Annotated in this window: 50 protein-coding genes, 4 tRNA genes and 1 rRNA gene (1 of these 55 running past the window's edge); 41 read left to right on the top strand and 14 right to left on the bottom strand. The window is 34.5% G+C overall.

The features are described 5' to 3' along the window. Positions 1-5: 5 nt before the first annotated feature. The 4 genes from rrf to DKK70_RS01995 all read left to right on the top strand — a co-directional run bounded on the left by rrf (position 6) and on the right by DKK70_RS01995 (position 787). A 5S ribosomal RNA gene (gene rrf, locus DKK70_RS01980) occupies positions 6-121 on the top strand. 32 nt (positions 122-153) lie between these two features. After that, positions 154-230: transfer RNA gene (locus tag DKK70_RS01985), tRNA-Asp, on the top strand. A gap of 8 nt (positions 231-238) precedes the next feature. Next, positions 239-314, top strand: a tRNA-Trp gene (locus DKK70_RS01990). Between the two features lie 134 nt (positions 315-448). After that, on the top strand, positions 449-787 hold the full coding sequence (locus DKK70_RS01995) for a DUF413 domain-containing protein (RefSeq protein ID WP_110432513.1): 339 nt from the start codon (positions 449-451) through the stop codon (positions 785-787). Between the two features lie 4 nt (positions 788-791). Here DKK70_RS01995 and DKK70_RS02000 read toward each other — a convergent pair whose 3' ends face one another. The 3 genes from DKK70_RS02000 to znuC form a co-directional block, all read right to left on the bottom strand. Further along, entirely contained in the window at positions 792-2,321 is a 1,530-nt protein-coding gene (locus DKK70_RS02000; RefSeq protein ID WP_110432514.1) for a YifB family Mg chelatase-like AAA ATPase, read from the bottom strand. Positions 2,322-2,440: 119 nt separating this feature from the next. Then, positions 2,441-3,241: a zinc ABC transporter permease subunit ZnuB gene (gene znuB / locus DKK70_RS02005; RefSeq protein ID WP_110432515.1), complete on the bottom strand. Its 801-nt coding sequence runs from the start codon at positions 3,239-3,241 to the stop codon at positions 2,441-2,443. Continuing rightward, entirely contained in the window at positions 3,234-4,019 is a 786-nt protein-coding gene (gene znuC / locus DKK70_RS02010; protein WP_110432516.1) for a zinc ABC transporter ATP-binding protein ZnuC, read from the bottom strand. Before znuC ends, znuB begins: the two co-directional genes overlap by 8 nt. 94 nt (positions 4,020-4,113) lie before the next feature. On the opposite strand from znuC, the gene znuA reads away from it, so the two are divergent. The 9 genes from znuA to DKK70_RS02055 all read left to right on the top strand — a co-directional run bounded on the left by znuA (position 4,114) and on the right by DKK70_RS02055 (position 15,521). After that, the gene (gene znuA, locus DKK70_RS02015; protein WP_219999652.1) at positions 4,114-5,064 is read left to right on the top strand and encodes a zinc ABC transporter substrate-binding protein ZnuA; all 951 of its coding nucleotides are present in this window, start codon (positions 4,114-4,116) and stop codon (positions 5,062-5,064) included. A 16-nt stretch (positions 5,065-5,080) separates the two neighbouring features. Then, a complete protein-coding gene (gene mepM, locus DKK70_RS02020; protein ID WP_110432517.1) occupies positions 5,081-6,442 on the top strand; it encodes a murein DD-endopeptidase MepM in 1,362 nt (453 codons plus the stop codon). Between the two features lie 123 nt (positions 6,443-6,565). After that, entirely contained in the window at positions 6,566-8,890 is a 2,325-nt protein-coding gene (gene mrcB, locus DKK70_RS02025) for a bifunctional glycosyl transferase/transpeptidase (protein ID WP_219999653.1), read from the top strand. Between the two features lie 13 nt (positions 8,891-8,903). After that, on the top strand, positions 8,904-9,713 hold the full coding sequence (gene mutM, locus DKK70_RS02030; protein ID WP_110432519.1) for a bifunctional DNA-formamidopyrimidine glycosylase/DNA-(apurinic or apyrimidinic site) lyase: 810 nt from the start codon (positions 8,904-8,906) through the stop codon (positions 9,711-9,713). A gap of 392 nt (positions 9,714-10,105) precedes the next feature. Further along, a complete protein-coding gene (tolB, locus tag DKK70_RS02035; RefSeq protein WP_181415890.1) occupies positions 10,106-11,401 on the top strand; it encodes a Tol-Pal system beta propeller repeat protein TolB in 1,296 nt (431 codons plus the stop codon). 172 nt (positions 11,402-11,573) lie between these two features. After that, positions 11,574-12,050, top strand: coding sequence for a peptidoglycan-associated lipoprotein Pal (gene pal, locus DKK70_RS02040; protein WP_110432521.1), 477 nt, complete (start codon positions 11,574-11,576; stop codon positions 12,048-12,050). A 67-nt stretch (positions 12,051-12,117) separates the two neighbouring features. Then, positions 12,118-12,858, top strand: a complete 741-nt coding sequence (gene ybgF, locus DKK70_RS02045; protein WP_110432522.1) for a tol-pal system protein YbgF — start codon at positions 12,118-12,120, stop codon at positions 12,856-12,858. A 136-nt stretch (positions 12,859-12,994) separates the two neighbouring features. Next, positions 12,995-13,070 (top strand) — tRNA-Lys (locus DKK70_RS02050). A 333-nt stretch (positions 13,071-13,403) separates the two neighbouring features. Next, positions 13,404-15,521, top strand: coding sequence for a TonB-dependent receptor (locus tag DKK70_RS02055; RefSeq protein ID WP_110432523.1), 2,118 nt, complete (start codon positions 13,404-13,406; stop codon positions 15,519-15,521). A 122-nt stretch (positions 15,522-15,643) separates the two neighbouring features. Here DKK70_RS02055 and pepT read toward each other — a convergent pair whose 3' ends face one another. Both pepT and DKK70_RS02065 read right to left on the bottom strand, forming a co-directional pair. Further along, positions 15,644-16,873, bottom strand: coding sequence for a peptidase T (gene pepT / locus DKK70_RS02060; RefSeq protein ID WP_110432524.1), 1,230 nt, complete (start codon positions 16,871-16,873; stop codon positions 15,644-15,646). 21 nt (positions 16,874-16,894) lie between these two features. After that, positions 16,895-18,454: an AbgT family transporter gene (locus DKK70_RS02065; protein WP_110432525.1), complete on the bottom strand. Its 1,560-nt coding sequence runs from the start codon at positions 18,452-18,454 to the stop codon at positions 16,895-16,897. Between the two features lie 391 nt (positions 18,455-18,845). Between DKK70_RS02065 and DKK70_RS02070 the strand changes: the two genes are divergently transcribed. The 6 genes from DKK70_RS02070 to DKK70_RS02095 all read left to right on the top strand — a co-directional run bounded on the left by DKK70_RS02070 (position 18,846) and on the right by DKK70_RS02095 (position 27,340). After that, positions 18,846-21,110, top strand: coding sequence for an aconitate hydratase (locus DKK70_RS02070; protein ID WP_110432526.1), 2,265 nt, complete (start codon positions 18,846-18,848; stop codon positions 21,108-21,110). Between the two features lie 21 nt (positions 21,111-21,131). Then, entirely contained in the window at positions 21,132-22,394 is a 1,263-nt protein-coding gene (icd, locus tag DKK70_RS02075) for an NADP-dependent isocitrate dehydrogenase (RefSeq protein WP_110432527.1), read from the top strand. Between the two features lie 17 nt (positions 22,395-22,411). After that, positions 22,412-23,767 carry a citrate/2-methylcitrate synthase gene (locus DKK70_RS02080; RefSeq protein ID WP_110432528.1) on the top strand — a complete coding sequence of 452 codons (1,356 nt, stop codon included), beginning with the start codon at positions 22,412-22,414 and terminating at the stop codon, positions 23,765-23,767. 138 nt (positions 23,768-23,905) lie between these two features. Continuing rightward, the gene (gene murJ / locus DKK70_RS02085) at positions 23,906-25,444 is read left to right on the top strand and encodes a murein biosynthesis integral membrane protein MurJ (protein ID WP_110432529.1); all 1,539 of its coding nucleotides are present in this window, start codon (positions 23,906-23,908) and stop codon (positions 25,442-25,444) included. 22 nt (positions 25,445-25,466) lie between these two features. Next, a complete protein-coding gene (locus tag DKK70_RS02090; protein WP_110432530.1) occupies positions 25,467-26,387 on the top strand; it encodes a hypothetical protein in 921 nt (306 codons plus the stop codon). 26 nt (positions 26,388-26,413) lie between these two features. Next, on the top strand, positions 26,414-27,340 hold the full coding sequence (locus DKK70_RS02095; protein WP_110432531.1) for a hypothetical protein: 927 nt from the start codon (positions 26,414-26,416) through the stop codon (positions 27,338-27,340). 11 nt (positions 27,341-27,351) lie between these two features. Here the strand turns inward: DKK70_RS02095 and dusC are convergent, their stop codons facing one another. The 6 genes from dusC to DKK70_RS02125 all read right to left on the bottom strand — a co-directional run bounded on the left by dusC (position 27,352) and on the right by DKK70_RS02125 (position 32,349). Continuing rightward, a complete protein-coding gene (dusC, locus tag DKK70_RS02100; RefSeq protein WP_110432532.1) occupies positions 27,352-28,311 on the bottom strand; it encodes a tRNA dihydrouridine(16) synthase DusC in 960 nt (319 codons plus the stop codon). Continuing rightward, complete coding sequence (locus DKK70_RS02105; protein WP_110432533.1) at positions 28,302-29,081, bottom strand: molybdopterin-synthase adenylyltransferase MoeB; 780 nt, start codon at positions 29,079-29,081, stop codon at positions 28,302-28,304. The genes dusC and DKK70_RS02105 overlap by 10 nt, the downstream gene beginning before the upstream one ends. A gap of 76 nt (positions 29,082-29,157) precedes the next feature. After that, complete coding sequence (locus DKK70_RS02110) at positions 29,158-30,477, bottom strand: amidohydrolase (protein WP_110432534.1); 1,320 nt, start codon at positions 30,475-30,477, stop codon at positions 29,158-29,160. A 21-nt stretch (positions 30,478-30,498) separates the two neighbouring features. Further along, positions 30,499-30,948: a hypothetical protein gene (locus DKK70_RS02115; protein WP_110432535.1), complete on the bottom strand. Its 450-nt coding sequence runs from the start codon at positions 30,946-30,948 to the stop codon at positions 30,499-30,501. A 10-nt stretch (positions 30,949-30,958) separates the two neighbouring features. Next, complete coding sequence (locus DKK70_RS02120; RefSeq protein ID WP_034883447.1) at positions 30,959-31,735, bottom strand: DUF3100 domain-containing protein; 777 nt, start codon at positions 31,733-31,735, stop codon at positions 30,959-30,961. A gap of 68 nt (positions 31,736-31,803) precedes the next feature. After that, positions 31,804-32,349, bottom strand: a complete 546-nt coding sequence (locus tag DKK70_RS02125; protein WP_110432536.1) for a cysteine hydrolase family protein — start codon at positions 32,347-32,349, stop codon at positions 31,804-31,806. A 286-nt stretch (positions 32,350-32,635) separates the two neighbouring features. On the opposite strand from DKK70_RS02125, the gene aspS reads away from it, so the two are divergent. The 5 genes from aspS to DKK70_RS02150 all read left to right on the top strand — a co-directional run bounded on the left by aspS (position 32,636) and on the right by DKK70_RS02150 (position 38,105). Then, positions 32,636-34,393 (top strand): aspartate--tRNA ligase, encoded by a 1,758-nt coding sequence (aspS, locus tag DKK70_RS02130; RefSeq protein WP_110432537.1) that lies wholly within the window; start codon positions 32,636-32,638, stop codon positions 34,391-34,393. A gap of 10 nt (positions 34,394-34,403) precedes the next feature. Further along, complete coding sequence (gene nudB / locus DKK70_RS02135; protein WP_110432538.1) at positions 34,404-34,871, top strand: dihydroneopterin triphosphate diphosphatase; 468 nt, start codon at positions 34,404-34,406, stop codon at positions 34,869-34,871. After that, complete coding sequence (locus DKK70_RS02140) at positions 34,868-35,284, top strand: hypothetical protein (protein WP_110432539.1); 417 nt, start codon at positions 34,868-34,870, stop codon at positions 35,282-35,284. The genes nudB and DKK70_RS02140 overlap by 4 nt, the downstream gene beginning before the upstream one ends. A 92-nt stretch (positions 35,285-35,376) precedes the next feature. Beyond that, a complete protein-coding gene (ubiD, locus tag DKK70_RS02145; protein ID WP_110432540.1) occupies positions 35,377-36,840 on the top strand; it encodes a 4-hydroxy-3-polyprenylbenzoate decarboxylase in 1,464 nt (487 codons plus the stop codon). Between the two features lie 191 nt (positions 36,841-37,031). Next, positions 37,032-38,105 carry an SEL1-like repeat protein gene (locus DKK70_RS02150; protein WP_110432541.1) on the top strand — a complete coding sequence of 358 codons (1,074 nt, stop codon included), beginning with the start codon at positions 37,032-37,034 and terminating at the stop codon, positions 38,103-38,105. A 12-nt stretch (positions 38,106-38,117) separates the two neighbouring features. Here the strand turns inward: DKK70_RS02150 and ppc are convergent, their stop codons facing one another. Then, positions 38,118-40,766: a phosphoenolpyruvate carboxylase gene (gene ppc, locus DKK70_RS02155; protein ID WP_110432542.1), complete on the bottom strand. Its 2,649-nt coding sequence runs from the start codon at positions 40,764-40,766 to the stop codon at positions 38,118-38,120. A 330-nt stretch (positions 40,767-41,096) separates the two neighbouring features. Here ppc and DKK70_RS02160 point away from each other — a divergent pair, with 330 nt between their 5' ends. The 17 genes from DKK70_RS02160 to DKK70_RS02240 all read left to right on the top strand — a co-directional run bounded on the left by DKK70_RS02160 (position 41,097) and on the right by DKK70_RS02240 (position 56,690). Continuing rightward, positions 41,097-41,588, top strand: a complete 492-nt coding sequence (locus tag DKK70_RS02160; RefSeq protein ID WP_110432543.1) for an NADH-quinone oxidoreductase subunit J family protein — start codon at positions 41,097-41,099, stop codon at positions 41,586-41,588. Position 41,589: 1 nt separating this feature from the next. Then, on the top strand, positions 41,590-41,892 hold the full coding sequence (nuoK, locus tag DKK70_RS02165) for an NADH-quinone oxidoreductase subunit NuoK (RefSeq protein WP_034883433.1): 303 nt from the start codon (positions 41,590-41,592) through the stop codon (positions 41,890-41,892). Then, complete coding sequence (locus DKK70_RS02170; protein WP_110432544.1) at positions 41,889-43,739, top strand: NADH-quinone oxidoreductase subunit 5 family protein; 1,851 nt, start codon at positions 41,889-41,891, stop codon at positions 43,737-43,739. The genes nuoK and DKK70_RS02170 overlap by 4 nt, the downstream gene beginning before the upstream one ends. 17 nt (positions 43,740-43,756) lie before the next feature. Beyond that, on the top strand, positions 43,757-45,298 hold the full coding sequence (locus tag DKK70_RS02175) for a complex I subunit 4 family protein (RefSeq protein ID WP_110432545.1): 1,542 nt from the start codon (positions 43,757-43,759) through the stop codon (positions 45,296-45,298). Positions 45,299-45,304: 6 nt separating this feature from the next. Further along, entirely contained in the window at positions 45,305-47,083 is a 1,779-nt protein-coding gene (locus DKK70_RS02180) for an NADH-quinone oxidoreductase subunit N (protein WP_110432546.1), read from the top strand. 123 nt (positions 47,084-47,206) lie between these two features. Next, a complete protein-coding gene (gene yajC, locus DKK70_RS02185) occupies positions 47,207-47,539 on the top strand; it encodes a preprotein translocase subunit YajC (protein WP_110432547.1) in 333 nt (110 codons plus the stop codon). Positions 47,540-47,596: 57 nt separating this feature from the next. Next, the gene (gene secD / locus DKK70_RS02190) at positions 47,597-49,453 is read left to right on the top strand and encodes a protein translocase subunit SecD (RefSeq protein ID WP_110432548.1); all 1,857 of its coding nucleotides are present in this window, start codon (positions 47,597-47,599) and stop codon (positions 49,451-49,453) included. Positions 49,454-49,465: 12 nt separating this feature from the next. Further along, positions 49,466-50,464 (top strand): protein translocase subunit SecF, encoded by a 999-nt coding sequence (gene secF, locus DKK70_RS02195; protein ID WP_110432566.1) that lies wholly within the window; start codon positions 49,466-49,468, stop codon positions 50,462-50,464. Positions 50,465-50,590: 126 nt separating this feature from the next. After that, positions 50,591-50,665: transfer RNA gene (locus DKK70_RS02200), tRNA-Ala, on the top strand. A 937-nt stretch (positions 50,666-51,602) separates the two neighbouring features. Further along, complete coding sequence (locus tag DKK70_RS02205) at positions 51,603-52,286, top strand: hypothetical protein (RefSeq protein ID WP_034883423.1); 684 nt, start codon at positions 51,603-51,605, stop codon at positions 52,284-52,286. Between the two features lie 198 nt (positions 52,287-52,484). Then, on the top strand, positions 52,485-52,922 hold the full coding sequence (locus DKK70_RS02210; RefSeq protein WP_110432549.1) for a hypothetical protein: 438 nt from the start codon (positions 52,485-52,487) through the stop codon (positions 52,920-52,922). 106 nt (positions 52,923-53,028) lie between these two features. After that, on the top strand, positions 53,029-53,307 hold the full coding sequence (locus DKK70_RS02215; protein ID WP_110432550.1) for an HK97 gp10 family phage protein: 279 nt from the start codon (positions 53,029-53,031) through the stop codon (positions 53,305-53,307). A 314-nt stretch (positions 53,308-53,621) separates the two neighbouring features. Beyond that, positions 53,622-54,068, top strand: a complete 447-nt coding sequence (locus tag DKK70_RS02220) for a DUF3916 domain-containing protein (protein ID WP_181415889.1) — start codon at positions 53,622-53,624, stop codon at positions 54,066-54,068. A gap of 587 nt (positions 54,069-54,655) precedes the next feature. Continuing rightward, entirely contained in the window at positions 54,656-55,087 is a 432-nt protein-coding gene (locus DKK70_RS02225) for a hypothetical protein (protein ID WP_110432552.1), read from the top strand. Between the two features lie 71 nt (positions 55,088-55,158). After that, entirely contained in the window at positions 55,159-55,542 is a 384-nt protein-coding gene (locus DKK70_RS02230) for a MarR family winged helix-turn-helix transcriptional regulator (RefSeq protein WP_219999656.1), read from the top strand. Positions 55,543-56,132: 590 nt separating this feature from the next. Then, positions 56,133-56,312, top strand: coding sequence for a hypothetical protein (locus DKK70_RS02235; protein WP_034883415.1), 180 nt, complete (start codon positions 56,133-56,135; stop codon positions 56,310-56,312). A gap of 63 nt (positions 56,313-56,375) precedes the next feature. Further along, entirely contained in the window at positions 56,376-56,690 is a 315-nt protein-coding gene (locus DKK70_RS02240; RefSeq protein WP_110432554.1) for a chorismate mutase, read from the top strand. Positions 56,691-56,813: 123 nt separating this feature from the next. On the opposite strand, the gene ureG is transcribed toward DKK70_RS02240, so the two are convergent. Then, positions 56,814-57,431 carry an urease accessory protein UreG gene (gene ureG, locus DKK70_RS02245; protein WP_110432555.1) on the bottom strand — a complete coding sequence of 206 codons (618 nt, stop codon included), beginning with the start codon at positions 57,429-57,431 and terminating at the stop codon, positions 56,814-56,816. Between the two features lie 41 nt (positions 57,432-57,472). Beyond that, positions 57,473-57,671, bottom strand: the 3' portion of a protein-coding gene (locus tag DKK70_RS02250; protein WP_375334962.1) for an urease accessory protein UreF. It continues 470 nt past the right edge of the window; only the last 199 of its 669 coding nucleotides appear in the window; its start codon lies beyond the right edge, outside the window; it ends in the stop codon at positions 57,473-57,475.

A 57,671-nucleotide genomic window follows, 5' to 3' on the forward strand; every position in this document is an offset into this window, starting at 1 on the left:
ATATGTCTGGCGGTAATAGCGCGGTGGTCCCACCTGACCCCATGCCGAACTCAGAAGTGAAACGCCGTAGTGCCGATGGTAGTGTGGGTATTACCCATGTGAGAGTAGGGTGCCGCCAGACTTTTAATTTATTATATACACACCAAATACGGTGGAGCGGTAGTTCAGTTGGTTAGAATACCTGCCTGTCACGCAGGGGGTCGCGGGTTCGAGCCCCGTCCGTTCCGCCACCTTATCTAGGGGCGTAGTTCAATTGGTAGAGCACCGGTCTCCAAAACCGGGTGTTGGGAGTTCGAGACTCTCCGCCCCTGCCAAAAAAATGATGTTTTTGCTTTAATTTTAGTCATTTGTTCAAATTTATCTATATAAATAAGAAAATTTTGTTTACAGATTAACTTTGTCAATTATAATTCCCGCCCAAGTACTTTTATAATCTAGAGGATATAACATGACTGAAAGTTTTGTAAGTCAACAACGTTTTTTTGATAACAAGAATTATCCAAGAGGATTTTCTCGTCACGGTGATTTTACTATCAAAGAGGCCCAGATCTTAGAAAAATATGGTTGTGCTTTTAGAGATCTTGATACAGAAACTAAAAAGCCAGCTACTCCAGAAGAAAAATCTTTTGTTGCAGTTTGTAAAGGGAAAAAGGAACCTACTACTGATTATGAAAAGGCATGGTTAAAGTACCTTTCTAAAATCAACAAACCAAAACGTTTCCACACATTATCGGGTGGAAAACCTCAAGTTGATGTGGGTGATGACTTTGTCGATACTGATGATTAATTTGTTAGCCAATATTTTTGTGCATTTGAATTAATAATCGATCCATAGAGCGATAACTTAGTGCTTCTGAAATATGTTTTCGTTCTATGTTTTTTGCGCAATCTAAATCAGCAATAGTACGCGATACTTTTAATATTCTGTGCCAAGCTCGCGCAGAAAGCCCTAATTTAATTAAAGCTTGTTCCAAATAGTCGTTATCTTCATCAGTTAATAAGCAATAGATTTGAATTTCTTTTGGTGATAATTGACTGTTTAACTTTTTATTTCTTATCATTTGAATCTTTCTTGCATCCATAACCCTTCTTTTTACTTTATCCGTTGATTCGGTAATGGTAACTTTCTGACTTAGTGTACCTTTAGGTAATAATGGTACTTCAATCGAGATATCAAAACGGTCTAAAAATGGACCAGAAAGTCGATTTAAGTAACGTATTATTTGTTGTGGTGTTGTTCTATTATGTGTTCCTTGATAATGACCAGTGGGACTTGGGTTCATTGCCGCTATAAGTTGAAACTTGGCTGGAAATTTTATTTTGGCATTCGCCCGAGATATAACAATTTCGCCAGATTCAATAGGTTCTCTAAGGGCATCTAATACTTTACGGTTAAATTCGGGTAACTCATCTAAAAATAGCACCCCATTGTGAGCTAATGAAATTTCGCCAGGACGAGGAATAGAACCCCCACCGACTAAAGCTGCGGTTGAAGCACTGTGATGTGGTGCTCTAAATGGCCTTATTCGCCAATTTTGAATTGAGCCATTAGTGCTGACTAGACTTGTGATTGCTGCGCTTTCAAGCGCTTCGTCATCTGATAATGGTGGTAATAATGAAGTTAACCGCGTGGCTAGCATCGTTTTCCCAGTTCCAGGGGGGCCAATTAACAATAAATTATGTCCACCGGCAGCAGCAATCTCTAAAGCTCTTTTGGCGTGTTCTTGACCAATGATATCTTGTAGATTGGCTAGTTGATTATCTTCATCGCCATCTTTATATTCTCTGTATTCAACAGACGGTAAGGTAATTTCATTGTATAGATATTGACACAATTCTAATAAATTATGCGTAATTAATGTATTATTATGATGGATTAATGATATTTCTGATTGATTTTCAGAAGAGATAATTAAAGTGCGATTATTTTTTTTAGATGACAAAGCAGCGGGAATTGCCCCTTTTACCGCCTTAATTTCACCAGACAACGCCAATTCACCTAAAAATTCATATTCAGCAAGATGATCATTAGGTATTTGTTCTGTAGCTGCCAGAATAGCAATTGCTATGGGTAAATCGAAACGGCTCCCTTCTTTGGGCAGATCTGCCGGAGATAAATTAACAGTTATTTTTTTAGCAGGAAATGTAAAACCACTATTAATAATGGCACTTCTAACCCTGTCTTTAGATTCTTTTACGGTTGCTTCTGGCAGACCAACCAGAACAAAACCTGGTAATCCATTACTGATATGCACCTCGACATTAATTTGAGGTGCTTGTATTCCTATAGAGGCTCTTGTATAAATAATTGCGAGAGACATAATTTTATCGTCATTAATTTGAGATTTTTAGCACTTTATTGATAACTCAAGTATCTGCATAGAACTATGACTAAAAATGCGTGTTCACTCGCAAAAAATTTTCTAATTTTGTTACTACTTCAATTTTTTGTTCTTATAAAGAATTTAGAAATAAATAATGATATGAAAAATAAGCAGGTATTACTTAAAACAACAGAAGGCCCTGTAGGTGTATCATAAATTAATGAAAACAAAATCCCGCCCAAAATTGATAGCATTCCAATTAATATTGCGATTATTGCCATTGATTCCGGATTTTTAGCATAGTATTTTGCAGTAGCAGCTGGAATGATTAACAGTGCAGTAATAATTAAAGCTCCAACAAATTTCATGGCTATTCCTATTGTTAACGCTAAAAGTATAGTTAACATAAATTTTGTTAGAGGTACATTAATACCATGACTAAATGCCAATTCCTCACTAACAGTGATAAATAAAAAGTGATTCCAACGCCATATTAGTAAGGAACCAGTTATCATTACACAAACTGTTATCTGGTAAACATCAAACATGGTTATCGATAAAAGATCACCGAAGAGATAGGCCATTAAATCAATTCGTAAATTACTCATTAAGCTTATTACCACTAAACCAAGTGAAAGAGCACTATGAGCTAAAATACCCAATAATGTATCAACAGGTAGTTGTTTTTGCGATTCTAGCCATAAAAGTCCGATGGCTAAAAACAAGGTCACAAAAATAATGGCATAAAATAAATTGATATTTAAAAGAAAGCCAAAAGCGACACCTAATAAGGCTGCATGGGATAGCGTATCGCCAAAATAGGACATTCTTCGCCAAACAACAAATGTTCCTAATGGTCCTGTTAGACACGATAAGCATAAACCAGCAAGTAAAGAAGGTAAGAGTAACTCAATCATTGTTGTGTCCACTTAATTCAGGTAAGATCTTTTTTTGATGTTGATGATTATGCTGATGTTGACAAAAATCATGATTATGATTGTGATGATGTTTATAAAGAGCAATTTGTGATGCACCGTGTTGTCCAAATAAAGAGATAAATTCAGGATCATTTGAAACACTAGCAGGCGTTCCAGAACAACAGATATGATGGTTTAAGCAAATTACTTCATCCGTTTTTGCCATAACTAAATGTAGATCATGTGAAACCATTACAACACCACAATTAAACTCGGTTTTCGCATCCATAATTAAATCATATAATAGAACCTGTCCATTAACATCAACACCTTGTGTAGGTTCGTCAAGAATTAGTAATTTTGGACGTTTTGCTAATGCTTGAGCTAGGAGTACGCGTTGTAGTTCTCCTCCTGATAATTGATGCATAGATCGATCAATAAGATATTCAGCTTTAACTAATGATAAAGTTTTAATGATGTCATCATAACTTAATTGTTTATTTAAATGCATAAACCGTTCGACGGTTATTGGTAAAGTTGGATTTAAATTTATTGATTGGGGTACATAGCCGATAGTTAAATCAGAAGCACGTTTAATGGTGCCAGTTGTTGGTGAAATTAATCCTAAGATAACTTTAACCAGTGTGGATTTTCCCGCACCATTGGGACCCAGTATTGTTATAATTTGGTTTAAGTTAATCGATAATGAAACATCATATAATATTTTTTGCTTATTTATTTCGATCGAAATATTATTTAGCGCCATTAACTGTTTCATGATAGTGATAGTCCTTGCTGACCAACATGTTATGTTATATTATAACAATAAACTGATTTTATTCTATCATATTTTATAATTATTGGATGATAAAGTGAAAAATTTAACTAAAAACACTATACAATTGCTACGTTTTCATTTGTTAGTTATTTTATCCTTTATAGGATTAGTTACCAATGCTAATGCCACAATAATTTCTTCTGTAAGACCTATAGGTTTTATTACTGAAGCAATTGCATCTGGTGTCACAAATACCGATATATTACTACCAGATGGCGCCTCTCCTCACACTTATTCATTAAAACCATCTGATTTGATTAAAATAAAGAACGCAGATTTAATCATTTGGGTTGGTGAGGATATGGAAGCTTTTATGCCAACTATTTTAAAAAACATCGATACACAAAAACAGATAGAATTAATGGATATAGCCGAAATTAAGACTTTGCTTCGAACTAATCATTACTCTGATGATAAACATGAGTCTCATGATGATAGTGATCACCATCATGGTGAATATGATCAACATATTTGGCTTTCTCCTAAAATTGCTAAAATTATTGCAAAGTCAATCCATGATAAGCTTGTTAAACTGTACCCTAACAAAGCACAATTACTTGATGCCAATCTGAACGAATTTATTACAAATCTATCAGAAACAGAACAAAATATTGCAAAAAAACTAATTAACGTCCAAAATAGAGGGTATTTTGTGTTTCATGATGCTTATGGCTATTTTGAATCACATTTTGGATTAAAAAATCTAGGAAGTTTTACCATAAATCCATCAGTACAGCCTGGCGTTCAAACAGTCTATGCAATTCAAAAAGAACTAGCGGAACACCAAGCAGTCTGTGTTTTTAGAGAGCCACAGTTTAGTCCTGCAGTTATTAAGAAGTTAGTGAATGGTACAGACGTTCAAATTGGTGAGTTAAATCCATTAGGAACCGGTATCGTGTTAGAAAAAGATGCTTATTCACACTTTTTATTAGCATTGACTCAGCAGCTGTTGGATTGTTTAGATAAAAATAGTATAAATAATTAGATAGTTAAGGTTAATTTTGGCACAGCTGATTAAATTCCCTAATATTGGAAAGAAAAATTTCAAAATTCCCTATTTTTCAATATTGGGTGTACTTGTTGTTGTTATTTTAGTAACTATATTGTGGCGACCTTTAAATTTGGATCGAACAATGTATGTTCCTTTGAATTCTCAAGCCCAAACTACAGTTACAGATACCCCCTCGTCTTCAGTTGTTGTCGATTATGGACGAATTGATATGCTTGGCGCTAAACCAAAAACTGATAAAGTTACTCAGTCGTCGGATGTGCCCGAAGATGATATAGCTAAAGATGAATTAGATGATCTCGCTGAAGAAAAAGATAACACAGTGCAATATACTATTTCACGGGGTGATACATTACACGATATTTTGAACCGTTATAATGTTAATAAAAATGATATCGCACAATTAACCGGTAAGTATAAACAGCTAGCAAATTTGAGAATTGGCCAACAAGTAAGTTGGACGACGGATGATAATCATAATTTGCTCAGTTTTAATTGGACAATATCAAGTAATAATGTTCGACTTTTTGAAAAGTCTGGCAATAGCTTTATTGAAAGCACAGAAACAATGGAAGGGACATTGCAAAATGTTCGTATTACAGGTGAAATAAAATCTAGCTTTGTTGCAGATGCACGTAAAGCGGGTCTAACTAGTAATGAAATTGGTATTATTACTCGAGCATTACAATGGCGATTAGATTTTCGACGTTTAAAAGCTGGCGATAAATTTGCAGCCTATTTATCACGTGAAATGCATGGTAATCGTTTATCTAATAGTAAATTACTTGGTGTACGCCTTAAAAACGGCAATAAAGATTATTATGCTATGTTAGCTGATGATGGTAAATATTATGATATTAATGCTGATAGTCTATCGCAAAGTTTTTTCCGCTATCCTTTAGCTGCCAAGGCTCGTGTATCGTCAGGGTTTAATCCGCGACGTTTAAATCCAGTTACTGGAATTGTTACTCCTCATAATGGTGTTGATTTCGCAGTATCGAGAGGAACACCTGTTTTATCGGTAGGTAATGGTGAAGTTGTGATTGCTAAATACAGTGGTTCAGCTGGTAATTATATAGCCATACGCCATGGTAGACAGTATATGACAGCATATATGCATTTAGATAAAATTTTAGTGAAACCAGGGCAACAAGTTAAACAAGGCGATAAAATTGGTTTATCTGGTAACACTGGACGTTCGACTGGTCCTCATCTGCATTTTGAATTACATATCAATAATAAACCAGTTAATCCATTAACAGCCAGTTTGCCGATTAATGAGGGGCTAACCGGTAAGTCTAAAAAAGCATTCATAGAAAGAGTTAAAAGTATTCAATCTCAACTTAATTTTTAATTGTTTTTTATATTCTACCATATTATTTAAGCTAAGAATTCTTATTCATAAGAAGCGCAATGCTTCATTAAAAAGTTGTGTTATTATAGGACAATTTTATTTAATCAGAATATTAGGTGCAATTTGAAAAAAACAAAAAAAAAGACATCGACTAAGAGAGCTTCAAAAAAGAACAAGAAATCTTTGTGGCGTCGACTCTGGCCGTTGTTATTTAAATTATTTCTTATATTCGCAACGGTTACAGCCGGTTATGGGATTTATCTAGATCAACAAATTAAAGAGCGTATTGATGGTAATGTCTGGGAACTACCTGCAGCTGTTTATGGACAGATAGTCGATCTTGAACCTGATAGTGATTATAGTCTAAGTGATGTTGTTACTTTGCTAAAAGGTGCGCAGTATCGCCAACAAGACAGTAAAGTCATGCGTCCGGGGGAATTTATTGTACAAAATGGTGCGGTTGAAATTTATCGTCGACCATTTACTTTTCCTGATGGTGAAGAAAAAGCATTCCGAGTCAAAATTACTTTTTATGAAAACAGAATCGACCGTATATCTAATTTAGATACCGGACGTGATTTTGGCCTACTTAAGATCGATCCTAAATTGATAACCATGTTGCACTCTCCAAATGGTGAACAACGACTTTTTGTACCTTTAAAAGAATTTTCTGATTCGTTAATAAAAACCTTAGTGGCAACCGAAGATAAACGTTTTTATGATCATCATGGTGTAAGCTTTTATTCCATCGCTCGTGCCGTTTTTGTTAATTTAACGACCGGGCGAACCGAGGGTGGCAGCACATTAACGCAACAAACTGTTAAAAATATCTTTTTAACAAATGAAAGAAGTTTAATTCGTAAAATACGTGAAGCTTATATGGCTATCATTTTAGATGCCCGTTATAGTAAAGAACGTATTTTAGAGCTCTACTTAAATGAAGTTTATTTGGGGCAAGCTGGTAGTGAAGAAATTCATGGTTTCCCATTAGCGAGTCTTTACTATTTCGGTCGCCCAGTAAATGAATTAACATTAGATCAACAAGCAGTTTTAGTTGGTATGGTAAAAGGTGCTTCATACTATAATCCTTGGACACAACCACAACAAGTGATTGAGCGTCGTAATGTCGTGTTAAAACTTGCTGAGCAACAAGGGATTATCGATGGGGAGTTATTCAATATACTTAGCCAACGTCCACTTTCGGTTTTACCAAAAGGCGGAGTGATATCGCCACAACCAGCATTTATGCAAGTTGTACGAAGTGAACTTCGAAAACAGTTAGGTGACAAAGCTGACCATCTTTCCGGAATGAAAATCTTCACAACATTCGATCCGGTTGCTCAGGCCGCAGCAGAACAATCGGTTATGGATGAGATTGAAACATTACGTAAATCGACTAATAAAGAGTTACAGACAGCAATGGTTATTGTTAGTCGTGAAACCGGTGAAATTCGTTCAATTATTGGCAGTGCTGAACCCCGTTATGCTGGGTATAATCGGGCGTGGTTAACCAGACGTTCAATTGGTTCACTAGCGAAACCATCAACCTACTTAACAGCATTAGGTCAACCAGCAAGTTATCAACTTAATACTTGGTTAGATGATAGTCCATTATCCATCAAACTTGATAATGGCTCTTATTGGCAACCGAAGAATTTTGATCGCAAGTTTCGTGATAAAGTGATGCTCGTAGATGCGTTAGCGCTTTCACTTAACGTACCAACAGTTAATTTAGGCATGGCGTTAGGTTTAGAAGCAACCAAAAATACGTTACAAGCGTTGGGAGTGCCAGAAGATCGTATTCCTAATTTACCGTCACGATTATTGGGTGCGTTAGAGTTAACGCCATTAGAAACCGCTCAAATGTTCCAAACTATTTCCAATAATGGCCAACGAGCACCGCTTACTATTTTAAGATATGTATTAACCGATAAGGGTGAACTTGTCTATCAAAATTATCCACAACAAATTCAAGCGGTTTCTCAACAAGCTGCTTATTTGACGACTTATGCAATGCAGCAGGTTGTTGCGTCAGGAACATCGCGTACATTAAAAGCGAAGTATGGTTCGTTCAACTTAGCAGCGAAAACCGGAACAAGTAATGATTCACGTGATAGTTGGTTTACTGGTATAGATGGTAAAAATGTCGCTGTAATTTGGATAGGACTTGATGATCATTCACCAATGAAATTAACTGGTGCTACCGGAGCATTAAAAATATATAGTGAATATTTACAAAATAATCCGCCAAAAAGGTTACAACTACCAATACCACAAAATATATATATGTTACCTATTAATAGTGAAGGACAATGGCTGTGCAATGGAGGCGGTGAGCGAACTTTACCTGCATGGACTAGCAACCCTCAAAGTTTATGTGCAGTAAGTCCTCAAGTGGAACCTGACCAACAAGCACCAAGTTGGCTGACTGACATGTTAAATAATTAAATGAGGTTATTCCATGCCTGAGTTGCCAGAAGTTGAAACGAGTCGAAGGGGTATTTTACCTTATTTAAAGGGCCAAACTATCAAGCATATTATTGTGCGACAATCAAAACTTCGTTGGCCTATTGACGAGTCAATCAGAGATGCTCAAGGTCAAGTAATAGTAGATATCAAAAGACGTGCTAAATATCTACTGTTACAATTGACACATGATTGGATTGTTATACATTTGGGGATGTCAGGTAGTTTACGCATATTAGAATCATACCAAGAACCAGCTAAACATGATCATGTTGATTTGGTATTAGTTAATGGAGTAATATTAAGATATACAGATCCAAGGCGTTTTGGGTCGTGGCTTTGGACTAATTCTATTGATAAATTAACCCAATTGAAATGTTTAGGTCCAGAGCCTTTAAGCAATGATTTTTCTGCTAATTATCTATTCGAAAAAGGCCATAATCGAAATATTCCAATTAAAAGTTGGATTATGAATAATCATATCGTAGTAGGTGTTGGTAATATTTATGCCTCAGAATCATTATTTATGGCCAAAATTAATCCACATCGAAAAGTTAATAGTCTAACATTAACCGAATTTGAAAGATTAGTAACAGCTATTAAGCAAGTACTAGCTAAATCTATAGAACAAGGTGGTACAACACTTAAAGATTTTGTTCAGTCAGATGGTAAGCCAGGTTACTTTGTGCAAAAACTCCAAGTATATGGTAGAGAAGGCGAAAAATGTTTACTTTGCCAATCTGATATAAAGTCTGCTCGAATAGGACAGCGTAATACATTCTATTGTGAAGATTGCCAAACATAGTAACTAACCATTTTTTTATTTTTTACGATTATTCTCCATTATTTAGTACCTTTAGCCCAATTATCTTCAATTTATAGAAAAAATGTTGCCAGACTACTTTTAACTCTAGCAAAATCGGCATAATATAAGTAACCTAAAAATAGTATTTGTAAATATAACAATAATAATATAATGCAGTTAAAAAATCTTTTTTACTCAAACAACTATGGACTTGTTACGTAATATCGGCTATCTTTCTTCCGGTAAAATTTTCAATGTTTTGTAAAGAGCAATATCTGTTATTAAGTAATAGCATTAAGTTAATTGTTAAAGATTTAATCTTTTTTATTTATATACGGTGTTATATTTATTTTAACCTAATGTATTTCGCTTCGATTAAGGAATTTAAGATGATCAAATTTGCTTTCCGCTTTTTGATAGCTTGTTTTGTTTTATTATCTACAATGATAGCGACTGCTGAAGTTAGAATTGTAATCACTGATGGCGTCAGTTCAGCTAAACCAATTGCAGTCGTACCATTTAAATGGACTGGCAGTGGATCACCTCCACAAGTTATAGATAACATAATTGCATCTGATTTACGCAATAGTGGTAAGTTTAATCCAATTGATGTGGCTGCAATGCCACAAAGACCAACTACTGCTTCTCAAGTCAATCCAGCTGCTTGGAGTAATATTGGTATTTCTGCCGTAGTGGTAGGAACCATCCAACCTGATGCTTCGGGAGAATATCTTATCAACTATCAGTTAGTCGATACCGTTGATCATCCCGGTACTGTCTTGGCTCAAAATCAATTTACCATTGGTGACCGTTGGTTACGTTATGCTGCTCATACAGCCAGTGATGAAATTTTTGAAAAATTAACGGGAATCAAAGGTGCATTTAGAACACGTATTGCCTACGTAGTAAAAAATAGTAAAGGCCTTTATACGCATGAATTACGTGTATCTGATTATGATGGATTTGATCAAATCACCATTCATCGTTCCAAAGAACCATTAATGTCACCAACATGGTCACCGGACGGTAAAAAAATAGCCTATGTAACTTTTGAAAGTGGTCGTTCAGCTTTAGTATTGAAAACTTTAGATAGTGGGGCTGTTCAAACTATTGCCTCTTTCCCACAACACAATGGCGCTCCAGCTTTTTCACCTGATGGTAGTAAATTAGCTTTTGCGTTATCAAAAAGTGGTAACTTAAATCTATATATGATGGATTTAAAATCTAAGAAAATTAAGCAAATTACATCTGGCCACAGTAATGACACTGAACCTTCATGGATGCCAGATAACCAAACTATAGTTTATACTTCTGATCAAGCCGGGCGCCCGCAACTTTATTCAATTAATATAAATAGTGGTGAGGCCCAACGTGTAACATGGGATAATACCCAAAATCAAAATGCCCGTGTATCTCCAGACGGTAAATTTATCGCATTGATCTCTACTAATAATGGTGAGCAACATATTACTCGATATGATATAGAAACAAACACGTATCAAAGATTAACTGACACGTTCTTAGATGAAACTCCGAGTATTGCTCCAAATGGCACTATGATTATCTACAGTTCTTCTCAGGGTTTAAATACTATATTAAACCTTGTTTCAACTGATGGTAATTTTAAAGCAAGGTTACCGGCAACTGATGGACAAGTAAAATTCCCTTCTTGGTCACCTTATTTATAAAGAGTGACTAATTTTTAGGCAATAATGCTATTATTAAAATTGTGTAAAAGTTGAGGTCGTTATAATATATATATCTAATCTTTCGAGTTAGTAACAGGCGTTACTTTGGAGTTGGTTAGAAGTATAAAAACTTATAAATAATAATTTATTTAATCAAAAAGGAGTTAATTCAATGCAATTTTCTAAATTTCTTAAAGTAGCCGCGGTTACTTTACCATTAATAGCTGCAACTGCTTGTACAAACGGTAACAAAAATATTGTTAGTAACGTTTCTTTACCAGATGATATTCAAGCTCAAATTCAAAAATTAGAACAAATTAATACTGTATATTTTGATTATGACAGATACAATGTTAAATCAGAGTATTCAACATTATTAAATGCCCATGCAGTCTTTATTCGTGCAACTTCTTCAAAATTAAAAGTGATTATTGAAGGTCATGCCGATGAACGTGGTACTCCAGAATACAATATCGCGTTAGGTGAACGTCGTGCAGCTGCAGTTAAATCTTACCTACAAGCAAATGGTGCTTCTGGTGAACAACTTTCAATCATCTCATATGGTAAAGAAAAACCAGCAGTATTAGGTCACAACGAAGCAGCTTATGCGAAAAACCGTCGTGCAGTAATTACTTACGATCTATTCTAATCTCATCTTATGACGGCTGACTTATCAGCCGTTTTTTATTTTTAAGTTCACGTAGAGTTTATATTATATGTATAAAAAAATACTCACATTGTCCTTATTTCTTTTATTCGCTGGATACGGATGTGTTGCGGGCGGTTCTGATGTTGATAGAACAATACAAGCGCAAGGACAGATGATAATCCAGAATCAACAAAAAATTAGCGATCTACAATCAGATTTAGATATACTTCGTGGCCAATTAGAAGAGACTAAGTATCAACTTAATCAAACTATTGAACGCCAAAAAATGATTTTTCAACAACTGAATAATGGGGCTGGATTCTCAGTAACGCCAAGTGCAGCAACTCAAGAAGAGAGTTCAGATTCTACATCAAACACTGACGCTGCACCATCTTCATCCTCTTCAAACTTATCTAATTGGTCAACATCAGGTGACGATAAGGCGGATTATAATTTTGTTTTGCAATATATTAATGATGATAAACAGACTGATGACGTAATTGCTGCCTTTAAAAATTATCTAAAAGCCTATCCAAAAACCAATTACCGTGCAAATGTTAACTATTGGCTAGGTCAACTTTGTTATAAAAAAGGCAATAAAGACGAAGCATCATCTTATTATGCAACCGTTGTTAAAAATTTTCCATCTTCGCCAAAAGCAGCAGATAGCCTTTACAAAGTAGGGTTAATATTACTGGATAAAGGTGATAAAAAAAATGCTAAAACAGTTTTTCAACAAGTTGTAAATAAATATCCGAAAGATAAAAAGACAGTTGAGCTAGCAAACAAAAAAATAGCATCATTATAATAAAGTGTATAAATAAACAGCTATTAGATAAAAAAAGCAATAAAAGGGTTGCACTGCCTTATAATTATGAGTATTATAGCAACCCGAAATTGCTTGAAGCATTAAGTTTTAAAGCCGAAAGTAATCATATCAAAATGGGTTGTTAGCTCAGTCGGTAGAGCAGCGGACTTTTAATCCGTTTGTCGAGCGTTCGAATCGCTCACGACCCACCACTTTCTCTCACACTAAGCATTCACTCAAAAATACAACAAAATAAGTCGAAATAAACTTGTCGATTGATTAGCTAATTGAAAAACTACAATAAAACCAACTGTTATTTATTAGCAGATTAATCTTTAAAAAATAAATTTAGCAAAATATCCTCATATCTTTTCTCTAATTCTATTGTATAACAAATAAAATCCAAACTTTCAATAAGATATAATTTAATACTTATATTAAAAAGCTACTAGAATAGAAAACTGTTGTAATCGCAAATAATAATCATTATCATTATTCGTCGTTATTTTAAAATTAATCAGATAACACAAATAATAGGAAAAATAATGAAATTAGTTAATCAATTAGTCTTACCTTGTATATTAGGCTCATCAGCTTTTATAGCTTACGCCCAAGATAGAGTTAATGATAATAATGATATTGAAACTATGAAAGTTGTCGCAACTATTAAGGATAATAATGATCAGCGGATAAAAAAATCATCAACTGCAACTAAAACATCTTTCGATATTAAAGATATTCCACAAACCATTAATTCGGTGAACCTTGAGCAACAGAAAATTTATGGACAAAACGACTTAAGCGTTATCGTCAATAAATTACCGGGAGTCGATACTACTTACGATATGCGCGATGAAGGTATAAAAATTCGAGGTTTTTCGGCAAGTTCAGGTGATATTTACCGCGACGGTGTGCGCGCAAGCGGCCAAGTCAGACAAAGTACCGCTAATATAGAGCGAATTGAAGTATTAAAAGGACCGGCTTCAGTACTCTATGGACGAGGTTCAGGTGGTGGAATCATCAATATGATCAGTAAACAGGCAAATTTTGATTCACCATCGACGTTTAGTTTGCGCGGTGGCTCTTGGGATAAATATGGTGGAATGATAGATATTAACCATGTTTTAAATGATAAGTTTGCTGTACGAATGACAGTTGACCATCAATCTGAAAAAAGTTTTCGTAAAGGTATTAAACAACGCGATACGATGGTATCACCAAGTGTATTGTATGATAATTTAGAAGGATTTAATTGGTTAGTACAATATACCAATGATAAATTATGGCGTAAGCCTGATAGAGCGCCAGCTTATTATGATTTACCAAAAGGTGTGTCAATAAAAACAGCTTATGCTCACCCCGATGATTATGTGAAAGATAACTTTAACTCATTACGTTCGGTAATGGGATATGAATTTAATCATGACTGGTCTATTAAATTAACCAATATGTACCGTAAAGCTAACCAAAATTTCGACCATCTCTATGCCGGTAATTATTGTAATTTGGATGGTAAATTAAGTAATGGTAATCTTTGTAACTATAAAGGTAAGTTGAAATTCCGTCGTGCCTGGCAAGAAACATCGAATAAAACCTTAAGCAATACAGTTGATTTAGCTGGCAAATTTAATACCGCAAATATTGCTCATGATATATTAGTCGGCGTTGAATATAATATTGAAAAACGTGAACCACGATTAGCTTTAACTAGCCTATATCCGGAAGCTATTGACCCGTACCACCCTCATTGGAGCTCAAAAAAACCTCACTATAATAAATTGAGTACTAAGACGAATCATAAAGCTACCTCTAAAGGATTGTATTGGCAAGACCTAATCAGTTTAACTCAACAATGGAAATTACTTGCTGGATTACGTTATGACAATTATGAGTTTGCGTCAAATAATAAATTGAACCATCAAAGTCGTTCATATGATGGTCACACTTTAAGTCCTCGTGTCGGATTGATTTGGCAACCGATAGCATCCCAAAGCTTTTATGCATCATATAGTAAAAACTTTGCACCTTATGGTGGTCGAGGCCTGATAACCATTGCGACTGATTCTAAGACTGTTTATGATGACAAACCGCAATATTCACGCCAGTATGAAATTGGGGTTAAGAGTGATTGGTTTAATGATAAACTCTCTTCACAAATCGCACTCTATGATCTTGAGCTCTATAACGTTCGCTATCAACCAGACTCTGTTAATGATCCTTATAATTGGCAAGTGAGGGGAAGTGATCGTAGCCAAGGAGTTGAACTAAGCGTCATTGGACAACTAAGTAAAAATTGGTATATCAATAGTGGTATTGGTTATCAACAAGCTAAAGTTCATAAAGATAAAAAAACACCGGCGAACGAAGGTAAATATTTATCGAATACCGCCAAACACAGTGGCAATTTAGGGGTACGTTATCTACCACATGAAAATTGGTTCACGGAAGTCGAATTTAATTATAAGGGATCGATGTACAATGACGATAAAAATCTTGTTAAACGCCCTGGTTATGGGACGTGGAATGCTGCAATTGGGTATCAAACGCGATCGGTTGATGTAACCTTAGCATTAACCAATTTACTTGGTAAAGAGTATTGGCGTTCTAGTAGTATGCCTGGTACTCCTAGAGCTTTCTTGTTAACTGCAAGTTATAAATTATAAACTTGATCACTACTTTCGGGGGAAGTGCTGGTAAGTTTTCTTATTTATAGATTAAGCAGCAAATTAAAATGACACCTAGCGATAGTAAAGAGGGAATATTATTCCCTCTTTTTTTATTCCTCTTAAACTTTAGTCGCTAATTCAATAATTTTCATGGTGACTTCAAAAGATTTTAAGAATGATGATAATGGTAAAAACTCAAAGCAAGAATGGAAGTTATGGGCGCCAGTAAAATAATTTGGTGTGGTTAGGCCCCTTGCTGATAATGCTGAACCATCTGTTCCGCCACGCATGGCGATAGTATTGGGTTTAATTCCTAATAATTCAAATGATTGATAAATCAAATCAATACAACGACGGTCATCACCTAAATAGTTAGCTATATTGCTATAGGTATCAGTAATTTGACATGCAATTTTTGCTCTAGGATATTTACGGCTGATAAAACTAATCACCTCTTGAATGTAAGTCTTACGAGCTTCGTAGTGAGTTAGATCAAAGTCACGAATACTCATTTTTAATGTAGTCGTACTCTGGTTACCAATAATATCATTAAACCAGAAATATCCTTCTTTACCTTCAGTATGTTCAGGTGTTTCACTGCTATCAAAACAGTTAATAATATCATTTGCGATGCGGATAGGATTGATTAAGACATTTTTTGCTGACATAGGATGAGCTGATACCCCTTCAATCTCAATGGTAACCGCTCCGGCATTGAATGTCTCATAAACGACTTCACCCAATTCACAACAGTCGATAGTATAAGCAAAATCAGGTTTAAAACGTTGTAAATCAAGTTTTTTGGCGCCATTTAAACCAACTTCTTCATCTGGCACAAAAGCGACATAGATATCACCATGTGGACAATTTTGTTGTTGCAATTGATCTAACATGGTCATGACAACGGCAATTGCTGCTTTGTTATCTGCACCAAGAACACTAGTACCATCAGTTACAATTAACTCTTCATTCAGATATTTTTTCAATTCTGGATGCTCAGCTACCTTAAACCAAATATCTTTTTCGCTGTTTAATAAGATATCTTCCCCCGTAAAAGTTACACGTTGTGGATTAATCTTATCAGATAGCGCAACATCAACGGTATCAAGGTGTGCAACAAAACCGATTTTTGGTGCATGCGGTGTGTTACCGGCTAATTTCGCCGTCACAATGCTATGTTCATCAAGATAAACATCTTGCATATTCAATGCAATTAACTCTTGTTTGAGTTGTTTAGCTAACTCAGTTTGTCCTGGGGTAGAGGGGACAATTGCCGAGCCAGCTTTGCTCTGGCTAGGAATACTTACATAACGTAAAAATCGGTCAACTAATTGTTCGGTAATATTCATTATTTAAATCCTTATCTGCGATTAACTATTTACTGGTGGATAGACATAACCACTATCAAAACCGATAGGTAGGCCCAAGAACCAAAATAGTAATAAATTTATTGTCAAAGCAATTAAGAGTGCCGCCGTATATGGGATCATCATCGAACTTAAGGTACCTACGCCGGTGTTTTTACAATATTGCTGACAATAGGCAATAATCAAAGGATAGAAAGCAAACATAGGCGTGCTGACATTCACAGCTGAGCTGATTCGATAAGCCGCTTGGGTTAATTCTGGCGAGATTCCTACTGACATCAGCATCGGGACAAAAATTGGCGCTAAAATAGCCCATTTAGACGATGCAGAAGTAATTAACACATTGAGCAGACTGGTTAGAATGATTACACCAAAAATAGTCACTACCGATGGCAAATGTAAAGCTTTCAAAAACTCAGCACCGCCAATCGCAATTAAGGTGCCAATTTGTGAATTTGAAAACACATATAAAAATTGTGCACAAAAGAAAGCAAAAACAATAAATGGAATAAGTGATTTAGTGATATTTTCCATTGATTTGACGATATCTCGCGACGATTTAAATGCGCCTGTGATAAAGCCATGAATTAATCCAGGTATTGCAAAAAACACAAATAACAATGGCACAATAATCTGCATTATTGGCGCTTTATTGCTAGTCATACTACCATCAGGTGCACGCAATAGTGAATCTTCTGGTAGTAATAACAATACTAAACCAAGAGCAATAATTAAAAATACCGCTGAGGCAACTTTAAATGCTTTATTTTCAATAGGCGAAATCTCGGGAGAATCGGCAATATTATCTAATTGAATATCATTGTTTAAAGGCATAGTTGCATTTAATCGCGGTTCAACAATTTTGTCGGTAACAAACCAGCAGGCTATCAATACAAAAAACGTGCCGCCAAAACTTAAAAAGTAGTTACAAAGTACATTGACTTGATAGGTTGGATCGATAATTTGCGCTGCACTTTGGGTAAAACCTTGCATTATTGGATCAATGATTGATGGCGTATAACTTGAACTAAAGCCTCCCGCGAGCCCCGCAAATGCCGCAGCTATCCCCGCTAATGGATGACGGCCGGTAGCATAAAACATCATTGCTGATACTGGCATTAAAATCACATAAGCAGAATCTGACGCAATATGACAAACCATGCTGACAAAAATCACTGATGGAGTGACTAATTTTTTCGGGGTAATTGCCAATAATTTTTTTAGCAGGACATGAATGTAGCCACTGCTCTCAGCAATGCCAATTCCTAATGTAGCAACAATGGTAATACCAAGTGGTGGGAAGGTTACAAAGTTTGGCACCAGTTTAGTAAAAAAAGTCACTAATTGGTTTGGCGCTAACATGTTCACCACAGCCAACTGTTCTTGCGTGACCGGATTAATATAATTAAAACTGACAAAAGAAAGTAATAATGAAGCAACCAGACAAATGATAAGAGCATAAAAGAATAGCGTAGTAACATCAGGGATTTTGTTTCCAATTCGTTCTATTGTATTTAAAAAGCCACCGTTTTTTACTGGTGACGGATTTTTTGTTTGATTCATGAAAAAATAAGTGTAAATATTATTCGGGAAACCAATTTAACATAGATTAATAATTTAAGTAAACAACGTGTTGGCGATACTTTAATGCTTTAAAGAACACCACTCCGCAACTTTTTTACATTATTTTTACTTATGGGATTTGCTAATTTTGAATTTTCTTTAATGTGCATAATATTTAATATTTCGCTAGTATAGAGTTTCTTAATAATGGTATCTAAATTTGTTGTTTTTAATCAAAGTTAACAACAAGTATTACTACAAGATTGCATAAAACAAAAATAGTGTTATATTGTTTGAATATTTAATCATAAAAGAAGAATAAATATTCAATTATCCCGATTGTGAGTAAGGCTCTAAAGGATATTATAATGTAAGCAATGGGAGCTTAATTATGGTTTTCGATATAGATTTAATAAAAAATATTTATCAACATTATCCACAAAAAATTGATCTTATCCGCCAGAAAATTGGAAAACCATTAACCTTGACGGAAAAAATCCTTTATGCCCATCTGGCAGAAGGAGAGGAACTTAAAGCTTATAAACGAGGGGAAGATTATGTAAATTTCTCCCCCGATCGTGTCGCGATGCAAGATGCAACCGCACAGATGGCACTATTGCAGTTAATGAACTCTGGCCGTAAACGAGTCGCGGTGCCTTCAACTGTTCATTGTGATCACCTTATCCAAGCTTATAAAAATGCCCATGACGATCTGATTGTAGCTGAAAGTAACAACCACGAAGTTTATCAATTCTTACGCGATGTTTCGAACAAATATGGCATCGGATTTTGGAAGCCTGATGCTGGTATCATTCATCAAGTAGTGCTGGAAAATTATGCCTTTCCTGGTGGCATGATGATTGGTACCGATTCACATACCCCTAATGCCGGTGGTTTATCCATGATTGCAATTGGTGTTGGTGGTGCTGATGCCGTTGATGTAATGGCTGGTATGCCATGGGAACTGAAAATGCCAAAAATTATTGGCGTAAAATTGATTGGCAAATTATCGGGTTGGGCATCACCAAAAGATGTCATTTTAAAATTAGCAGGTATCTTAACGGTTAAAGGTGGTACTAATTCCATTATTGAATATTTTGGCGAAGGTACTGAGTCATTATCCGCCACTGGTAAAGCAACAATTTGTAATATGGGGGCAGAAGTGGGAGCAACGACTTCAATCTTCCCTTATAGCAAAAAATCTGCTGATTATCTGAGTATGACAGGTCGTCGAGAAGTGGTTGATTTAGCCAATACGTTAAGTGATTGTTTCAATCCTGATAAAGCGGTATTAGAACAACCTGAAAATTATTATGACCAAGTTATCGAGATTAACTTATCGACGTTAGAACCTTATGTTAATGGTCCATTTACTCCTGACTTAGCTTATCCTATTTCCCAGCTTGCCTCTGCTGTTAAGGAACATGATTATCCTGATAATATGGAAGTTGGACTTATTGGATCATGCACTAACTCTTCTTACGAAGATATGATGCGTGCAGCTTCAGTAATTGATAATGCCAATAAGTTAGGTTTGAAAGTAAATGCCAAATTAATTATCAATCCTGGCTCAGAGCAAGTTAAATATACTTCAAAACGAGATGGTATTTTAAGTCGTTTTGAACAAGCTGGTGCAGCTATTATGGCTAATGCATGTGGACCTTGTATTGGACAATGGCGTCGAGATGATGTTGCCGATGAACACAAAAATTCGATTGTTACTTCGTTCAATCGTAATTTCGCTAAACGTAATGATGGTAGTCCAAACACTTATGCATTTGTTTGTTCGCCAGAAATTGTAGTAGCGCTATCAATTGCTGGTAAATTAAGTTTTAATCCATTAACCGATAATCTCATCAATGATAAAGGTGAAAAAGTGAAACTCCCTGAACCCATCGGCGATGAGTTGCCAAGACAAGGATTTGCTGTCGATGATGCCGGTTATATTGAGCCGATGGCTGATGGTAGTTTAGTTGAAGTTCGTATTGCACCTAATTCAGAACGATTACAACAGTTGTTACCTTTCTCACCTTGGGATGGTAAAGATATTATTTCGCAGCCATTATTGATTAAAGCAACTGGTAAATGCACCACTGACCATATTTCAATGGCCGGTAAATGGTTAAAATTTCGTGGTCATTTAGATAATATTTCCAATAATATGTTAATTGGTGCGGTTAATGCTTTTAACCAGAAAACCAACAGTGTGTTGGATGCACAAACTGGCGATTATGTTGAAGTCCCTGCGTTGGCTCGTAAATTAAAAGCACAAGGAGTCGGCTCAATAGTCGTTGCTGAAGAGAATTACGGTGAAGGTTCGTCAAGGGAACATGCCGCAATGGAGCCACGCTTTTTAAATGTTAAAGCAATTGTGGTTAAATCGTTTGCGCGTATTCATGAAACTAATCTGAAAAAACAAGGCATGCTTGCATTAACCTTTGTTAACAAAGATGACTATGACAAGATCCGGGAAGACGATCAAATTAGTATTACTGGACTCTGCGATTTTGCACCGGGTAAAAATTTGACATTAACCCTTCATCATCGTGATGGTAGTCAAGATTCTTTTGCAGTAGCGCATACTTATAATCAAGCACAAATTGAATGGTTCAAAGCGGGTAGCGCATTGAATAAGTTAAAAGAAGAATTTAAATAAGAAATAAGAGGAAGAGACAATATGAATCAGCAAGTTTCAATTGAAAATGGACAATTAGTCGTTCCAAATCATCCAACGATTCCTTTTATTGAAGGCGATGGCGTTGGTAAAGAGATTTGGCATGCTGCTCAAACCATTTTTGATAAAGCAGTTGAAAAGGCTTACCAAGGCAAACGTAGTGTTCAATGGAAAGAGGTACTTGCTGGTGAAAAGTCGTTTAATGCAAATGGATCATGGTTACCGCAAGAGACCATGGATGCCTTCAAACATTATCTTATCGGTATCAAAGGACCATTAATGACACCAGTTGGCGGTGGGATCCGCTCACTCAATGTTGCTTTGCGTCAAGAGTTAGATCTTTATGTCTGTTTGCGCCCGGTGCGTTGGTTTAAAGGTGTTGAATCACCGTTAAAGCACCCAGAAAAAGTCAGTATGACTATTTTTCGTGAAAATACTGAAGACATTTATGCCGGGATTGAATGGCAACAAGGTACAGCTGAAGCTGAAAAGTTTTATCATTTTTTAGCTGACCAGATGAAAGTGACCAAAGTCCGTTTTCCTAATACTTCAGCTTTCGGGGTTAAACCTGTCTCTATTGAGGGATCTGAACGTTTAATCCGAGCAGCAATTAACTATGCATTACAACATAAATTACCATCGGTTACATTAGTTCATAAAGGTAATATTATGAAATTCACAGAAGGTGGATTTAAGCAATGGGGTTATGAACTTGCGGAAAGAGAATTTACTGACGTAGTGTTCACCATGAATCAATATGCCAAAATTCAAAAAGCCGAAGGTAAGGCTGCAGCTGAACAAGCATTACAAGTCGCGAAATCAGCCGGTAAATTAATTATAAAAGATGTGATTTGTGATGCATTTTTACAAAATACCTTGTTAAAACCCGAGGATTATTCGGTTGTTGCGACATTAAACCTTAATGGTGATTATGTTTCTGATCAACTGGCTGCAATGGTTGGGGGTATTGGAATTGCCCCTGGCGCCAATATTAATTATTTAACCGGACATGCTATATTCGAAGCGACTCATGGTACCGCTCCTGATATTGCTGGCCAAAATCAGGCCAATCCATCATCTCTATTATTATCTGGCGTAATGATGTTTGAATATTTAGGATGGCATGAAGTTGGGCAACTAATTACTAATGCCATGGAAAGCTTATTTCAATCAGGCAAAGCAACTGCAGATTTAGCGCGCTTTATGCAAAATGGGCAATCATTATCAACAACCCAATTTACTCAAGCCGTTATCGATAATTTATAACTCAAAGGAGATGGTTAATGAAAGAAAAGTTCTTAGTTTATAAATTATCGGAAACCATTAAAAATACCAGTAAAATTGAATCCCAGTTATTCGAACAGTTTAATGTAAAACGTGGATTACGTAATGCTGATCATACCGGTGTGTTAGTTGGGTTAACCAAAATTGGTGATGTATTAGGTTATGAACGCTTAGATGATGGCTCACTAAAACCAATTGCAGGTAAATTATTATATCGTGGCATTGATATTGAAGAGCTTGTACATAATGCCCAACAAGAGCGACGAACAGGTTTTGAAGAAACCATTTACCTCTTATTATCTGGTTATTTACCTGATAAAGAAGAATTGCGGGATTTTTCACGTTTACTTTGTGAATCCATGGCATTAGAAAAGCAAACTAAGATTGCTATTATGGAACTTGAAGGTCATGATGTAATGAACATTTTGGCTAGAACTGTTCTTGAAATGTACACTTATGATCCTGAGCCTGACGATACCTCACGCGATAATTTAATGCGTCAATCTATTGATTTGATTGCTAAATTTCCGGCAATCATCGCTTATGCTTACAATATGTTAAGTCATAGTGCAAAAGGTAAATCCTTACATATCCGTCACCCACACGAAGATTTTTCGATTGCGGAAAATTTTCTCTATATGATGAAAGGATCAGGACGATATACAGAACTTGATGTAAGAGTGCTTGATTTAGCCATGATAATTCATGCCGAACATGGTGGTGGGAATAACTCAACTTTTACTGTTCGAGTAACCAGCTCAACGGGTACTGATACTTACTCATCGATTGCCGCAGGAATAGGATCATTGAAAGGTCCATTACATGGTGGGGCAAATTTGCAAGTAGGGAAAATGCTCAAACATCTTGCTCAAGAGATTAAAAATTGGACTGATGCCGATGAGATTGATGCCTATTTACAACGTATTTTAAATAAGGAAGTGTTCGATAAAAAAGGGTTAATTTATGGTATTGGTCATGCTGTTTACACTGTATCGGACCCGAGAGCCATGTTATTAAAAGAGATGGCTCATCAACTTGCTCAAGAAAAAGGACGTGAGGAAGAATATAACTTCTTAAATTTACTTGAGCAACGAGCTATTCATGCGGTAGTGAATCGTAAAAATGCCAGAACGAAAAAACAAGTCTGTGCTAATGTCGATTTTTATTCTGGTTTTGTTTATGACATGATCGGCTTACCTAAAGAAGTATATACACCATTATTTGCTATGTCGCGAATTGTAGGTTGGTGTGCTCATCGTATTGAAGAACTTAATTTTGATGATCGTCGAATTATCCGTCCTGCTTATAAAAATATTGGCGAACTTAAGCCTTTTATCCCTTTAAAAGATCGTTAGCTTATTTGCCGTCAGTATCATTCTGACGGTTATATTAAAACAACTGTTTATTAAAAAATCGTGGTGATTTAGAACAATAGTTTGTAGACTATGTGGAATTAATCGTTTTTGGCTATGTAATAGGTACATAGATCGTATATGAATCTTTTAAAATCTTTAGCTACAGTTAGCTCGATGACAATGGTTTCACGTGTTTTAGGATTTGTACGTGATGCTATTATTGCCCGCTTTTTTGGGGCGGGAATGGCAACGGATGCCTTTTTTGTTGCCTTTAAGTTGCCTAATCTACTTCGTCGTATTTTTGCTGAAGGTGCATTCTCTCAAGCTTTTGTCCCCATTCTGGCTGAATATAAAAATCAGCAGGGCATTGAGGCATCACGTACTTTTGTGGCCTATATTGCAGGTTTATTAACGTTGGTATTAGCTATTGTTACGTTAATTGGTGTTTTGACAGCGCCATTTATCATAATGATAACTGCCCCAGGTTTTATGCAAGAATCAAGCGATAAATTTGAACTTGCAACGGTCATGTTGCGAATTACGTTTCCTTATATCTTTTTTATCTCACTTGCCTCATTAGTGGGAGCCATTCTTAATACCTGGAATCGTTTTTCAGTACCAGCATTTGTGCCAACATTTCTAAATATTAGCATGATTGCTTTTACTTTATTTTTAACCCCTTATTTTAATCCGCCTGTACTTGCGTTAGCGGTTTCAGTCGTTGTGGGCGGTGTTATACAGCTACTTTATCAATTACCTTATTTGAAAAAGATTGGCATGTTAGTTTTGCCTCGGATAAGTTTTAAAGATAGTGGTGTTTGGCGAGTGTTAAAACAGATGGGGCCGGCTATTTTAGGGGTGTCAGTTGGACAAATATCACTGATTATAAATACGATTTTTGCTTCATTCCTAATTTCAGGTTCTGTTTCATGGATGTATTATGCCGATAGACTAATGGAATTCCCAGCCGGGGTATTAGGTGTTGCATTGGGTACTATTTTATTACCATCGTTAGCCAAAAGTTTTGCCAAAGGTGACCAAAAACAATATTCAGAGCTATTAGATTGGGGGCTTCGTCTCTGTTTTTTATTAGCTTTGCCAAGTACCGTAGCATTGGGTGTTATTTCAAAGCCATTAATATCAACTCTTTTTGAGTATGGACAATTTACTTTAAATGATACTTTGATGACTCAACGTGCTTTAGTCGCTTACTCAATTGGTTTACTCGGACTTATTTTAATTAAGGTATTAGCTCCAGCATTTTATTCCCGACAAGATATTAAAACACCGGTGAAAATTGCATTAATAACCCTTATTTTAACACAATTGATGAATCTGGCTTTTATTGGACCTTTACAACATGCAGGTCTTTCATTATCAATTGGGCTGGCAGCATGTTTTAATGCCGGGCTGTTATTTTGGCAACTTCGTAAAAAGAAACTTTATCAACCACAGCCAGGTTGGTATCGATTTTTAATCAAGGTCATTACTGCAGTTTTATTGATGTCGGTAGTATTGTGGTTTGGGGCAGAGTTATTACCTGATTGGTCTACAGGGGCAATGTTAGCCAGAATTGGTCGTCTATTCTTATTGGTTATAATTGGTATTGGCATCTATTTCGGATCACTGGCTTTAATGGGTTTTAAAATAAAACATTTTATTAAACGAATTGAATAAATATAGATAACAAGGAAGTAAGATGGAGAAAACGTCTTTTTTTAAATTGTCGATGATAGGTAGTACAATTTATTTGTTTCTGAGTTTTTTATTGATTATATTGTATCGCTCTTGTCTACCAGATATAGGTTTCTCTCAAGAATTATTTTGGGCAAATCTTGACTCCACTAGCTTAGGTTCGCTTTTTATATCTCATTTTTTTGAAGCGTTATGGCTTTTTGGTTTATTAACATTATTTCTTCATTTTAATAATATTTATCTTGTTAACATACATAATGTCCTTTTATTATTGCTATTAATATTAGCGTATTCAGGCATCACTTTTTGTATATGGCGTTCTATTGATACTTATATTGATGAGTTATCTTCTTCATCACTGCGTGTATTATGTGATTCTGCATTCATTTTCCTTCATTATATTTTTTATTCTTTACTTTTATATTATTTAGTTGAATTATCGAAAAAATATTTTTTTAAAAATCGGCAAGCTTTTTGTTTAACCTCCGAAAATAGTAGTTTAATTCATGTGATACTTTTTTTAGCATTTATTTGTCCAATTTTGTATAGTGGATTTAGAATAATTGAAAATTTAATTATGGTTTTTGGCCAAGGATCTGTTAATCGTGATTTAAAATTTACTTTTATCCTTTTTATACTATTTTGTATGCGTGTTAGTAAAAAAAATTTCATGATTTCTTTTGATGAAATTCAATACGCAAGGTTATTTAAAAGTGTATTCGTATCCAGTGTCTTGTTGTTACTTATTGTTTTAACTTGTTTACTTCTTAGAGGAAAGTCTAGCAGTTTTTATTTTGATTATACCTCGTTAATCTTAGATTATATTAAACTGTTTTTTTTAGTTGTATTTTCTCTTTTATTAACTTATCTAATTTTCAATAAAGTGACTAAATATTATTTTTTAAAATTTGATAATAAAAAATAATCAATGGAATGGAGTGTAATATACATATGGAAAAAAGTTTTTTTAAACTACCGTTGATAGGTTGTTTAATCTATTTTATGTTAAGCATACTATTTAACCTCTTTTTTTTAAATTTGCACGCAGATGAATTTTTTCTAGGTAATTTTAGTTGGTATATAATTTTTAATGGATCTTTTTCTTATTTATTATTCCAGTTTTTTTTTGAACACTATTTTACCGATGCCTTATTAGTTTTTTGCCTTTTAACTCTATTCTTTCATTCTGTCCATGTTTATGTTGTTAATAAAGTTAATATGACTTTGTTGATTATTATAATGTCAATTTATTGTATTATTGCCCATTTCATTACAATGAATACAGACGTTCATTTAAAAACAGAATCAGCGCTATTTCTAATATTTTATAATATAGCATTTGCTGTTATCCGTTATTTACTTGATGTTTTACTTTTATATTATTTGATTGTTTTTTGTAAAGGTTATTTTATTAGAAGCCAAAATGAATTTATTTTAACTAAAAAAAACTCCCCAAAAATTCACTTTGTTCTTTTTTCTATTTTTAGTTGCTTTATATTGATTAAATGTTTTATCTTTTTAAATCGAGCATTTTTCAATGTATTTAATGATTCCATTTATAATTATTTAACGGCTATTTATCTGGTTGCGATATTGTTTGGTCTGGTGTTTAGCAAACAATCTTTTCATGTTTTCTTTGATAAAATTCAATATGTAAAACTTTTTAAATGTGTATCAATATCAAGTGGTTTAATTTTCTTCTTTGTTCTTATTGCCTTTACTATCATTGATAATAACCCATCAAAATACTATATTGATTCATTTGCATCTGTTTTTGAAAGTATTAATAAATTACTTTTAGTGATATTGCTTATTTCATTGATTTGTCTAACTCTTAATAAAACAACTAAATATTATTTTGGTAAGGCGGCATTTTGAAAGAGTCAAAATTAGTTAGATTTATTATCTAATTTGGTTTTCAAAAAATTACAGATTTCATTTTGTGTTTTTAGTTGTCTGATTTCCGGTAATATTATTGATGCTTGAGGGTAATTTTGCCTTAAATAAGCCAACCACTGTTTTATTCTAGCCGAATGATAAAGTGGTTTAACATCTTCGATAGGTGTCATTGCGTAGCGCAGCAGTAATTGCATTACTTCTTGCCAATTTAATGGTGAATGATTAAAGCGAATTGTATTGGCTAAATTAGGAATATTAAGTATTCCTCGACCAAGCATAATGTCATTTGTTTGGCTTTGCGTTAAGCAATTTTGAGCATCTGCAATAGAAAATATTTCACCGTTAGCAATAACCGGAATGGTTAATTTTTGTTTAATTTTACCAATGGTTGGCCAATCAATTTTCTCGGCTTTATATCCATCTGCTTTAGTACGGCCGTGAATAACAATTTCATTAGCTCCAGCTTGTTCAATTGCTTCGGCTATTTGGTAACAGTGGGATTTATTATCCCAGCCTAATCGAATTTTAACCGATAAAGTTGGCATAGTACCAATTGCTGTCCTAACTTGAGTCACAATATTAAATATTTGATCAGGATATTGTAATAGATAAGCACCACCATGGCTGCCAACAACGGTTTTAGCTGGACAACCAAAATTGATATCTATGCCATAAGAACCAAGTTCAAGCGCTTTAATGGCATTTTCTGCCATCCATTCAGGCGATTGTCCTAATAACTGAATACGGACGGGCGTGCCTGATAAGGTTTTGCCGTCATGATACAGTTCAGGACATAGTCGATAAAAAGTACGGTTGGATAATTTATGCTGGGTTACTCTTACAAACTCAGTGACACAATAATCAAATTGATTGATTTCAGTTAATATTTGCCGGACATGATAATCAAGAACCCCTTCCATTGGAGCTAAAATAATGCGATTTAATTGCATTTTAGCTCCTGTTTAGTCTGTTGATTTCCACAAACAATACAATTAGCTTGTTTAGCAAATGTGAATTGGTTAAATTCCATCGTCATGCTATCAACCATTAGTACTCGACCAATTAAAGGTTTGCCATAATGGGTAAGTACTTTGATTGCCTCTAGAGCTTGCATTGAACCGAACATGCCAACTAATGGTGCCATTACCCCGGCTTCAATACAAGTAAGTTGGTTTTGCCCAAATAATTGACTTAAGCATTGATAGCATGGTTGATTATCCTGATAATTGAATACAGAGAGTAAGCCTTCCATGCGGATTGCCGCTCCAGAAACTAATGGTTTCTTTTCGATAAAACAACAGCGATTAATTTGTTCACGGCTGGTTAAATTATCGGTGCAATCAATAACGATATCATTTTGTTTAATTAACGAAATTAGCTCATTATCACTCAGTTTCTGGTTAATAGCTTCAATAATCATATTGGCATTAATATTACCCAATGCTTGTTTTGCGACTTCAACCTTATATTGCTTTATTGATTGTTGCGTATATAAAATTTGTCTATTTAAATTCGACTCTGATATGGTGTCAAAATCATTCAATGTCAGTTTACCGATGCCTGATGCTGCCAAATAGGCGGCAGCGGCACAGCCTAACCCGCCTAACCCGATAATTAAGGCTGTACTATTTTTTAAAACTTGCTGCTTGTCGATATCGAAACCCTGCAAAGTGATTTGCCTGTCATAACGAAATAATTCTTGGTCGGTAAGCGTTAACATATGAAGTAATAACAGTTGATAATGAAGTGTATAGTATAACAAAAACTAGGCACAAGATTGTGCCTAGTTTTTTACTTTATTTGTCAAAACCAGATAGGAATGTCAAATATTCTTCTTTTGTCATAAGTGGTTGGTAATTTGCCATTAGCGTTTCTGCCGATTTCGCATCATCATAAAGTAAATCAATAATGGTACATGCCATCATTTGTGCAGGGCGGATATAAGCCATATCTTCATCAAATACAGTATAATCTTTGCCATGTAATACGCCTCTAACCGAACCAATCCAAGGATGACTTACCGGCATAATATGCGATAGATCCCCGGTATCGGTACTGCCGGTCATATGTGGTGCAATTGAAACGTTTTCTTCACCAATTAAATTTTCAGCATTTTGTTTAAGAAAATCATTAAGTGTTGGGTTGTTATTTAACGGTAGATAACCAGGAAGATCTTTAATTTCACAAGTGGCACCGACTGCCATTGCGCCAGCTTTTAGTGCTTGATTAATTCTTTCGTTAGCATCAATCATGGCAGGAACATTGCCCGCCCGCACATAACTTTCCATTCTGACATCGCTTGGCACCACATTTACTAAATCACCGCCTTGAGTAATAATTGGATGGAAACGAATATAATCTTTTTCTTGAAAGGTTTCACGAATAGCGTGCACACCCATCATTCCCATCATGGCGGCATTTAACGCATTTACACCAGCATGAGGCGCCGCCGCTGCATGGGAAGCTTCACCTTTATATTTAATTAATTTACCAATAAAGCCATTACTCGTGGTTGAAATTTCAATAAAACCATCTTGGCGTTCATTTGGTACACTGGTTAAATGAATTTGTAATGCCATATCAACATCATCAAAATCACCGCGTGCAATCAGCTCTGGTTTACCACCAATATATTTAATCTTACCTTCTTCTATTAATCGATTTCGATAAGTAATTTCAACATATTCTTCAGCTGGAACAGCAAATGGCACCACATCGCCTGCTAAAAATTGCATGGCACCAGAGTCAATTAATCCCATGGTGACCGCCATCATGTTGGCGATTTGCGCATTATGTCCACAGCAGTGAGCAGCGCCAGAAGTTTCATCAGCAGCAGGATGGTCAGCACAGATAATCGCATCAAGCTCACCAATAACCGCTACACTATATTTACTACCTTTACCACCTTTAAGACGACCTTTCACACCGGTTAAAGCTAATTTATTTTTAAAAGGTACACCTAATTTCTCAAAAGCATCTTCTACTTTTTTAGCAGTTTTATGTTCTTTGTAACCAAGCTCAGGTTCCGACCAAATCGCTTCAGCTATTGACTTAATATCTGCCTTTCGATTGGCAATTGCATCGCAAACTTTTTTCTTTAGTTCTTCTTTTGTCATAAATAAAATCCTTATCTAAATTTAGATAACGCCTTCCCAGTGTAGTGTGACTTGCGCAATTATAGCAGCAAAAATAAATGTACCAGAAAAAACAGCTAGAGATACAGGAATAATGCGCCAAGAGATATTTTTAAATAACGCAAGATCTTTACCGATAGCTAATCCTGCATAAGCGAGTATAGGCGTACAAACTGCCAGTAATGACACTTGATCAGTAATAGCAACAACTTCTTTATGATAAGGGAATATCGGTGCTGACACGATAGCGGCAATCACTGATACCCATAAAATCACCGGCAATTTATTAAATCCGGGTAACTTACTTATTAGGAATCCTACAATAGAGATAATAACTAATACGGCTAATGCCTCAAGCGATGAAATAAAATCAATGTGATATCCCACGGTGTTACCGGCAGCCATAATAATAGCGACTAAAATAAACACAAAAATTGTTTCGAAAATCTTCATTATGGCATCCTTATTTCTTGCGTCGAAAACGGTCTAAAGTGTTATACATAAAAGAAGCGAAAGGCAAAGAAAATAGTGTGTAAATATACATGCCAAGCATTCCGGACATTAAATTCGCGGTGGTTGCATAAGCATTAATGTTTTCTGATAATTCAGGATATAATGCACTTATCGGTGCAAGCGAGGCCGCCATCATGCTTCCACTACCCACGCCAGCTCCCATTGCTAGTGCATATGGGTGAAGAATGTTCAATTGTGCTATTAAGCTAGCAAGGATACTCATCCAAATTGCACCATAAAGGGTACCGCAGATATACATAGCCATAACGCCACGACCTTCAGGTGAATCAAGTCCATATTTATCTGCAACAATAGCAATATTAGGTTCGCGGGCAACAGAGTAAGTTGCGCCAACAGCTTCTCGTTTCATACCTAATAACATTGCTAACGGAAGCCCAAGTAAAATGGTTCCGGCAAAATGGCCTAATTCTTGAAAAATTAAGGCTAGCTTGGCATCTTTTAAAATCATATCAATTTTGGGGCCTACAGCTAAACCAAGTTTTGCAACGAGTAGAATCAATGTAACCATCATTACTAGACTTGCATTTTGCATATTTTTGTTGGTTAATATTTTTAGTTTAGGTAAGCTAATGATGCCACCAAAAATCATTGCATATAACATGGGAAAAACGGCAATAATCCATATAAATTGTTTGCCGATAAGCTCACAAATAATTACTACCAAAAAGGCAATTAAATGCAATTTATAGTCTTTTAAAACTTCCATTCTTGCTCCTTCTTATTTTTATCTTTTTTCTCTACATTTCTTACACTACACTTTTGATACTATACTTTTTATACTACAGTTGCCCCTAAGGTATTTTGAAAGTGTTTTAAAGCCCATTGATGACCAATAGGATCAAAGCTTGCAACTGCATTTTGATGAATAACTATTTTATAACCTAAGTTATAGGCATCTACGGCTGTATGTAAAATGCAAATATCCGTACAAACACCAATTAAATGGATTTGAGTAATATCTCTTTCGCGTAAGCGTAGATCGAGATCCGTACCACAAAATGCTGAATAGTGGCGTTTATTGATCCAATAAATATTATCTGAATTCTGATGTTTCTGATAAAGATGATGTAAATTACCAAATAATTGTTGGCCAACACTTCCAACAATATTGTGAGGGGGAAATAGCGAATTTTCCGGATGGTATTTATCTGAAGGGTTATGGGCATCAATAGCAAAAACGATGAACTGATTATTTTCAATAAATGATTGAGTTATATTTAGGATTTCTGATTCAATTTTTTGACCTACAGAGCCAGTTGTTAATGCACCATCATCAGCAATGAAATCATTGGTATAATCAATTGAAATTAAAGCTTTCATATTCAATAAAATAGTAAAGAAATAATGTTAAAGCTTATTGATAAATAGCTGATATGACAAGTTATTAAATTAATCATTTTTAAAATTTATTTATAAAATAGATATTTCACTTAATTATCTTATTGAATTTAAAATGATTTATAAATAAACCTATAAAGTAAAGTTATTATCATAAACCGAGTATAAATAAAATAAATAGTGATTATTTTAAAACATAGTCTTTATACCCGGATAAATTGCTCTATAATAATTATCATTTTTGGTAATTGTACACAGGATATATTTAATGAGAACAATTTATTGCGGACAATTAAACGCAAGTTATATTAATCAAGAAGTCACACTATGTGGATGGGTCAATAAACGCCGAGATTTAGGTAAAATGATTTTTATTGATATGCGTGATCGTGAAGGAATTGTGCAAGTTTTTTTTGATCCTGATTATCAACAAGCATATCAATTAGCTGGCGAGTTACGTAATGAATTTTGTATTCAAATTAAAGGAAAAGTGAGAGCTAGACCTGAGGGCCAAATTAATAAAGATATGGCAACCGGTGAGGTTGAAGTACTAGCAACTGAACTGGTGATTTTTAATCGTAGTGATGTTTTACCATTGGATTTCAACCAAAACAATAGCGAAGAACAGCGTTTAAAATACCGTTATATAGATTTACGCCGCCCAGAAATGACCTCTATCTTTAAAACTCGCGCACAAATTACCGCATTTGTTCGTTCATTTATGAATGAGCATGGTTTTTTAGATATTGAAACACCAATGTTAACCAAAGCGACGCCAGAAGGTGCGCGTGATTATCTTGTTCCAAGTCGAATTCATAACGGTGAGTTTTATGCACTTCCTCAATCTCCGCAACTGTTTAAACAGTTACTGATGATGTCTGGCTTTGATCGTTATTATCAAATTGTTAAATGTTTTCGTGATGAAGATCTTCGTGCTGATCGCCAACCTGAATTTACTCAAATTGATGTTGAGACCTCTTTTATGAGTGCTGAACAAGTGCGTGAAATTATGGAGAAAATGATTCGCGAACTTTGGTTACATGTAAAAAATATCGATTTAGGTAAGTTCCCAATATTAACTTTTGCAGAAGCAATGAGACGTTTTGGTAGTGATAAACCTGATTTACGTAATCCTCTGGAAATTATTGATGTAGCGGATCTAGTTAAAGATATCGATTTTAAAGTTCTTTCAGAACCTGCAAATGATCCAAAAGGCCGAGTAGCCTTGCTTTGCGTGCCAAACGGTGCACAACTAACTCGTAAACAACTAGATGATTATACGAAATTAACTTCAGTCTATGGCGCTAAAGGTATGGCATGGATTAAAGTTAATGAGCGTAGTAAAGGCCTTGAAGGTGTGCAAAGTACAATAGCTAAATTCTTTAATGAATCTCAAATGGAAGCATTACTCAATCGTGCTAATGCGAAAGATGGTGATATTTTATTATTTGGTGCTGATAGCTATAAAGTGGTTAGTGATGCATTAGGTGCATTACGTTTGAAAGTTGGCAAGGATTTAGGTCTCACAGATGAAAACAAATGGGCGGTACTTTGGGTCGTTGATTTCCCTATGTTTGAAGAAACCGATGAAGGTTTAAGTGCTATGCACCATCCGTTCACCTCACCAAAAGATTTCACGCCAGAGCAATTGATGAGCAATCCTGAAAATGCAGTCGCTAATGCTTATGATATGGTAATCAATGGTTATGAAGTTGGTGGTGGCTCTGTACGTATTCATCGTAGCGAAATGCAGCAAGCTGTCTTTTCAATTTTAGGCATAAATGAACATGATCAGCGTGAAAAATTTGGCTTCCTGCTTGATGCATTAAAATATGGTACGCCACCACATGCAGGTTTAGCATTTGGCTTAGATAGATTAACTATGTTATTAACAGGAACGGACAATATTCGTGATGTTATTGCCTTCCCGAAAACAACTGCTGCAACATGCTTGTTAACCGATGCACCAAGTCCGGCAAATCCAACCGCTTTAAAGGAACTTGGCATTGAAGTAACTAAAAATTAACGGTATTTATATGCAAAAATATAAGAACCCAGAGTCAGTATTAGTTGTTATTTATTGTAAACGGACTTTGCGTGTTCTTATGTTGCAACGTAAGGATGATCCTAATTTTTGGCAATCCGTCACGGGTAGTATGGAAGATAACGAATCGCCTACAGATACGGCAATTCGTGAAGTTTTTGAAGAAACTGGTATAGATATTAATGGAAAAAATCTTAAATTAATTGATGCAAAACATGTGATTGAGTTTGAAATTTTTCCTCAGTTTCGATATCGATATGCACCAGAAGTAAAGATAAATAAAGAACATTGGTTTTATTTACCTCTAAATGATGAAATAATACCTGTACTTAGTGAACATCTATCTTATCAATGGTTAACTATAAAAAATGCCGCCAATATTACTATATCGCCAAATAATTGTGAGGCTATAAGTAAAATTGATTCAATTGATGAATTTAGTTTGAGGAATCTAAAATGAAACTTAACCATTATTTTATTTTGTTATTTAGTCTATTTTTTTTCGTGTCAAGCAGTCATGCAGACATCGATATCAAAAAATGTAAAGCTAACGAAGGTGAATATGTCATTTTTGATGAATATGATTCACAAATAGCCGAAAAAATTATTGATCATCTATTACATAATCAACCAGAAAAGCGTGAAAGTAGCATCATCAAGATATTTGCTAATGAAAATAGTGATGATCGTAATTACTGGTTATCTTCATTCCAATTTGATGACCAGACACATCAATATCTTTTTTATCAGGTAGATACTGATAATTTTATTGAAATCGATCAAAATCAATTTGAAAATCTATTACCTAACATTGTTGAGTGTAATCAAAATAAACAAACGCCTATTTATAGTGAAAATTTTGATGAAGACTAATTGCGTATCGTAGGAATAATTGTCTAGAGGATTATAAGTTACCTTTAGATTTATTTAAGAAAAGGTAAATAAGTAATAGAGAGTGATAATAAATGAACTTTTCAGATTTTCGTGGATTTTTAGATTATCTTGAACAGCATGGAGAATTAAAACGTATTACTTATCCAGTTAACCCTTATCTTGAAATTACCGAAATAGCTGATAGAGTCTTACGTTCACAAGGTCCAGCATTATTATTTGAAAATCCCATAGGTTATGACATTCCTGTGCTGTGTAATCTTTTCGGTACGGCTAAACGAGTCGCTATGGCTATGGGACGAGAAGAAACCACAGAATTGCGAGAAATTGGCGAATTACTCGCTTTTTTACGAGAGCCTGAACCACCTAAAGGTATTCGACAATTTTTTAATGTTCTGCCTAAATACAAACAAGTTCTCAATATGCCGGTAAAACGTCGGTCTTCAGCACCTTGTCAGGAATTAATTTTTAAAGATGATGAGGTCGATTTAAGACAATTACCTATTATGCATTGTTGGCCAGGAGATGTTGCTCCACTATTAACTTGGGGCTTAACTATCACTATGGGGCCATATAAAGATCGTCAGAATATTGGTGTTTACCGCTTACAACTATTAGGTAAAAATAAATTAATTATGCGGTGGTTGTCGCATCGCGGTGGGGCGCTTGATTTTGCTGAATGGCAACAAGCACATCCAAATGAAAAATTTCCGGTTAGTATCGCAATTGGCGCAGATCCTGCTACTATATTAAGTGCAGTTACGCCGATACCGGATACGTTATCAGAATACGCTTTTGCAGGATTGTTACGAAACAGTCGAACAGAAGTTGTAAAGTCATTATCAAATGAATTAGAAGTGCCAGCGACAGCTGAAATTATTCTCGAAGGTTATATCGATCCCAACGAACTAGCTGCTGAAGGCCCTTATGGTGATCATACAGGTTACTATAATGAAGTTGAAAAATTTGCAGTGTTCACGGTGACTCATTTAACTAGACGCAAAGATGCAATTTATCATTCTACTTATACTGGTAGGCCACCAGATGAACCAGCAGTAATGGGATTAGCATTAAATGAAGTGTTTATTCCAATATTGCAAAAACAATTTCCTGAAATTGTTGATTTTTATCTACCGCCAGAGGGATGTTCTTATCGTATTGCTATCGTCACAATTAAAAAACAATATCCCGGACATGCTAAAAGAGTAATGATGGGTGTTTGGTCTTATTTAAGACAATTTATGTATACTAAATTTATTATTGTCTGTGATGATGATATTAATGCTAGAGATTGGAAAGATATAATATGGGCTATCACAACAAGAATGGATCCACAGCGAGATACAACCTTTGTTGATAATACGCCTATTGATTATCTAGATTTTGCTTCACCAGTTTCTGGTTTAGGATCTAAAATGGGATTGGATGCGACTAACAAATGGCCGGGTGAAACTAATCGTGAATGGGGTAAAATCATTACTAAAGATGCAAAAGTAGTTACCCATATTGATGAAATTTGGCATCAACTTGGTTTGTGACATAGTTAATTAAATGGCGATTTACTATTTACTACCATGGCTTAACTTAGCGGTTTAAATATATTGGCAATGTATAAAAAACATTAATTTTCATTTAAGTAATGAAAAAAAGTGAATTTTAAAAAACAAAACTATTCCCTTTTTAATCAATTATGTATAATTATTGTTAATATTATGGCATTTAAACAATTATGAAAAAACTTCAAATTATATTAGCGTTGATGTTATCTATCTCTTGTGGCGCAAGTGCAAGTGAAGCTAAAACACAACCCAATACCGAATTAAAAGTAAGTGATCCTAGTTCGTTAATCCCTTCTTTGCTACTTTCAGCGGAAAAGGGCGATATGCAGTCTCAATACACGTTAGCAACAATTTATAAACAGGGATTAGGTATTGAAGTTAATGATCATAGAGCTTTCTTTTGGTTCAGAAAAGCAGCCGAACAAGGATTAGATAAAGCTCAAAATAATTTAGCTTATATGTATCAAAATGGTTTAGGTACTAAAGCTGATTTATCGCAAGCATTCAAATTTTTCAAATTAGCCGCCGATCAAAATTATGCTTTAGCTAAATATAATTTAGCTTTGATGTATAAAAATGGTGAAGGTGTAAAAAAAAATACGCCAACTGCGATTAACTATTTTACCCAAGCTGGTGATCAAGGTATTTATGATGCTTATTTAAATCTTGGCATAATGTACTTTTTTGGGGATGGCGTAGAAAAAGATCGCATGGTAGCGGCTGATTGGTTTAGTAAAGCTGCGAGAGATAATAACCCCGAGGCACAATATTATCTTGGATTGATGTCCCAAGAAGGTGATGGTTTAACACAAGATAGTGTTGCAGCTGTTTATTTTTACACTCAAGCTGCAGAACGTGGCTATGTGCTAGCAATGTATAATTTAGGCATTATGTATGCAACGGGTACAGGAACAAAACCAGATAATTCTCAAGCTGCCTATTGGTTTAATAAAGCAGCAGAAGGTGGTAATGCTGATGCTCAATATAACATAGCGGTTATGTATGATGTTGGTGGTGGTGTACCTAAAGATATAGCAAAAGCAATAGAATGGTATACCAAAGCTGCTAAACAAGGAAATGTTGATGCTCAATATAATCTCGCGGTTAAATATCTTGAAGGCGAAGGCGTTAAACAAAATAATAACCTAGCGACTTATTGGTTTATACAAGCCAGCAAGCAAGGTGATGAGGATGCGCAGGCCTATTTAGAAGAACTTTCTCAACAAAATAAAAAGGGCAAATAAGCCCTTTTTTAATTATCCTGAATTTCGCATTCCTGCCGCAATACCAGAGATGGTTATCATTAATCCTTGTTCAACTATGGTATTTTCATCATCATCAGTATTTTGACGCGAACGACTTAATAATTCTGCTTGTAATAAATTCAGCGGTTCAATATAAGTATTTCGTAAAGCTACTGATTCAGCAATCCAAGGTAGGTCTGCCATTAAGCTAATATCATCAGTAATAGTTAGTACTGTATTTATATCATTAGTTAATAAGTTTCGTAATTCCTCACCTAATGGCCATAATGTTGGAGAAACCAATCTTTGTTCATAGTATTCATGAATATTGGGCGCCGCTTTAGCGTAAACCATTTCTAACATTCCTAAACGAGCATTAAAAAATGGCCAATTATGATACATATCTCTAAGTTGCTCTTTTTTTCCTTCGTTGATAACTAGTCTAAGAGCACTTCCAGCCCCAAGCCATGATGGAACCATTAAGCGATTTTGTGTCCAAGCAAAAATCCATGGTATTGCTCGTAAACTCTCTATTCCGCCACCGGTTCGACGTTTTTGCGGTCGGGAGCCTAATGGAAGTCTGCCAAGTTCGGTTTCTGGGGTGACGGCGCGAAAATAATCAACGAATTCAGCCTTTTCTCTAATATAACTACGATAACATTGGCATGAATAATCAGACATCTCATCCATAATATCTCGCCAAACCTGTTTAGGTTCTGGAGGTGGTAATAAATTGGCTTGTAAAATAGCTGATGCGTAAAGCATCAAACTACTCAGTGCAACTTCTGGTAACCCGAGTTTGAATCGAATCATTTCACCTTGTTCTGTAACACGTAACCCTCCTTTTAATGATCCAGGTGGTTGTGATAGTAAAGCTGCGTGAGCTGGTGCGCCACCACGTCCAATTGAACCACCGCGACCATGGAATAACACCAAGTTAATATTATATTGTTCAAACAAATTAACTAATTCTTCTTGTGAACGATACTGTGCCCAAGATGCAGCAAGGGTTCCGGCGTCTTTTGCTGAATCCGAATAACCAATCATGACCATCTGTTTGCCATTAATTTTTTCTCGATACCAAGGAATATCTAAAAGTTTTTGCATAACAGATTTCGCATTATTTAAATCTTCTAAAGTTTCAAATAAAGGCACGACCGGAATATTTTTTTGACAATCAACAATTTTTAGAAGTAAGTATACCGCTAAAATATCAGAAGGCGCTTTTGCCATCGAAATCACATAAGAAGCAATCGATTCCTCACCGGCTTTTTTGATTACGCGGCAGGTATCTAGGACCTCTTGAACCATTTCATCAGGTTGCCAATTGTAGGGTAGTAGTGGTCGATTAGATTGTAATTCAGTCAATAAAAACTGTTGTTTTTCTTCTTCTGACCATGCAGCATAACTACCTAAATTAAGTTCCTTGGTTAAGGCATCTAATGCTTCAGTATGAACCGAACTATCTTGACGGATATCTAATCTAACTAACTGCAATCCAAAACTTTTAATACGTCTTAATGTATCTAATAACGGCCCATGAGCAATAGTTGACATTCCATTCTCAATTAACGATTCATAACAAGTATAGAGTGGTGTCCATAATTGTTCATTTTTTATTAAAAGATCGTTAGGCGCTAAAACTTGTTCATTATTCAACAGTGCCACTATATAGCTATGAGTTTTGGTCAAACGAGAGCGTAACTGTTTCATTACCGCTCGATAAGGCTCAGATGCGGCTTTATTTTGTTCATCTAATAAATCAATAACTGATTGACTACACTCTGTCATTGATAATTCGCGAACTAAGATTTGAATATCAGCTAAAAATAGCTCTATTGCTTTTAACCTAGCTTGCAACATCACTCTTGCGGTAACTTTTGCCGTTACATTAGGGTTACCATCGCGATCTCCACCCATCCATGAGGTAAATTTAACCGGAACATGTTCAACGGAGAGTTCTTCATTAAACGCATCGACTAATTGATCATTAAATTCGCGTAAGAATAATGGTACACCTTCCCATAAACTATCTTCAATTACCGAGAACCCCCACTTGGCTTCATCAAGAGGAGTAGGACGTTTTTTACGAATTTCATCGGTGTACCATGCCTGGCAAACAAGTTGTTTTAATCGACGCATAATTCGCTCTTTTTCATAATCAGCTAAATCATTATGGTCAAGTTGTGATAAACAACTATTAATTGCGGTGTAAGTATTAATCATCGTACGGCGATTAATTTCTGTTGGATGCGCAGTGAGCACTAACTCAATAGATAAATTATCAATCGCTTGTTTAATTGTTTGAGGCGCGAAATTTAAACTTTTAAGGGATTTAAATAGTTCGGTCATCTTTTTCGGGCTACTAGATGCCTCGCCATGTGGAGAAATGCCATAATACTCGGCAGCAGTATTAACTAAATTTAAAAACTGATTAAACGCACGTGCAACATGAAGTAAATCTTGGTTATTAAGATTTTCAATTAACTTAAGTAATTCATTATGCGCTTGCTTATTTCCTTGTTGCGCGGATTTGGATAATTGACGGATTTTTTCGACTAAATCGAATGTTTCATTACCTGTTGCGCGTTTAATCGCATCGCCCAATAGGGTTCCTAACATATTGACGTTGCTTCGCATGGATGAGTATTGATTATTCATTCTATTCTCTACTTGTTAATATTTTGCCTAAGTGCCTTTAAGCTGCTTGCCTCAAAATGACAATTTAAAGAAGAAGGTATAAATATAGGTTAATTGCACAGGATATATACTTTATAACAATGTTGTATTGAATTTAAATAATAAAATTTTATAGTTTTTTTAATTTCTACTGTTTTTATTATATTGGCTAAAGATGCGACTCTGGTTACTATACAAAGTTAATAATTCATTTAGAGATAATTTTTTGTATTAACACAACGTTAGTAAACTGTATATTATCGGCGATTGGGTATATACTAGTAAAATATGAAATAAATATTGGATTATTTAATGATCGTTGTTTTTTATATTGCATCGATAATTGCTGTTGTTGCTAGTATAATAGTGATTTTTTGTAGACGAGTAGAAAAGGCAATTTTATATCTTGCTATTTCACTCTTTGCATCAGCATTGATATTTATTCTACTTAAAACTTATATTTCAGCTGTTTTGTATATCCTCTTTTTTATATGTGGTGTAATACTTCTTTTTTTAGCGGTCTCTATTTTGCTAAAAATTCATAAAGACAGTGTTGAAACCAATAAACATGGTATTAGTCCTAAAATTTGGTTGGGGCCACTAGTCTTAGCGTTTATATTATTAGTTATTCTTATTTATGGTGTAGTGGGTACTGACTATTCGCAATTTAAGCAATCACATGAATTAATGCACCAAATGTCGATATATGCTTATATTTTGATGATTGAGTTAGCGGCATTTTTATTATTAGGTGCTGCAGTTATAGCTTATTATTTTATACATCGAATGTTTTCGGAGAAATAACGTGATACCACTTATGTATGGACTAATTGTTGCTTCTATCTTGTTTGTTATCGGACTTCTAGGGGTAATGATTAGACGAAATCTCTATTTTTTATTGTTAAGTCTTGTCATCATGAATAACGGTGCAATAACGGCTCTTTTTGTCGCGAGTAGTTATTGGCAACAATCTGATGGAGAAGTCCTTGCTATCTTAGCGGTAACTACCGTTTTAGCTCAAATAGTTGTTGGACTCACTTTACTTGTCAAATTAATTTATCGCCGTAAAAACTTTAATATTGATTCATTGAGTGAAATGAAAGGATGAATTTACTTTATTTAACTATCATTGTTCCATTGCTATCTTTTCTGATATTGGTTTGTTTTGGACGACAAATACGATCGATTAATGTTATGTTAATCGGAATTTGTACTATCTTTGTTATCGGTTTAATAACCATATTTTCTTGTGTTGATTTTATTACCAACACCGTTCCTGATATGACTCTGGTTTATACGAGAAATTTATGGACTTGGTTTTCTGTCGGGGATTTAGAAGTTCCGTTTTCCTTAACTTTGGACGGTTTATCGTTAACATTTTTAGTGTTGATTTCTTTCTTTGGATTATTGATTTATTTTTTTGCTGCTTGTTATTTAAAATCAAAGGAAGATATTTATAATTTTTATGCCTATAGTAACTTACTGATAACCAGCATGTTAACTGTTGTGTTGGTTGATAATTTATTTGTGATGTTGCTTGGTTGGGAAGGTGTGAGTATAAGTACTTACTTACTTATTGGTATCTACTATAAACAAGCGCGTAATAGTTATGCTGCGGTTAAAGCATTTGTTATGATGCATTTAACCGATATTTTTCTAATCATTGGTATATTTTTACTTTATCAAACTTTAGAAACCTTAAAAATCAGCACTTTGTTAATCAAAGCGCAAAATGATTTGGCTATCGATTCAGATATTATCTTTTGGATCACCATTATGTTGTTCCTCGGTGCCATGAGTAAATCAGCGCTTTTTCCTATGCATACTTGGTTTACAGAAACAACATTAGCGCCAATGCCAGCTGTTGCACTATTACAATCTTCGACGGTTATTTTGGCTGGAGTTTATCTCGTTTTAAGACTAAGCAATCTGTTTTTGATGTCTAGCGATACCCTCTATATCATGCTTTTATTCGCTTCATTAACTGTCATATTTGCTAGTAGTATTGCTTTAGTTCAAAATGATATAAAACGAATTGTAACTTATATCAATTTAACTCAAATTAGTTATCTATTTTATGCTTTTTCAACGCAAAACTGGAGTTTGTCATTAAACTGTTTGATAAATTATTCAGTAACCAGTACATTGTTGATCCTTGCTACGGCAATTTTAGTAAAACAATGTCGCGGCGAACGTGATATCAGCAAACTTGGTGGCTTATTAAAATCTAACCCGGTATTGTATATTATCTTTTTAATTATAATGCTTTCTTTGAGTGCTTTCCCTTTGATTTCTTCATCATTTTATATCAAAGGTGATATTATTCTTGGGTTAATGGCACAAGGTAATTTATTGGTAGGCACCATTAGTTTATTAGGTATCTTATTATCTAGCTTAAGCATTTTGCGTTTAATCTTTTCAGTTTTCCATCATAAGCCTAATAAGAACAATCAATTTGTTAAAATTAAAAAGTTAAATTATTTACCGATTTTTATCTTAGTGATTTTTACCACCGCATTGTTTATATATTACCCTGTGCCAACTCAAGGGATTCTGCCGATTGCAGCTCTTGATACCCAAGGGCAATTACCATTTCGACTACTGTTAGCTGCGGTGACTTTATTAAGTTTAGTTATTGCTTATATTTTTTATGCATATCCTAATAGTGAAGTCCATGAAATACTTAATACTCCGATGGTGAAAAGTTTAGTAAAACTCTGTAAAAGCAATTGGCGGTTTGATTTTATCTTAAATAATATTTTTGTAAAACCGTATATCTATTTAGCTAATTGGTTGAAAAAAGATCCATTTGCCATATGGGATAATTGGGTAATGTGGGGAATCAAGAAAATAAACTCATATATTGTTAGTCTAGAAAATGGACAAATAAGATGGTATCTGGTTTCGATGGTTATAGGTAGCATTATTATATTAATGTTATTAATTTTTATTTAATAAAGGTGTGAACTTTCATGTTGTTATGGCTTGTCTTCTTACCTGTAATTGGTGGATTCATTGGTTGGCTATGTAATGTATTCTTACAAAGAAATATAGCTGCAACTAATGGGCAATTGCGTTGGCAATGTTTACCAATGATGGTTGCTTTCACGACTATATTAATCACATTAATTTTAGCAATAATTTTATGGATAAATGCAATCAATATAGAACCAAATTCAAGTTGGAATAAAGAAGTCAATATTGACTGGATTCCATTACTTGGGATTCATTTTCATCTGGTTTTAGATGGCTTATCATTAGTAGTGATTACTGTAACACTATTTATTGTACTGTTAGTTATTGTTAATTCCAGTAAAGAAAACCTCAGTAATGTTGGATTATTTTATTTATGTATATCATTTATGACATCCGCCATTATGATGTTATTTGTTATTACTGATCTCTTTTTAATGTTTTTCTTTTGGGAAGCGGTAGCCATTCCAATTTATTTCTTAATCTCTTTGTGGGGAAGGCGAGATTTAAATTCTCAATTACGCTTCAATGGAGCTAATAAATTTTTAATATATACCCAAATAAGTAGCTTATTAATGCTTATATCCATTGTTTCATTGGCATTAATCAATTGGAATTTGACTGCCCAATGGACTTTTGATTATCAAATTTTAACTAAGACACCAATTTCAACTAATACCGAATTTTTATTAATGTTAGGATTTTTAGCGGCTTTTATTATACGTATTCCGTTAGTTCCATTTCATAATTGGTTTATTGAGGCGCATATTGAATCCTCAACAAGTGGTTCTATAATGATAAGTGGTTTATTACTCAATACTGCTACATTTGGTTTATTGCGTTTTGTAATACCACTTTTCCCGAACGCATCTTTAGCCATTATGCCGGTTATTTCAACAGTGGCGATGTTTACTGTTTTTTATGCTGCCCTACTCGCATTCAATCAAACTGATATTAAAAAATTAATAGCTTATATTCATATCGCTTTAATGGGATTTGTTACTGCAATTATCTATAGTGGAACAGTGATAGCGTTTCAAGGTGTTGTTATTCAAATGATAGCGATAACTTTAGCGATTGTAGGCATGTTCATGATAAGTGGACTATTGGTTGAATGTTACTTAACCCGAAATATCAACCAATTTATTGGATTAAAAGAAAAAGTAAGATATTTGTCTTCTTTTACTCTATTTTTTATGTTGGCTGTGTTAGGCATACCAGGTACAGCTAATTTTGTCGGTAATTATATGATGTTATTAGGTAGTTATACCTCATATCCTTATTATACAGTATTACTAGTAATCGGCTTGTTATTACTATCAATTTCTTTAATTATGCGCATGCAACCTATTTTTTATGGGGCGGTGGATAACGGTGAAGTGGCCAAACAGTTTATAAGTAAAAAAGATATTCTGTTATTATCAAGTGTATTGATTGTCCTTATCTTTATCGGATTATATCCTAAAGTGGTGTTAGATGTTTCTTATTCTACCGTCAACCAAACAATACAATATATAACAGCAGAACGAGTGGGAGAGTAATAATTTATGATCGCTTTATTGCCAATATTCATATTGAGCTTTGCCATAATTGTTTTGCTCATAGCGCTGTTTGTTTATAAATTAGAAACAAAAAAATGTGCTATTTTAGCAACATCAGGTTTAATCTGTGCGTTAATTAGTTCTTCTATTTTAGGAATTTTAATTTCCTATAATACCCCAGCAATAACCGATATTAGCAGCGACAATATGCAAATATCAGTGGCTACGCCACAAGATACTTCTACGCAGGATACTTCATCACAAGGTACTACAACGCAAGAAACAACATCACAAGATTCAACTGATACTGATTTATCAACTGAACAGACCATAGCTGTTGATGCAGTACCAACGGAACAAGAAACTTCGTCTGCTCAAAATGAGCAAATTTCAGAGCCAATTGATCAAGAAAGTGATGATTTTGTTGGTCCTCCTCAAAATATTGATGATAACCCACAAGTTGATGATACGCAAAGCAAGTGGCGCGCTCATCAAATTACCGCACTATTTACTTGTGATGGCTATGGATTACTGTATACCAGCTTAATTTTAATTATTGCAATTGTGGTTGCATCGTTGGCTTATCAATGGTTTATTCAGGAAAAGGTTGAACATGGTTTATTTTATGTGATTTTACTGTTTATGGCATTAGGTGGTATAACCCTAGTTTATGCTAGCCATTTAATGTCATTCTGTCTTGGTGTTGAAATGCTTTCGATTCCATTTGTAGGATTGATCGGTTATCAGTATATGCAAACTCATGCATTAGAAGCGGCCATCAAATATATGATTTTATCAGCAATCGCTAGTTCGTTTTTATTAATGGGGATTGCTTTTTATTATGCAGCTACCGGTGAACTGACATTTAGTGGCTTAAGTTATCAACTATCAACAATGTCTTATCCAAGCATATTATTACTAATTGGAATTTGTTTAATATTAGTTGGAATTGGATTCAAACTTTCATTGGTACCTTTTCAACTTTGGCTACCTGATGTTTATCAAGGGGCGCCGACCGTTGTGGCACTATTATTGTCAACAGTAGGGAAGGTAGCACTATTTTGTGCTATGGCAAGGTTGTTTTTACTTGCGCCGATTGTCAATAATGAAACAATTCGTATCATTCTGGTTAGTATGGCATTTTGTTCAATACTATGGGGAAATTTATCCGCTTTAATGCAGCGTAGCTTAAAACGGTTGTTAGCTTACTCTTCTATCGCTCATTTTGGTTATTTATTGATTGCTTTAATTGCTGTGCAATATCAAGTACTTGCTTTAGAAACTATTGGTGTTTATCTAATTGGATACATTCTTGCCAACATCTGTATTTTGGGGGTTATTAGTTTAGAATCACATTCCAATGAGTTACAAGATCATGAAAATGAAATTGATCTTTCTGGCTTATTTTGGCGTCGGCCTGTTCTTGCATTAACCATGGGGATCGGTTTTCTCTCTTTAGCTGGCGTTCCACTTACCGCAGGGTTTGTTGGGCGTTTCCTTTTAATCTTATTGGGGGTGACAGCTGAATTATGGTGGTTAATTGCGGCTGTGGTTATCGGTAGTACAATAGGACTATATTTTTATGCAAGGCTTATTCTCAATCTGTATATCAGGCCAACTCATGATGAACAGTCAAATTATAATTCAAATAACCGATTAAAATGGCAAGATATAACAGTGAGTGAATCGCTGATTGTTCTTGCGGCAGTTTTAACTATTGTATGTGGTGTTTATCCTAAATGGTTATTTAACTTAGTTAGTATGGCTCAATATTTAACGACTTAATTGTTTTTGGGCTTTATCGTGATTGATCTAAACGATATTGGCAAGAAATAGTTAATAATCGATTTATTTATTGTGTTATAATTTTACACTTTGATATTTTTATAAAAAATTAAGAGGACCAATATGGACTTTTTTATTTCTAATGCATACGCAGCAGATGGCGCAGCAGCTGAAGCAAACCCTTATTTCTTACCTATAATGTTAGTTGTATTTGGGTTATTTTTCTATTTTATGATTATGCGCCCGCAACAAAAACGCGCTAAAGCTCATCGAGAGTTAATGGCTGCTATTTCAAAAGGTGACGAAGTATTAACTAATGGCGGACTGATTGGTCGTGTAGCAAAAGTTAATGAAAATGGTTATATTGTGTTAGAGTTAAATGATACAACCGAAGTGGTTATCAAACGTGACTTTATCACATCAGTTTTACCAAAAGGAACAATGAAGTCTCTATAATAAATTTTTTATTATAGATCATTGTATTAATTATCTAATCCCACAAGAGAATATGTCGTGCTAAATCGCTATCCTTTGTGGAAGTACATTATGTTGGTCGTCGTGATCTGCGTCGGCCTACTTTATGCCCTTCCAAATATTTATGGTGAAGATCCCGCTATACAAATTTCAGGTTCAAACAGTACCGAAATTGATGTTGCTACGCAAGATAAAGTCAAACAGCTTTTGGTAAACAATCAAATTGAACCTAAATCGCTTGTTTATGAAAATAAATCTATTTTAATTCGATTAAGTGATAATGATACACAGCTTAAAGCTAAAGAGTTAATATCACAAGAATTAGGTGAAGATTATACTGTTGCACTAAATCTAGCACCGGCAACACCATCATGGTTAACTATGATTGGTGCCGAACCAATGAAATTGGGGCTCGATTTGCGCGGTGGTGTTCACTTCTTAATGGAAGTGGATATGACGACTGCATTAAGTAAATTAACAGAACAGTCGATTGAAAATTTAAAAGCAGAGTTTAATAAAAATAATCTTAATTACAAAACACTTAGCAAAAATGCAAATCAACAAATAACAATGCAATTTGATAATGTTGAAGATCGTAATAAAGCTATTACTAAAATCAATGGATTACAAGATTATGAATTGACATCTCAAAATGATAACAGCATTGTCATTAGTGTTAGTCAACAGCGATTACAACAAACAAAAAGCGATGCAGTACAACAAAATACCACAATTTTACGTAATCGTGTTAATCAGCTAGGCGTCGCGGAACCTATTGTTCAACGCCAAGGTTCTGATCGAATTGTCGTTGAGTTACCGGGTATCCAAGATACCGCATTAGCTAAACGTATTTTAGGGGCAACAGCAACCCTCGAATTCAGACAAGTTAATGATGACAGTTCAATTAACTTAGCTGCAATTATAAATGGCAATATGCGTGTTCCGTATGGTTCTGAACTAAAGTATATGGAAAACGGCCGCCCAGTTTTACTTTATAAACGTGTAGTATTAACGGGTGATCATATTACCGACTCATCATTTAGAGTAAATGAATATAGCCAACCAGAAGTGTCGATTACACTTGATAGTGCTGGTGGTAAAACCATGCTTGATTTTACCCAGAAAAATCTGAAAAAAGCCATGGCAACACTTTTTGTTGAGTATAAAGATACCGGAAAACGTGATGAAAATGATAAACCTATTCTTGAAAAACAAGAGAGAGTAATTAACGTTGCAACCATCCAAGGTATTTTTAGTGATCGATTCCAAGTAACTGGTATAAGTAGTATTGATGAAGCTAGAAATTTATCTTTATTACTAAGAGCCGGCGCGTTGATTGCGCCAATTCAAATAATTGAAGAGCGTACAGTCGGCCCTTCAATGGGACAAGAAAATATCACTCAAGGTTTAGAATCTTGTGTATGGGGATTATTAATTTCTGTCATCTTTATGTTGGTGGTATATCGTCTATTTGGTGTATTTGCTAGTCTTGCATTAGTCGCAAACTTAATTTTAATTGTTGGCGCTATGTCATTATTGCCAGGTGCAACATTAAGTATGCCAGGTATTGCTGGTATAGTTCTAACCGTGGGTATGGCGGTAGATGCTAATGTACTAATTAATGAGCGGATAAAAGAAGAGCTAAGTAATGGGCGAGGCGTCCAACATGCAATTAACGAAGGTTATGCGGGTGCTTGGAGTAGTATTTTTGATGCCAACATTACCACATTAATCACTGCAGTAATTCTTTATGCAGTAGGTACAGGCTCAATTAAAGGTTTTGCTATTACCTTAGGTATCGGTATTGTAACATCGATGTTTACCTCGATCGTAGGAACTCGAGCATTGGCCAATCTTATTTATGGTGGTCGTCGCGTCAATAAGTTATCAATTTAGAGGTTTATTGTGATTGTTAATCAAAAAGAAAACCATGATGTTAGAGAATTAAATCATGGACGAAGAGTGCTCGACTTTTTAAAATTTGGCTTTATTGCTTTTGTCATCTCAATGTTATTAGTGGTTGCCTCATTTGTAATAATTCTTGTTAAAGGATTCAATCTTGGACAAGATTTTACTGGTGGGACAACGGTTGAATTAACTGTGACTAAACCGATAAATCTTGATGATTTACGCAATAGTTTACGTGATGAAGGCTATCATGAACCAATAGTTCAGTATTATGGAAGCAGTAAGGATATCATCATTCGATTACCAACTACCAACCAGAGCGAAGGTAGTGTATCGTCTGCGATCGATAATGCATTAGGGGTGAAAATTTCAAACTTAGTGCATAAAAATATTGATAGTAACGCTGAAATTAAACGAATTGAATTTGTTGGTCCAACTGTCGGCTCTGAATTAGCTCAAGATGGTATATTAGCGATTTGTGCAGCATTAATTTGTATCCTAATTTATATCGCTTTTCGATTTGAGTGGCGATTTGGTACCGGTGCAGTTGTTGCTTTAGCACATGACGTTGTTATAACCGCAGGATATTTATCCTTATTTAATCGTGAACTAGATTTGACGATTATTGCTGCAATGTTATCCATAATCGGTTATTCGCTTAATGATACCATTGTTGTGTTCGATAGAATTCGTGAGAATTTTAGAAAGATTCGACGAGCATCGCCATACGACGTTATCAACATCTCGTTAACTCAAACATTACACCGAACTTTAATGACATCCGGCACAACTTTAGCGGTAGTTATTATCTTATATATCTTCGGTGGTTCAATGTTAAAAGGTTTCTCTGAAACATTAGGTGTAGGAATTGTGTTAGGGACGATTTCATCAATCTATGTGGCTGCTTATATGTCACTTAAATTGGGTGTTAAACGTGAACACTTTATGCCACCAAAAGTTGAAGTTGAAGGTGCGGATCAAAACGCGATTTTACGTTAATTACTAAAGCTCTGTCATAGTTTGACAGAGCTTTGTTAGATTGTTTTTTAAGCAAATAATATTAAATTATTTGACACTTTCTAACTAGTTGCATATCATTAGCCACAGTTTTATTTCATCCCTTTAGGGGCCATAGCTCAGCTGGGAGAGCGCAACGCTGGCAGCGTTGAGGTCAGGGGTTCGATCCCCCTTGGCCCACCAATTCAATAAACAATAATACTCTTCTAAATTCTTATATCGGCAATGGTGCAGGTTTAAAACAATCACTAGTGGTGATAAGTTCACAATTGACCTTAAACATAAACAACCCTATTCCGGCAAGATTCTAGCGATAGTGTTAGTAATCAACAACGAAGATATGCGATTTAATGAGCGCAATGGTGACATATCTTGGTGAAGAGTAATATTTCACTTTGGCAATCTTATGCCTGAAAGAAGCGTTATTTACCTTTGGTCAGAAAAATAAAGCAAAATAATAGTTTCTCCTCTATTATTAGACTGCTACTAAATGAGTTCGCTAAGAATAATGATGGTAAACAATGATTACATAAACAGCAGTAATCAGCAGAAGTAACGACCGCTACTCAACTCACTGAAGCAACACTTTCCACACTATTTCAATCAGCAACTAGGCGCTTATCTTAATTGCTACAAAGCATTTATCCGCAACCTTGAACTTAGTATCATATATGACCGCATTAGGCGCAATAAAAGCATTTCGATAGCAGGTGCCCGTAAAAATAAAGGCCTGTTGATTCCAATAGAATGTATCGAGTTGGTGAAGATGGCAAACCTGAGATATTGATGCAAGATGGAAGACAATATTTAATACTTGGAGAGAATGGCAAGTATTAAGTAACCATTAAATCACCTTAGGTAATGGCCGTATCCAATGTAGCTCTGTTGTAGAAAACTACGCAAGCAACGTGGAAGTAAGCCAACCGCCTATCGATGTCGAAAACAGCTCATCAGAATGGCTGTTAAACAGCCTGAACAAAAATATCAGAAAACATAAGCAATCATTCCGGTGATGTATGGAACACATGTCTAACATTAACAAATGTTTAGTCGAAATTGTAATTGATATTATTATCTATTTTTCATACTATTACCGAAATTTAATTATCAAGGAGATGGTATGAAAAAAATAATCTTTTTAAGTTTATTTGGCTTGGTTTTAACTGCTTGTAACACGGTGAAGTATAATTATGTAGCCGAAACAAAACAAATAAGCTATCCCGATTTGAATGTTGTTACCAAAACATTTATTGGCGATGATATGGTTAGACAGGGTACAGTAGCGGCAAGGGATGTTGTTTATTTTCCTCAAACTACAGTTGTTAGTGGGATGGTGGATTTTACTATTCATGCCGGAGAGTACCCTAAAGTAGGTGAAGATCAAAAGTATCTGTTTTTTGGTTTAAATGAGTTAAATTCTGGAGTAACAGTAGGAAAATCAGCCTTTGCTGATATACCTGTAGGGATTAGAACTAATAAACACGATAATGACCTATGTATTATTACTGTTAGCGGTGCTTCTTTATGTAAAGGTGATGCTGCATTTTCCTACCAAAAGAAAAATGTAACTTATCAAAACGCGTTCCAGCAGATACTAATCTATAACGGTAAAGTAGGGCATAAGATTAATATTGGGTATAAAGAATTTAATAATGATTTTGCTCGCCCAGCATTTTCAAATAATGTTGAATATGACTTATCAGAATCAAAAGTTATAAGATATAAAGGTGCAGAATTAGAAATAATAAAAGCAACTAATCAATTTATTGAATATAAAGTATTTAGTAATTTCAATCAGAGATAAAAAAGCCTTTTAGAGCTTCTATTTTGTCTATGAATTATATAATGAATTCTAGATGGGTACTGATAATTTGTATTTGACAGATTATTACCTGTGAGTAGCCCAAAATTCACAATTAAAATTTACACAAACCGCCCAAGTGGTGGTTTTTTATTTACCCCAATCCTTAATTAACATACCATTACCCCAAAAGGAGATGGTATGAAAAAGATTTTATTATTAAGCTTGGTCAGTTTCGCTTTATTTGGTTGTGGTGATAATAAGGTGACAAAAGAGTACCTTGTGGGTAAGTGGGACTGCGTCTATAAAGAATATAAAAGTAAATATGATTCTAAACTTAAAAGATATAGTGATTATTCTGAAACTCAAAGCAAACAAGTAATTCAATCATATGAAATTGTTAATGGAATTTTATTATCAAAAACTGAGAATCAAAAAGCTACCGAATTTGATTTGGATTTAATTTATAACAATTTAAATGAGGAAGTTAGAACTAGCATGTGTAATAAAAGGAGTTTTAATCAAAATTTATCAAAAAATACAAACAATAAGTTTACTTATGAACAGGAGACATTTTGCGAAGCCTTTATAAAGTACCCTAAAACTAAAATACTAGCAGTTTGCACAAGAATAAAATAAGGTTGATATAGGAATAAAAGTAAAAGTAAAAGTAAAAGGCATTGACAGATGTATAAAGAGCTTTGATAAAACTATAAAAAGAACAAAAGACAATGCAGTTAGAGCAATGCATGCATCAATGATTGTAGGAGCTACACAAGCAGCAATCTACACGCCTATAGATACATCAACATTAATTAACTCACAATATCGAGAGGTAATTATTAACGTTACTCATATCACTGGCAGAATTGGTTACACTGGGAATTATGTTGCTTATGTCACGAACCTATCTATAAAATTGAAATTTAAGCGCCCTACTGCTAAAAAAGATTTTCTAAATGTGGGCTTAAAAGATATGGAAGCTGAAATACTAAACATCTTTAAACGTGAATTACTTCGTTAAAGTTATCATTACTATAGTAACCGTCTTGATTGGCGGTTTTTTTGTTTTTATGTATAGCAAAAATGTAAATCATGCATAATGCAAATCCTTATACAATAAGGCTTACAAGAAATCATGTGTAGTATGCATAGTTTTTATAGAAATTTATTTTAATGGAGGGGAACTGTAATTTATGATAGACATATAATCTTATATACTTTTGAATAAATGAGTTTATTTAGGTAAATATATGACAAAGGCTTTGTTTAACCAATAAGAAACTGAGAGGGAAAAAACGTCGTTTAAGAGCATTTGAGGCTTGGTCTAAATCTTTCTTGGATTATTTTCCTGAACAAATCACTGAAGATGAACGATATTGGAATATAAAAATTCCTGTTGATATTCGATTGGTGCAAGGAAAGTATACGGATCAAATTACTCAAGCTCAATGCGCTCAATATTTAATTAATGCTACTTATCAGATTTATCAAGCAAAGCCATCAAATCTTAAACATTTTAGAGTTACTTGCGTTATTTGTTTACCCGATATGTTTAGTAGTGAAATTTGTATCTATACTTCAGAAGCGTATTTCAAGTATCAGACAGAAGCTTGGAATAGAGAACAGGAAAAATTAGATACTACGTTAAACAGAAGTTTATCAAAAGAATGGGAATTAATATTGCCTCAAGGTTTTAGTGAGAAAGGTGTTTTAAGAAATGAATTTGATTGGGAAGATAAAGAATATTTTGTTGAACGTTGGTATTTTGGTGAAGTTGGATAATTATTTAAATTTAAAGATTATCTAACTGGATACCGATTGGCTAAACAAATTTTCTCACTGTCAAAATTTTAAATTTGATCTTCAAAAACAACTTCACGAAAGAGACTTTCAAGTAAATTATTATTGTTTGAAATCTAAATACTTTATAGGGGCACTTTTCGTTTTAGGTATTAGTTTAGGTACATGATTGATATTTTAAAAATTCAAATCATAAGATTTGAAATAGTTTGATTAATGTGATGCTGTTTTCCTTGTCTCAATATTTATAATCCATTAAAGCCCATAAAAAATAGAAACCACAATGATAAAACAATTAATTGATACCCATTAAAGTACATTAAAACACATTCATAACCAAATTTTATGGGGTATATTAACGGGTATTTAATGTATCACCTAAAAACGATACCCCACAAGATTAGCAAATACCTTTTTTAAATGCTACCAATTCAATTATATTGAAAATAATTTATCGCGTCTTTTGTCGTTGGTGACATAACTTTGTAACAAGACTGACAAAATTTAGTTGACGCATTTAATTAGTACACTTATTATAAGTGTACTAATTAAATAAATAAGGATTATATATGCAAAAAATTTCTATTTCTTTTGAACTTCCAACCGTCTCCATGCCTCATAAAATTTGGCCATATTTTACTGATTTTTCATTAAGAAAACTTTGGGAAACAGATCTTGAAGAATTTACGATAACAGGTGAAATGAAAAGTGGAGTTAATGGTTTATTTAAACTGGAAAACATGCCTGCCATGAAAGTTGTATTATCTACTGTTCTGATTAATAGAGAATTGACAGAAAGATTTGATATCCCAGATATTGGGGCTTTGTTTTTTTCTCATCAAATAATCGAATATTCAGATAATAAGTATGCGATAAAAGCGGTAATTGAATTAGAACCGACAGTGGAATTATCAAGTAAAGTTTGTTATGATTTTTTGAAGAATATTTCAAATGATATTATAGATAAAGCATTTTTATTAAAAGAGCTGGTAGAAAAATAAGTATGTCCAAAGATAATAGGTTTTCTTCTCAATTTAAACATGATTCGTCAGAATCTATGGGTTTTGTATTTATGAAAACCTATGCAGCTTGGCATAGTTTAATAAAAAATAGTTTGAAACAGTATTCAATAACTCATCCGCAATTTATTATTCTTACCACGTTGGCATATCTTTCAGAACATTGTGATGAAGTTACCCAAGTAACTTTATCTCAACATGCTAATATTGATGTTGTTACAGTATCGCAGATCTTAGATAATTTAGAAAAAAAAACATTAGTTAAAAGAATTACATCAATAAAAGATAGTAGAGCCAAATCTATTCAATTAACTGATAATGGCTATGTTATGGTCAATAAAACTACTCCATTAGTAGAAAAGCTTGATAATCAATTTTTTTCTTGTTTGGGCGAAGATATCTCCTATTTCCATAAAATGTTATTAAAACTGTCATGATATTCTAGAATAGATTAAACTTTGATAGCCATCTACCAGCACTAACCAATTAAAATATTATCTAATTTGTATTCCTTTCGTCGTATTATTATAACAGCTATGGGGGGAGTAAATATCTACAGCTCAATAGCTAAAACACCACCTTTACACATTTCTGCGCAAAAATGCGAAATCAAAGTATTTTTTTAAGATTACTAGATAGAGGGCGTATATTCTTATTGATTGCATGATTAAATACCTGCATACGCTTTCATTTTAACGCTAATCCGATTTTTTAGTTTTTAGAATAATTACACTATGCAATAGGGCACGCTTAATTAAAGAAGGTTCTACCAATTGTAGTATTGCTTAAGTTGTTTTGTAATGACTGCTTTGATGATTTAGCGGCACGTTAGGGAACCAATGAAACAAACAGAAAAGCTAAATTCTTCATTATTTTAATGGTGTATCAAAGACAAGACTAGTTGTATTTGTTAGGCTGTCAATAGTTGATGAAATAGACATTTTTATTAAATATGATAGAGATCCCCCAGACTGTAGCAACCGTTCTAAATTGGTAAGAATGGCGATAATTTAGAAGTAGAATAGAGATGAATAAATTTAAGTTAGTCTTAATTATATTAACTATTTTGTTATTTGGTATTAAGCAATGTGAAAATAGACAAAAACAACGAGCTGATGAACTAATAAAAAAAGTAAAACCATTATTGGATAATCCAGAGCTTTACATTAAGGACATTAAAACTAAAGCAACTGAAAACAGCAAATAAATTTCATGTAAATAAATAGAGGGCTATAATATAGCTAACTGAATAATAAAGTGGGCTAATATTATGAATTATAATCCTATTCATTTGCCAAAAGAGTGCAATGGTATGAGTGATATTCGAGCTGAAATAGATCGAATTGATCACCTAGTGATTGAACTATTATCTACTCGATTTGAATATGTGAAAGAAGCAAGTAAATTTAAGAAAAATACAGTAGATGTGCAAGCTAAAGAGCGTTTTGACAGTATGCTTGAACAACGAAAGCTTTGGGCTAATGAGTTAGGTCTTGATGGTAATGTCATTAAAGAGTTGTATGCTAACTTAGTTAGATATTTTATTGATGAAGAATTAAAGCATTTCCAAAACAGAGAAAAATAATTACGCTAAACGGTTATTAAAAACTTTGATTTTAATGTTTTGATTTCTCGGTTTAATGTTTATTCATTGTATCTAACTTTCCCAACATTATTTATCTAGATAACGTTGGGAATGCGTTAAAAATTATTTTAATAAGCCAGCGCTTTCAATGAATTCAATAACTTTTTCTAATCCTTGTTTCGTCCTTAAATTAGTAAATGCCCATGGTTTATCAATGCGCATTTTATTGGTATCAGATTCCATCACGGCTAAAGAAGCACCGACATAGGGGGCCAGATCAATTTTATTAATGACTAAAAAGTCTGATTTAGTTATACCCGGTCCGCCTTTTCTGGGAATTTTCTCGCCTTCAGCAACATCAATAACGTAAATAGTCAGATCGGCCAATTCAGGACTAAACGTTGCACTAAGATTGTCACCACCACTTTCAATAAAAATAATATCTAAATCGGAAAATTTTTCCATTAACCCCTCAACGGCAGCTAAATTCATTGAAGCATCTTCGCGAATTGCCGTATGTGGGCAGCCACCAGTTTCAACACCAACAATACGTTCTGGCTCTAAAGCTTTTGCATCGGTTAAAATTCGCTGATCTTCTTTTGTATAAATATCGTTGGTGACAACGGCTAATTGATATTTATTGCGCATGGTTTTACAAAGCATTTCAAGCAGGGCTGTCTTACCTGACCCCACCGGTCCCCCAACTCCAATTCTTAGTGGTGTATGAGCAATGGTATTCATAATATCTTCTCTTATTCTATAATTTTAATAACTCGGTTAATTTATGATCTAAATAGTCTAGAGTATTGGTTTTCGTGGCAACTACTGGCAATAGCTACTAAAGGAGAACCCGCGCCAATATCATTATCTTCAATTGCATTCGCCTGAGTAATTATTGAAGGTAATAATGTTGATAACTGATAAATCAGTTGCTGTCCTGCTTGTTGTCCCAAAGGGACTAGTTTTATTGCTGCCATAATA

The organism is Gilliamella apicola, from assembly GCF_003202655.1.
Taxonomy (GTDB): domain Bacteria; phylum Pseudomonadota; class Gammaproteobacteria; order Enterobacterales; family Orbaceae; genus Gilliamella; species Gilliamella apicola_R.

Bases quoted from the DNA above. Each gene is read 5' to 3' on its own strand.
- DKK70_RS02150 (WP_110432541.1), top strand. From the start codon at position 37,032: ATGAAAAAACTTCAAATTATATTAGCGTTGATGTTATCTATCTCTTGT.
- DKK70_RS01995 (WP_110432513.1), top strand. From the start codon at position 449: ATGACTGAAAGTTTTGTAAGTCAACAACGTTTTTTTGATAACAAGAAT.
- ubiD (WP_110432540.1), top strand. From the start codon at position 35,377: ATGAACTTTTCAGATTTTCGTGGATTTTTAGATTATCTTGAACAGCAT.
- DKK70_RS02235 (WP_034883415.1), top strand. From the start codon at position 56,133: ATGAATAAATTTAAGTTAGTCTTAATTATATTAACTATTTTGTTATTT.
- DKK70_RS02170 (WP_110432544.1), top strand. From the start codon at position 41,889: ATGAATTTACTTTATTTAACTATCATTGTTCCATTGCTATCTTTTCTG.
- aspS (WP_110432537.1), top strand. From the start codon at position 32,636: ATGAGAACAATTTATTGCGGACAATTAAACGCAAGTTATATTAATCAA.
- nudB (WP_110432538.1), top strand. From the start codon at position 34,404: ATGCAAAAATATAAGAACCCAGAGTCAGTATTAGTTGTTATTTATTGT.
- DKK70_RS02090 (WP_110432530.1), top strand. From the start codon at position 25,467: ATGGAGAAAACGTCTTTTTTTAAATTGTCGATGATAGGTAGTACAATT.
- pepT (WP_110432524.1), bottom strand. From the start codon at position 16,873: ATGAATATTACCGAACAATTAGTTGACCGATTTTTACGTTATGTAAGT.
- DKK70_RS02065 (WP_110432525.1), bottom strand. From the start codon at position 18,454: ATGAATCAAACAAAAAATCCGTCACCAGTAAAAAACGGTGGCTTTTTA.
- DKK70_RS02125 (WP_110432536.1), bottom strand. From the start codon at position 32,349: ATGAAAGCTTTAATTTCAATTGATTATACCAATGATTTCATTGCTGAT.
- DKK70_RS02105 (WP_110432533.1), bottom strand. From the start codon at position 29,081: ATGTTAACGCTTACCGACCAAGAATTATTTCGTTATGACAGGCAAATC.
- ppc (WP_110432542.1), bottom strand. From the start codon at position 40,766: ATGAATAATCAATACTCATCCATGCGAAGCAACGTCAATATGTTAGGA.
- DKK70_RS02140 (WP_110432539.1), top strand. From the start codon at position 34,868: ATGAAACTTAACCATTATTTTATTTTGTTATTTAGTCTATTTTTTTTC.
- DKK70_RS02240 (WP_110432554.1), top strand. From the start codon at position 56,376: ATGAATTATAATCCTATTCATTTGCCAAAAGAGTGCAATGGTATGAGT.
- murJ (WP_110432529.1), top strand. From the start codon at position 23,906: ATGAATCTTTTAAAATCTTTAGCTACAGTTAGCTCGATGACAATGGTT.
- DKK70_RS02070 (WP_110432526.1), top strand. From the start codon at position 18,846: ATGGTTTTCGATATAGATTTAATAAAAAATATTTATCAACATTATCCA.
- DKK70_RS02210 (WP_110432549.1), top strand. From the start codon at position 52,485: ATGAAAAAGATTTTATTATTAAGCTTGGTCAGTTTCGCTTTATTTGGT.
- DKK70_RS02180 (WP_110432546.1), top strand. From the start codon at position 45,305: ATGATCGCTTTATTGCCAATATTCATATTGAGCTTTGCCATAATTGTT.
- DKK70_RS02120 (WP_034883447.1), bottom strand. From the start codon at position 31,735: ATGGAAGTTTTAAAAGACTATAAATTGCATTTAATTGCCTTTTTGGTA.
- znuB (WP_110432515.1), bottom strand. From the start codon at position 3,241: ATGATTGAGTTACTCTTACCTTCTTTACTTGCTGGTTTATGCTTATCG.
- yajC (WP_110432547.1), top strand. From the start codon at position 47,207: ATGGACTTTTTTATTTCTAATGCATACGCAGCAGATGGCGCAGCAGCT.
- DKK70_RS02205 (WP_034883423.1), top strand. From the start codon at position 51,603: ATGAAAAAAATAATCTTTTTAAGTTTATTTGGCTTGGTTTTAACTGCT.
- DKK70_RS02110 (WP_110432534.1), bottom strand. From the start codon at position 30,477: ATGACAAAAGAAGAACTAAAGAAAAAAGTTTGCGATGCAATTGCCAAT.
- DKK70_RS02000 (WP_110432514.1), bottom strand. From the start codon at position 2,321: ATGTCTCTCGCAATTATTTATACAAGAGCCTCTATAGGAATACAAGCA.
- ureG (WP_110432555.1), bottom strand. From the start codon at position 57,431: ATGAATACCATTGCTCATACACCACTAAGAATTGGAGTTGGGGGACCG.
- dusC (WP_110432532.1), bottom strand. From the start codon at position 28,311: ATGCAATTAAATCGCATTATTTTAGCTCCAATGGAAGGGGTTCTTGAT.
- pal (WP_110432521.1), top strand. From the start codon at position 11,574: ATGCAATTTTCTAAATTTCTTAAAGTAGCCGCGGTTACTTTACCATTA.
- znuC (WP_110432516.1), bottom strand. From the start codon at position 4,019: ATGAAACAGTTAATGGCGCTAAATAATATTTCGATCGAAATAAATAAG.
- icd (WP_110432527.1), top strand. From the start codon at position 21,132: ATGAATCAGCAAGTTTCAATTGAAAATGGACAATTAGTCGTTCCAAAT.
- DKK70_RS02160 (WP_110432543.1), top strand. From the start codon at position 41,097: ATGATCGTTGTTTTTTATATTGCATCGATAATTGCTGTTGTTGCTAGT.
- DKK70_RS02215 (WP_110432550.1), top strand. From the start codon at position 53,029: ATGCATGCATCAATGATTGTAGGAGCTACACAAGCAGCAATCTACACG.
- DKK70_RS02225 (WP_110432552.1), top strand. From the start codon at position 54,656: ATGCAAAAAATTTCTATTTCTTTTGAACTTCCAACCGTCTCCATGCCT.
- mutM (WP_110432519.1), top strand. From the start codon at position 8,904: ATGCCTGAGTTGCCAGAAGTTGAAACGAGTCGAAGGGGTATTTTACCT.
- DKK70_RS02055 (WP_110432523.1), top strand. From the start codon at position 13,404: ATGAAATTAGTTAATCAATTAGTCTTACCTTGTATATTAGGCTCATCA.
- DKK70_RS02095 (WP_110432531.1), top strand. From the start codon at position 26,414: ATGGAAAAAAGTTTTTTTAAACTACCGTTGATAGGTTGTTTAATCTAT.
- DKK70_RS02080 (WP_110432528.1), top strand. From the start codon at position 22,412: ATGAAAGAAAAGTTCTTAGTTTATAAATTATCGGAAACCATTAAAAAT.
- DKK70_RS02230 (WP_219999656.1), top strand. From the start codon at position 55,159: ATGAAAACCTATGCAGCTTGGCATAGTTTAATAAAAAATAGTTTGAAA.
- ybgF (WP_110432522.1), top strand. From the start codon at position 12,118: ATGTATAAAAAAATACTCACATTGTCCTTATTTCTTTTATTCGCTGGA.
- DKK70_RS02175 (WP_110432545.1), top strand. From the start codon at position 43,757: ATGTTGTTATGGCTTGTCTTCTTACCTGTAATTGGTGGATTCATTGGT.
- DKK70_RS02115 (WP_110432535.1), bottom strand. From the start codon at position 30,948: ATGAAGATTTTCGAAACAATTTTTGTGTTTATTTTAGTCGCTATTATT.